Annotated in this window: 57 protein-coding genes and 1 pseudogene (2 of these 58 cut by a window edge); 26 read left to right on the top strand and 32 right to left on the bottom strand. The window is 59.4% G+C overall.

Going from position 1 to position 54839, the window contains the following annotated elements; translation table 11 throughout:
• On the top strand, window positions 1–732 hold the 3' portion of the coding sequence (locus ACJJU9_RS25035; RefSeq protein WP_048373948.1) for a lysophospholipid acyltransferase. Its footprint begins 156 nt before the window's first position; 732 of the gene's 888 nt are visible here — the last part of the coding sequence; its start codon lies beyond the left edge, outside the window; the stop codon is at window positions 730–732.
• A 101-nt stretch (window positions 733–833) separates the two neighbouring features.
• Here the strand turns inward: ACJJU9_RS25035 and ACJJU9_RS25040 are convergent, their stop codons facing one another.
• The 5 genes from ACJJU9_RS25040 to def all read right to left on the bottom strand — a co-directional run bounded on the left by ACJJU9_RS25040 (window position 834) and on the right by def (window position 5459).
• On the bottom strand, window positions 834–1142 hold the full coding sequence (locus ACJJU9_RS25040; RefSeq protein ID WP_048388185.1) for a hypothetical protein: 309 nt from the start codon (window positions 1140–1142) through the stop codon (window positions 834–836).
• A gap of 10 nt (window positions 1143–1152) precedes the next feature.
• The gene (gene trkA, locus ACJJU9_RS25045) at window positions 1153–2529 is read right to left on the bottom strand and encodes a Trk system potassium transporter TrkA (RefSeq protein ID WP_048373936.1); all 1377 of its coding nucleotides are present in this window, start codon (window positions 2527–2529) and stop codon (window positions 1153–1155) included.
• A gap of 23 nt (window positions 2530–2552) precedes the next feature.
• A complete protein-coding gene (gene rsmB, locus ACJJU9_RS25050) occupies window positions 2553–3863 on the bottom strand; it encodes a 16S rRNA (cytosine(967)-C(5))-methyltransferase RsmB (protein ID WP_407729770.1) in 1311 nt (436 codons plus the stop codon).
• Window positions 3860–4810, bottom strand: a complete 951-nt coding sequence (gene fmt, locus ACJJU9_RS25055; protein WP_048373940.1) for a methionyl-tRNA formyltransferase — start codon at window positions 4808–4810, stop codon at window positions 3860–3862. The genes rsmB and fmt overlap by 4 nt, the downstream gene beginning before the upstream one ends.
• 142 nt (window positions 4811–4952) lie before the next feature.
• Entirely contained in the window at window positions 4953–5459 is a 507-nt protein-coding gene (gene def / locus ACJJU9_RS25060; RefSeq protein ID WP_123750622.1) for a peptide deformylase, read from the bottom strand.
• Window positions 5460–5841: 382 nt separating this feature from the next.
• Here def and dprA point away from each other — a divergent pair, with 382 nt between their 5' ends.
• Entirely contained in the window at window positions 5842–6939 is a 1098-nt protein-coding gene (gene dprA / locus ACJJU9_RS25065; protein ID WP_048388247.1) for a DNA-processing protein DprA, read from the top strand.
• A gap of 35 nt (window positions 6940–6974) precedes the next feature.
• A complete protein-coding gene (locus tag ACJJU9_RS25070; protein WP_048373942.1) occupies window positions 6975–7532 on the top strand; it encodes an L-threonylcarbamoyladenylate synthase in 558 nt (185 codons plus the stop codon).
• Between the two features lie 73 nt (window positions 7533–7605).
• On the opposite strand, the gene ACJJU9_RS25075 is transcribed toward ACJJU9_RS25070, so the two are convergent.
• Complete coding sequence (locus ACJJU9_RS25075) at window positions 7606–8583, bottom strand: quinone oxidoreductase family protein (RefSeq protein ID WP_407729771.1); 978 nt, start codon at window positions 8581–8583, stop codon at window positions 7606–7608.
• 148 nt (window positions 8584–8731) lie between these two features.
• Here ACJJU9_RS25075 and hemF point away from each other — a divergent pair, with 148 nt between their 5' ends.
• Together hemF and aroE are read left to right on the top strand one after the other, a co-directional pair.
• A complete protein-coding gene (gene hemF, locus ACJJU9_RS25080) occupies window positions 8732–9646 on the top strand; it encodes an oxygen-dependent coproporphyrinogen oxidase (protein ID WP_407729772.1) in 915 nt (304 codons plus the stop codon).
• A 22-nt stretch (window positions 9647–9668) separates the two neighbouring features.
• Entirely contained in the window at window positions 9669–10490 is an 822-nt protein-coding gene (aroE, locus tag ACJJU9_RS25085) for a shikimate dehydrogenase (protein WP_407729773.1), read from the top strand.
• Between the two features lie 76 nt (window positions 10491–10566).
• Here the strand turns inward: aroE and ACJJU9_RS25090 are convergent, their stop codons facing one another.
• Complete coding sequence (locus tag ACJJU9_RS25090) at window positions 10567–12135, bottom strand: SulP family inorganic anion transporter (protein WP_407729774.1); 1569 nt, start codon at window positions 12133–12135, stop codon at window positions 10567–10569.
• Between the two features lie 171 nt (window positions 12136–12306).
• On the opposite strand from ACJJU9_RS25090, the gene ACJJU9_RS25095 reads away from it, so the two are divergent.
• The gene (locus ACJJU9_RS25095) at window positions 12307–12633 is read left to right on the top strand and encodes a DOPA 4,5-dioxygenase family protein (RefSeq protein WP_123750627.1); all 327 of its coding nucleotides are present in this window, start codon (window positions 12307–12309) and stop codon (window positions 12631–12633) included.
• 361 nt (window positions 12634–12994) lie between these two features.
• Complete coding sequence (betT, locus tag ACJJU9_RS25100) at window positions 12995–14956, top strand: choline transporter BetT (RefSeq protein ID WP_227024803.1); 1962 nt, start codon at window positions 12995–12997, stop codon at window positions 14954–14956.
• Window positions 14957–15048: 92 nt separating this feature from the next.
• Here betT and ACJJU9_RS25105 read toward each other — a convergent pair whose 3' ends face one another.
• Complete coding sequence (locus tag ACJJU9_RS25105; protein ID WP_407729775.1) at window positions 15049–15477, bottom strand: type II toxin-antitoxin system VapC family toxin; 429 nt, start codon at window positions 15475–15477, stop codon at window positions 15049–15051.
• A complete protein-coding gene (locus tag ACJJU9_RS25110; RefSeq protein ID WP_153335036.1) occupies window positions 15474–15719 on the bottom strand; it encodes a FitA-like ribbon-helix-helix domain-containing protein in 246 nt (81 codons plus the stop codon). The genes ACJJU9_RS25105 and ACJJU9_RS25110 overlap by 4 nt, the downstream gene beginning before the upstream one ends.
• Window positions 15720–16151: 432 nt before the next feature.
• Here ACJJU9_RS25110 and ACJJU9_RS25115 point away from each other — a divergent pair, with 432 nt between their 5' ends.
• The 3 genes from ACJJU9_RS25115 (at window position 16152) to ACJJU9_RS25125 (ending at window position 16999) form a co-directional block, all read left to right on the top strand.
• Window positions 16152–16409 (top strand): hypothetical protein, encoded by a 258-nt coding sequence (locus tag ACJJU9_RS25115; RefSeq protein ID WP_123750629.1) that lies wholly within the window; start codon window positions 16152–16154, stop codon window positions 16407–16409.
• A gap of 73 nt (window positions 16410–16482) precedes the next feature.
• Window positions 16483–16728 carry a type II toxin-antitoxin system prevent-host-death family antitoxin gene (locus tag ACJJU9_RS25120; RefSeq protein ID WP_153327926.1) on the top strand — a complete coding sequence of 82 codons (246 nt, stop codon included), beginning with the start codon at window positions 16483–16485 and terminating at the stop codon, window positions 16726–16728.
• On the top strand, window positions 16718–16999 hold the full coding sequence (locus ACJJU9_RS25125) for a type II toxin-antitoxin system RelE/ParE family toxin (RefSeq protein ID WP_048372607.1): 282 nt from the start codon (window positions 16718–16720) through the stop codon (window positions 16997–16999). Before ACJJU9_RS25120 ends, ACJJU9_RS25125 begins: the two co-directional genes overlap by 11 nt.
• Before the next feature lie 354 nt (window positions 17000–17353).
• Here ACJJU9_RS25125 and ACJJU9_RS25130 read toward each other — a convergent pair whose 3' ends face one another.
• Genes ACJJU9_RS25130 through ACJJU9_RS25140 form a run of 3 tightly spaced genes read right to left on the bottom strand, consistent with a single transcriptional unit; the run spans window position 17354 to window position 22571 of the window.
• Entirely contained in the window at window positions 17354–20416 is a 3063-nt protein-coding gene (locus tag ACJJU9_RS25130; protein ID WP_407729776.1) for an efflux RND transporter permease subunit, read from the bottom strand.
• Window positions 20413–21483 carry an efflux RND transporter periplasmic adaptor subunit gene (locus ACJJU9_RS25135; protein WP_407729777.1) on the bottom strand — a complete coding sequence of 357 codons (1071 nt, stop codon included), beginning with the start codon at window positions 21481–21483 and terminating at the stop codon, window positions 20413–20415. The genes ACJJU9_RS25130 and ACJJU9_RS25135 overlap by 4 nt, the downstream gene beginning before the upstream one ends.
• Complete coding sequence (locus ACJJU9_RS25140) at window positions 21480–22571, bottom strand: efflux RND transporter periplasmic adaptor subunit (RefSeq protein ID WP_407729778.1); 1092 nt, start codon at window positions 22569–22571, stop codon at window positions 21480–21482. Before ACJJU9_RS25140 ends, ACJJU9_RS25135 begins: the two co-directional genes overlap by 4 nt.
• Window positions 22572–22686: 115 nt before the next feature.
• Here ACJJU9_RS25140 and ACJJU9_RS25145 point away from each other — a divergent pair, with 115 nt between their 5' ends.
• Window positions 22687–23847: an AAA family ATPase gene (locus tag ACJJU9_RS25145; RefSeq protein ID WP_048387218.1), complete on the top strand. Its 1161-nt coding sequence runs from the start codon at window positions 22687–22689 to the stop codon at window positions 23845–23847.
• Between the two features lie 10 nt (window positions 23848–23857).
• On the opposite strand, the gene ACJJU9_RS25150 is transcribed toward ACJJU9_RS25145, so the two are convergent.
• The 4 genes from ACJJU9_RS25150 to ACJJU9_RS25165 form a co-directional block, all read right to left on the bottom strand.
• Window positions 23858–24907, bottom strand: coding sequence for an RHS repeat-associated core domain-containing protein (locus ACJJU9_RS25150; protein ID WP_407729779.1), 1050 nt, complete (start codon window positions 24905–24907; stop codon window positions 23858–23860).
• Between the two features lie 148 nt (window positions 24908–25055).
• Complete coding sequence (locus ACJJU9_RS25155; protein ID WP_048387216.1) at window positions 25056–25838, bottom strand: MetQ/NlpA family ABC transporter substrate-binding protein; 783 nt, start codon at window positions 25836–25838, stop codon at window positions 25056–25058.
• 190 nt (window positions 25839–26028) lie between these two features.
• On the bottom strand, window positions 26029–26925 hold the full coding sequence (locus ACJJU9_RS25160) for a sigma 54-interacting transcriptional regulator (protein ID WP_407729780.1): 897 nt from the start codon (window positions 26923–26925) through the stop codon (window positions 26029–26031).
• A gap of 50 nt (window positions 26926–26975) precedes the next feature.
• A complete protein-coding gene (locus ACJJU9_RS25165; protein ID WP_048387212.1) occupies window positions 26976–27557 on the bottom strand; it encodes an alpha/beta hydrolase in 582 nt (193 codons plus the stop codon).
• A 165-nt stretch (window positions 27558–27722) separates the two neighbouring features.
• Between ACJJU9_RS25165 and ACJJU9_RS25170 the strand changes: the two genes are divergently transcribed.
• On the top strand, window positions 27723–28202 hold the full coding sequence (locus ACJJU9_RS25170) for an Mpo1-like protein (RefSeq protein WP_314916612.1): 480 nt from the start codon (window positions 27723–27725) through the stop codon (window positions 28200–28202).
• A 65-nt stretch (window positions 28203–28267) separates the two neighbouring features.
• On the opposite strand, the gene ACJJU9_RS25175 is transcribed toward ACJJU9_RS25170, so the two are convergent.
• Window positions 28268–28912, bottom strand: a complete 645-nt coding sequence (locus ACJJU9_RS25175) for an HAD family hydrolase (protein WP_407729781.1) — start codon at window positions 28910–28912, stop codon at window positions 28268–28270.
• Between the two features lie 22 nt (window positions 28913–28934).
• Entirely contained in the window at window positions 28935–29483 is a 549-nt protein-coding gene (locus tag ACJJU9_RS25180) for a gamma carbonic anhydrase family protein (RefSeq protein ID WP_048372587.1), read from the bottom strand.
• Window positions 29484–29654: 171 nt separating this feature from the next.
• Between ACJJU9_RS25180 and prlC the strand changes: the two genes are divergently transcribed.
• Together prlC and ACJJU9_RS25190 are read left to right on the top strand one after the other, a co-directional pair.
• A complete protein-coding gene (gene prlC / locus ACJJU9_RS25185) occupies window positions 29655–31706 on the top strand; it encodes an oligopeptidase A (RefSeq protein ID WP_407729782.1) in 2052 nt (683 codons plus the stop codon).
• A complete protein-coding gene (locus tag ACJJU9_RS25190; protein ID WP_048372583.1) occupies window positions 31703–31981 on the top strand; it encodes a YheV family putative zinc ribbon protein in 279 nt (92 codons plus the stop codon). Before prlC ends, ACJJU9_RS25190 begins: the two co-directional genes overlap by 4 nt.
• Before the next feature lie 54 nt (window positions 31982–32035).
• Here the strand turns inward: ACJJU9_RS25190 and ACJJU9_RS25195 are convergent, their stop codons facing one another.
• The 8 genes from ACJJU9_RS25195 to oscA all read right to left on the bottom strand — a co-directional run bounded on the left by ACJJU9_RS25195 (window position 32036) and on the right by oscA (window position 38548).
• A complete protein-coding gene (locus tag ACJJU9_RS25195; RefSeq protein WP_331367867.1) occupies window positions 32036–32980 on the bottom strand; it encodes a phosphatidate cytidylyltransferase in 945 nt (314 codons plus the stop codon).
• A complete protein-coding gene (locus ACJJU9_RS25200) occupies window positions 32977–33576 on the bottom strand; it encodes a lysophospholipid acyltransferase family protein (RefSeq protein WP_123750647.1) in 600 nt (199 codons plus the stop codon). Before ACJJU9_RS25200 ends, ACJJU9_RS25195 begins: the two co-directional genes overlap by 4 nt.
• On the bottom strand, window positions 33563–34195 hold the full coding sequence (locus ACJJU9_RS25205) for a CDP-alcohol phosphatidyltransferase family protein (RefSeq protein WP_407729783.1): 633 nt from the start codon (window positions 34193–34195) through the stop codon (window positions 33563–33565). The genes ACJJU9_RS25200 and ACJJU9_RS25205 overlap by 14 nt, the downstream gene beginning before the upstream one ends.
• Before the next feature lie 315 nt (window positions 34196–34510).
• Complete coding sequence (locus ACJJU9_RS25210; protein ID WP_048372581.1) at window positions 34511–35491, bottom strand: sulfate/molybdate ABC transporter ATP-binding protein; 981 nt, start codon at window positions 35489–35491, stop codon at window positions 34511–34513.
• Window positions 35492–35494: 3 nt separating this feature from the next.
• On the bottom strand, window positions 35495–36367 hold the full coding sequence (gene cysW, locus ACJJU9_RS25215) for a sulfate ABC transporter permease subunit CysW (RefSeq protein WP_048372579.1): 873 nt from the start codon (window positions 36365–36367) through the stop codon (window positions 35495–35497).
• 13 nt (window positions 36368–36380) lie between these two features.
• Complete coding sequence (gene cysT / locus ACJJU9_RS25220) at window positions 36381–37202, bottom strand: sulfate ABC transporter permease subunit CysT (protein WP_048372576.1); 822 nt, start codon at window positions 37200–37202, stop codon at window positions 36381–36383.
• 90 nt (window positions 37203–37292) lie between these two features.
• Window positions 37293–38306: a sulfate ABC transporter substrate-binding protein gene (locus ACJJU9_RS25225; protein ID WP_048387195.1), complete on the bottom strand. Its 1014-nt coding sequence runs from the start codon at window positions 38304–38306 to the stop codon at window positions 37293–37295.
• Window positions 38307–38365: 59 nt separating this feature from the next.
• The gene (oscA, locus tag ACJJU9_RS25230; RefSeq protein ID WP_048372573.1) at window positions 38366–38548 is read right to left on the bottom strand and encodes a sulfur starvation response protein OscA; all 183 of its coding nucleotides are present in this window, start codon (window positions 38546–38548) and stop codon (window positions 38366–38368) included.
• Window positions 38549–38858: 310 nt separating this feature from the next.
• Between oscA and ACJJU9_RS25235 the strand changes: the two genes are divergently transcribed.
• Window positions 38859–39128 carry a TIGR02647 family protein gene (locus ACJJU9_RS25235; RefSeq protein WP_048372571.1) on the top strand — a complete coding sequence of 90 codons (270 nt, stop codon included), beginning with the start codon at window positions 38859–38861 and terminating at the stop codon, window positions 39126–39128.
• Between the two features lie 188 nt (window positions 39129–39316).
• A pseudogene (locus ACJJU9_RS25240) lies at window positions 39317–40591 on the top strand (class I adenylate cyclase); the annotation flags it as partial.
• A 77-nt stretch (window positions 40592–40668) separates the two neighbouring features.
• Here the strand turns inward: ACJJU9_RS25240 and rnk are convergent.
• From rnk to cyaY, 3 genes are all read right to left on the bottom strand, one after another.
• A complete protein-coding gene (rnk, locus tag ACJJU9_RS25245; protein ID WP_048372567.1) occupies window positions 40669–41082 on the bottom strand; it encodes a nucleoside diphosphate kinase regulator in 414 nt (137 codons plus the stop codon).
• A 192-nt stretch (window positions 41083–41274) separates the two neighbouring features.
• Window positions 41275–41481 (bottom strand): DUF1289 domain-containing protein, encoded by a 207-nt coding sequence (locus ACJJU9_RS25250; protein ID WP_082148782.1) that lies wholly within the window; start codon window positions 41479–41481, stop codon window positions 41275–41277.
• 2 nt (window positions 41482–41483) lie between these two features.
• Window positions 41484–41816: an iron donor protein CyaY gene (gene cyaY / locus ACJJU9_RS25255; RefSeq protein ID WP_273217930.1), complete on the bottom strand. Its 333-nt coding sequence runs from the start codon at window positions 41814–41816 to the stop codon at window positions 41484–41486.
• A 205-nt stretch (window positions 41817–42021) separates the two neighbouring features.
• Here cyaY and lptM point away from each other — a divergent pair, with 205 nt between their 5' ends.
• From lptM to ACJJU9_RS25285, 6 genes are read left to right on the top strand one after another with little or no spacing between them, the layout of a single operon-like run.
• Window positions 42022–42177 (top strand): LPS translocon maturation chaperone LptM, encoded by a 156-nt coding sequence (lptM, locus tag ACJJU9_RS25260; protein ID WP_048372563.1) that lies wholly within the window; start codon window positions 42022–42024, stop codon window positions 42175–42177.
• A 9-nt stretch (window positions 42178–42186) separates the two neighbouring features.
• Complete coding sequence (lysA, locus tag ACJJU9_RS25265) at window positions 42187–43434, top strand: diaminopimelate decarboxylase (RefSeq protein WP_048372561.1); 1248 nt, start codon at window positions 42187–42189, stop codon at window positions 43432–43434.
• Window positions 43435–43438: 4 nt separating this feature from the next.
• Complete coding sequence (gene dapF / locus ACJJU9_RS25270; RefSeq protein WP_048372559.1) at window positions 43439–44269, top strand: diaminopimelate epimerase; 831 nt, start codon at window positions 43439–43441, stop codon at window positions 44267–44269.
• 13 nt (window positions 44270–44282) lie between these two features.
• On the top strand, window positions 44283–44999 hold the full coding sequence (locus tag ACJJU9_RS25275) for a DUF484 family protein (protein WP_153333503.1): 717 nt from the start codon (window positions 44283–44285) through the stop codon (window positions 44997–44999).
• A 2-nt stretch (window positions 45000–45001) separates the two neighbouring features.
• Window positions 45002–45898, top strand: coding sequence for a tyrosine recombinase XerC (gene xerC / locus ACJJU9_RS25280; protein WP_048387184.1), 897 nt, complete (start codon window positions 45002–45004; stop codon window positions 45896–45898).
• Window positions 45895–46599, top strand: coding sequence for an HAD family hydrolase (locus tag ACJJU9_RS25285; RefSeq protein WP_407729784.1), 705 nt, complete (start codon window positions 45895–45897; stop codon window positions 46597–46599). Before xerC ends, ACJJU9_RS25285 begins: the two co-directional genes overlap by 4 nt.
• A 304-nt stretch (window positions 46600–46903) precedes the next feature.
• On the opposite strand, the gene sutA is transcribed toward ACJJU9_RS25285, so the two are convergent.
• From sutA to glnK, 3 genes are all read right to left on the bottom strand, one after another.
• A complete protein-coding gene (sutA, locus tag ACJJU9_RS25290; protein ID WP_048387180.1) occupies window positions 46904–47230 on the bottom strand; it encodes a transcriptional regulator SutA in 327 nt (108 codons plus the stop codon).
• 457 nt (window positions 47231–47687) lie between these two features.
• Window positions 47688–49025 (bottom strand): ammonium transporter, encoded by a 1338-nt coding sequence (locus ACJJU9_RS25295; protein WP_048387178.1) that lies wholly within the window; start codon window positions 49023–49025, stop codon window positions 47688–47690.
• A gap of 34 nt (window positions 49026–49059) precedes the next feature.
• Window positions 49060–49398: a P-II family nitrogen regulator gene (gene glnK, locus ACJJU9_RS25300; RefSeq protein ID WP_002555808.1), complete on the bottom strand. Its 339-nt coding sequence runs from the start codon at window positions 49396–49398 to the stop codon at window positions 49060–49062.
• 417 nt (window positions 49399–49815) lie between these two features.
• Between glnK and ACJJU9_RS25305 the strand changes: the two genes are divergently transcribed.
• The 4 genes from ACJJU9_RS25305 to ACJJU9_RS25320 all read left to right on the top strand — a co-directional run.
• Window positions 49816–50076 (top strand): accessory factor UbiK family protein, encoded by a 261-nt coding sequence (locus tag ACJJU9_RS25305; RefSeq protein ID WP_048387176.1) that lies wholly within the window; start codon window positions 49816–49818, stop codon window positions 50074–50076.
• A 261-nt stretch (window positions 50077–50337) separates the two neighbouring features.
• A complete protein-coding gene (locus tag ACJJU9_RS25310) occupies window positions 50338–51720 on the top strand; it encodes an SrfA family protein (protein ID WP_407729785.1) in 1383 nt (460 codons plus the stop codon).
• Window positions 51721–51738: 18 nt separating this feature from the next.
• On the top strand, window positions 51739–54786 hold the full coding sequence (locus ACJJU9_RS25315; protein WP_153327526.1) for a virulence factor SrfB: 3048 nt from the start codon (window positions 51739–51741) through the stop codon (window positions 54784–54786).
• Window positions 54783–54839: the 5' portion of a virulence factor SrfC family protein gene (locus ACJJU9_RS25320; protein ID WP_407729786.1), read on the top strand. Its footprint extends 2694 nt past the window's final position; the window shows 57 of its 2751 coding nt (coding positions 1–57); its start codon is at window positions 54783–54785; its stop codon lies off the right edge, out of view. Before ACJJU9_RS25315 ends, ACJJU9_RS25320 begins: the two co-directional genes overlap by 4 nt.

Raw genomic sequence — 54839 nt, forward strand, 5'->3', positions numbered from 1 at the left:
TGCTTCCCCCAAATGGACCCGGTTGCCCGTGAACAATTGGTCGGCCAAAGCCTCAAAGACATCGGCAAAAGCCTGACCGAGAGCGCCTGCGCGTGGATCTGGCCCGCCCAGCGCTCCATTGACCTGGTGCGCGAAGTCGAAGGCCTGGACGTGCTCAAAGACGCCCTCGCTTCCGGCAAAGGCGTGGTCGGCATCACCAGCCACCTGGGTAACTGGGAAGTGCTTAACCACTTCTATTGCAGCCAGTGCAAACCGATCATTTTTTATCGCCCGCCCAAGCTCAAGGCCGTTGACGAACTGCTGCGCAAACAGCGCGTACAGCTGGGCAACCGCGTGGCCGCGTCGACCAAAGAAGGCATCTTGAGTGTCATCAAAGAGGTGCGCAAAGGCGGCCAGGTCGGCATCCCGGCAGACCCGGAGCCGGCAGAATCAGCGGGTATTTTTGTGCCGTTCCTGGGCACCACGGCCCTGACCAGCAAGTTTGTGCCCAACATGCTGGCGGGTGGCAAAGCGGTGGGTGTATTCCTGCACGCGGTGCGTTTGCCGGACGGTTCGGGATTCAAAGTGATATTGGAAGCGGCGCCCGAAGCCATGTACAGCACCGATACCGAAACCGCCTGCGCGGCCATGAGCCAAGTGGTGGAGAAGTACGTGCGGGCTTACCCGAGCCAATACATGTGGAGCATGAAACGCTTCAAAAAACGCCCGCCGGGCGAAGCGCGCTGGTACTGAGGCACAACATAACCCTTGTAGGAGCGAGCTTGCCTCGCGATCTTTTGATCTTTTAAAAGATCGCGAGGCAAGCTCGCTCCTACAGGGGATTTTCAGCGTTGTCAGGGTTTATCCAGCTTCTTCAAAAACACGGTCATTTCTTTCTCGGCCTGTTTGTCGCCATGGCCTTGTGCCGCGATGATCCCCTGCTCCCACGCTTCACGCGCCGCTGCACGGTCGCCTGCCGCCAATCGGGCCTTGCCCAGCAGCTTCCAGGCCGCTGAGTACTTGGGGTCAAATTCAACACAGCGCTGCAAATGTTCCGCCGCCTTGAGGTTATCCCCAAGGTCGAGATAACCCTTGCCCAGCCCGAAGCGCAGCAGCGAGTTATCCACACCCTTGGCCAACATCTTTTCCAATGACTCCAGCATCCCTGACTCCTTAGAAAAAACTCAAACCCACGTGGAACAGCTTCTCTACGTCGCGAATATGCTTTTTATCCACAAGGAACAAAATCACGTGGTCGCCAGCATTGATTACCGTGGCGTCGTGGGCAATCAGCACTTCGTCGTCGCGAATGATCGCGCCAATGGTGGTGCCCGGCGGCAGGTTGATTTCACCAATGCGCTTGCCAATCACCTTGCTCGACTTCGAATCACCGTGGGCAATCGCTTCGATGGCCTCCGCCGCACCCCGGCGCAGCGAGTGCACACTGACAATGTCGCCCCGGCGCACGTGGGCCAGCAAGGTGCCAATAGTGGCCAACTGCGGGCTGATGGCGATGTCGATTTCGCCACCCTGGATCAAGTCCACATAGGCCGGGTTGTTGATGATGCTCATGACCTTTTTCGCGCCCAGGCGTTTAGCCAGCAACGAGGACATAATGTTGGCCTCATCGTCGTTGGTCAGGGCCAGAAACAGGTCGGCATCGGCGATGTTCTCTTCGAGCATCAGGTCGCGGTCTGACGCGCTGCCTTGCAACACCACGGTGCTGTCCAGGGTGTCAGACAAATAGCGACAGCGGGCCGGGCTCATCTCAATGATCTTGACCTGATAACGGCTTTCGATGGCCTCGGCCAGGCGCTCGCCAATCTGCCCGCCCCCGGCGATCACAATGCGTTTATAGCTTTCGTCGAGGCGACGCATTTCGCTCATTACGGCGCGAATGTTGGCCTTGGCGGCGATGAAAAACACCTCATCGTCGGCCTCAATCACCGTGTCGCCACGGGGCGTAATCGGCCGGTCACGTCGGAAAATCGCCGCAACCCGGGTGTCCACATTCGGCATGTGCTCACGCAACTGGCGCAATTGCTGGCCAATCAACGGGCCGCCGTAGTACGCCTTGACCGCCACCAACTGCGCCTTGCCGCCGGCAAAGTCGATCACCTGCAAGGCGCCGGGGTGTTCAACCAGGCGCTTGATGTAGTTGGTCACGACCTGCTCGGGGCTGATCAGAACGTCGACCGGAATCGCGTCGTTATCAAACAGTTCTTCGCCGCGGGTCAGGTAGGCCGATTCGCGCACTCGGGCGATTTTGGTCGGGGTGTGAAACAGCGTGTAGGCCACCTGGCATGCGACCATGTTGGTCTCGTCGCTGTTGGTCACCGCCACCAGCATGTCGGCATCGTCAGCGCCCGCCTGGCGCAGTACATTGGGCAGCGAAGCACGGCCCTGCACGGTACGAATATCCAGACGATCACCCAAATCGCGGAGGCGATCGCCATCGGTGTCGACCACGGTGATGTCATTGGCTTCACTGGCCAAATGCTCAGCCAGCGTACCGCCGACCTGCCCTGCGCCGAGGATGATGATTTTCATGCCGTGATTTCCTGTTCCCGTCGTTAGCCGCGTGCGGCAGCGATCTTGATCAGTTTGGCGTAATAGAAACCGTCATGCCCACCCTCTTGCGCCAGCAATTGGCGCCCGTGAGGTTGCTTGATGCCGAACTGCCCGGCGATGTCCAGCTCGCGCGCACCGGGCGTGCGGGCCAAAAAGGCTTCAATCACTTCGGTGTTTTCGGTCGGTAAGGTCGAACAGGTGGCGTACAGCAGGATGCCGCCGACTTCCAGGGTCTGCCACATGGCGTCCAGCAACTCGCCTTGCAGGCTGGCGAGGGCGGCGATGTCGTCCGGCTGGCGGGTCAGCTTGATGTCCGGATGGCGGCGGATCACGCCCGTCGCAGAACATGGGGCATCGAGCAGGATGCGCTGGAACGGCTTGCCGTCCCACCAGGTCGCGGTGTCGCGGCCATCGGCGGCTATCAGCTCGGCGCTCAGGCCCAGACGTTCTAGGTTTTCACGCACGCGCACCAGGCGCTTGGCTTCCAGGTCGACCGCCACCACGCCCGCAAGCTGGGGCTCGGCTTCCAAAATGTGGCACGTCTTGCCGCCAGGAGCGCAGCAGGCGTCGAGCACGCGCTGGCCGGGGGCCAGGTCGAGCAGGTCGGCGGCCAACTGCGCGGCTTCGTCCTGCACGCTGATCCAACCTTCGGCAAAGCCCGGCAGATTGCGCACATCGCAAGCTTCGCCCAGCACAATGCCGTCGCGGCTGTACACACACGGTTGGGCCTGCACGTCGCTTTCAGCCAGCAATTGCAGGTACTGATCACGGGTTTTATGGCGGCGATTGACCCGCAGAATCATCGGCGGATGCGCGTTATTGGCAGCGCAGATGGCTTCCCACTGCTCAGGCCAGAACGCTTTCAGCGATTTTTGCAGCCAGCGCGGGTGGGCGGTACGCACCACCGGGTCGTGTTCCAGCTCGGCCAGCAAGGCTTCGCTATCGCGCTGGGCATTGCGCAACACGGCGTTGAGCAGGCCTTTGGCCCACGGCTTTTTCAGTTTGTCGGCGCAGCCCACGGTTTCGCCAATGGCCGCGTGGGCAGGGACCCGCGTGTACAGCAGTTGGTACAAGCCCACCAGCAACAGCGCTTCAACGTCGGCATCGGCGGCTTTGAAGGGTTTTTGCAGCAGCTTGTTGGCCAATGCCGACAAGCGCGGATACCAGCGTGCGGTGCCGAACGCGAGGTCCTGGGTCAGGCCGCGGTCGCGGGCTTCAACCTTGTCCAGTTGCAACGGCAACGAACTGTTGAGCGATGCCTTGCCGTTGAGTACAGCGGTCAATGCCTTGGCGGCGGCCAGACGCGGGTTCATTGGGCGGCGCCCAGAACAGTGCCCACAGCAAACTTCTCACGGCGGCTGTTGAATAAATCGCTGAAGTTCAGCGCTTTACCGCCGGGCAATTGCAGACGGGTCAGGCACAGCGCGCCTTCACCGCAGCCCACGATCAGGCCGTCTTTGCTGGCCGCGAGGATCTGCCCCGGTTCGCCCTTGGCGTCTGCCAAGGTGGCGGCCAGCACTTTCAGGGCTTCGCCGTTGAGCGTGCTGTGGCAAATCGGCCACGGGTTGAAGGCACGAATCAGCCGTTCCAGCTCCACAGCCGGGCGGTTCCAGTCGATGCGCGCTTCGTCTTTATTGAGCTTGTGGGCGTAAGTCGCCAGGCTGTCGTCCTGCACTTCGCCTTGCAAGGTGCCGTCAGCCAGGCCGGCAATGGCTTCGATCACGGCCGGAGGGCCCAGCTCGGCCAAACGGTCGTGCAGGGTGCCGCCGGTGTCTTCGCTGCTGATGGGAGTGATGGATTTGAGCAGCATCGGGCCGGTATCCAGACCCGCCTCCATGCGCATCACCGTCACACCGCTTTGTGCATCGCCAGCCTCGACCGCGCGCTGAATCGGCGCGGCGCCGCGCCAGCGTGGCAGCAACGAAGCGTGGCTGTTAATGCAGCCCAAACGCGGAATATCCAGCACCACTTGCGGCAGGATCAGGCCGTACGCCACCACCACCATCAAGTCGGGCTTGAGCGCGGCGAGTTCGGCTTGAGCCTCGGGTGCACGCAAGGTCGGCGGCTGCATGACCGCAATGTTGTGTTCCAGCGCCAGTTGCTTGACCGGGCTTGGCATCAGCTTTTGCCCGCGCCCGGCCGGACGATCCGGTTGGGTGTACACCGCAACGATCTCGTACGGGCTGTCGAGCAGCGCCTTGAGGTGTTCAGCGGCAAATTCGGGGGTGCCAGCAAAGACGATGCGCAATGGCTCAGTCATGGAGTACTCACTTGGAATGGGGGAAGGCGGGAATAACCCTGTAGGAGCGAGCTTGCCTCGCGATCTTTTGATCGTTGAAAAGATCGCGAGGCAAGCTCGCTCCTACAGTGAGTCCGAGACAAGCGTAGGGTTATACCGAGGATCAAGCGTTCTGGCGGTGCAGTTTTTCCAGCTTTTTCTTGATCCGGTCACGCTTGAGCGTAGACAAGTAATCCACGAACAGCTTGCCGTTCAGGTGGTCGCATTCGTGCTGGATGCACACGGCCAGCAGGCCTTCGGCGGTCATTTCAAAAGGCTTGCCGTCACGGTCCAGCGCTTTGATTTTGACCAACTGCGGGCGGTCTACGTTTTCGTAGTAACCCGGCACCGACAGGCAGCCTTCCTGGTACTGGCCCATCTCGTCGGTCAGGGTTTCGAACTCAGGGTTGATAAACACCATCGGCGCGCTGCGGTCTTCGCTCAGGTCCATGACCACGATGCGCTTGTGCACGTTGACCTGCGTGGCCGCCAGACCAATGCCAGGCGCTTCGTACATGGTTTCAAACATGTCATCGATCAACTGACGGACTTCGTCGTCCACAACCGTCACCGGTTTGGCGATGGTACGCAGACGCGAGTCTGGGAATTCGAGGATGTTTAAAATAGCCATAAGTTTGATTGGGGCACTGTGTGAAAGATTCAAAAACGGTTGTCAGGGGGTCTTGAAGACTCGGCAACCTGTGCAAAACGTCTCCTTCAGAGAGAGCCCGCTCGGGCTCTGGCGTTTCACGCGAGCGCACATAATAAAGGGATTCAACCCCGGATGAAACGACTAGCTGCCCGGCTGCAGGTGGCGCGCGCGTCGCAGTTTGAAACCAATGGGCGCGGTCTGTGCGCAGCGTTCTACTAAGGTTGGGTTTGCCGGCGTTTTTTCAAGGCCGTACTGAGCGTTTACGCCGGCGCTTACTGACACGTGCCCAACAACTTGTTAACAGAGTTATCCACAGGTTGTGCCTGGCGTAACGCTGATGAAACAGATCAAGGATGATCCCATGTCGCAGTCTGATATTTCCCCAGCAGAGCTGGAAGCCCGTTTGCGTTTGCACCGCTTGCCCGAGATCGGCCCACAGCGCTACCACGCCTTGTTTCGGGCCTTTGGCTCGGCCAGTTCGGCGCTCAGCGCCCCGGCCAGTGCCTGGCGGGCCTTGGGCTTGCCACCCGCCAGTAGCGAGGCCCGGCGCAACCCCGAAGTACGTGACGGTGCCAGCGCTGCAATGCGCTGGCTTGAGGGCTGCAAGCAGCATGTGTTGCTCCACGATCAGCCCGATTACCCGGCCTTGTTGGCTGAAATCAAAGACCCGCCGCCCGTGTTATTTGTGGCGGGCGACCCCGGCATCCTGGAAAAACCGCAACTGGCGATGGTCGGCAGTCGGCGTGCCTCACGGCCGGGACTGGACACCGCCGCGGCGTTTTCGAAGTGTCTGGCGGGCGCCGGTTTTGTCATTACCAGCGGGCTGGCGCTGGGCATCGACGGGGCCGCGCACCAGGGCGCACTGGACATTGGCGGGCAGACGATCGGGGTGCTCGGCACCGGCCTGCAAAAACTTTATCCACAGCGCCATCGCGCACTGGCAGACGCGATGATTGCCAACGGCAGCGCCGTGGTGTCGGAGTTCCCGCTGGACGCCGGGCCGCTCTCGGGCAACTTCCCACGGCGCAACCGAATCATCAGCGGTTTATCGTTGGGCGTGCTGGTGGTCGAAGCCAGCGTGGCCAGCGGTTCGTTGATCACCGCCCGTCTGGCGGCGGAACAAGGCCGTGAGGTCTACGCCCTGCCGGGGTCTATCCACCACCCCGGCGCGCGCGGTTGCCATCAGTTGATTCGTGATGGCGCCACCCTGGTGGAAACCGTCGAGCACATTCTCGAAGGCCTGCGCGGCTGGCGCTCGATGCCGTTATCCACAGCAGACCTGTTCACACACAGCTGTCATCCATTAGTGCAATTGTTGCAGGCAGCGCCCCACACCAGCGAAGCCCTGGCCTGCGCCAGCGGTTGGGACCTGCCCCGGTTGCTGGCGGCGTTGACCGAACTTGAACTCGACGGGCATGTGGTGCTTGAGGGCGGGCGTTGGTTTGCTCGCGCCAGCTAAGTACACTGCGCCCAGTACCTATTTGGAGACACTCAATGATCAGCACCTGGCGCGTCCAACAAGCCGCACGCGCGATTCATGCGGGCGCCGTGATCGCCTATCCCACCGAAGCCGTCTGGGGCCTGGGTTGCGACCCGTGGGATGAAGAAGCGGTCGAGCGTTTGCTGGCGATCAAATCGCGACCTGTGGATAAAGGCCTGATTCTGGTTGCCGACAACATTCACCAGTTCGACTTCCTGTTCGAAGACTTCCCCCAAGAGTGGATCGACCGCATGGCCAGCACCTGGCCTGGGCCGAACACCTGGCTGGTGCCGCATCAAGGCCTGCTGCCCGAGTGGATCACCGGCCAGCACGACACTGTGGCGTTGCGCGTGAGTGATCACCCGCTGGTGCGTGAGTTGTGTGCGTTGGTGGGGCCTATCGTTTCCACGTCTGCCAACCCGGCGGGCTTGCCGGCGGCGCGTACGCGGTTAAAAGTTGAGCAGTACTTTCGTGGCCAGATCGATCACGTCTTGGGCGGCAATTTGGGCGGGCGTAAAAACCCCAGTCTGATCCGCGACTTGGCGACCGGCAAGGTCGTGCGCCCCGCCTAACCCCACAAAATTTGTAGGAGCGAGCTTGCCTCGCGATCTTTTGAGCGTTTAAAAGATCGCGAGGCAAGGTGTGTTACGGCAACAAAATCGTCGAGCCAGTGGTGCGGCGCGAGGCCAGCTCGATGTGGGCCTTGGCCGTGTCTTTCAAGGCATAGCGCTGGCTGATCTCAACTTTGATCTTGCCGGTGCGGATCATCTCAAACAGCTCGTCGGCCATTTTTTGCAGGTTCTCGGGCGTGTTGGCGTAGCCCGCCAAGGTTGGCCGGGTGACGTACAGCGAACCCTTCTGCGACAAAATCCCCAGGTTCACGCCAGTTACCGCCCCAGACGCGTTACCGAAGCTGACCATCAGCCCGCGCAGCGCCAGACTGTCCAGCGAGGTGAGCCAGGTGTCTTTGCCGACGCCGTCGTACACCACCGGGACTTTCTTGCCGTCGGTCAGTTCCAGCACGCGCTGGGCCACGTCTTCATGGCTGTAGTCGATGGTTTCCCAGGCACCCAGTGCTTTGGCGTGCGCCGCCTTTTCAGCCGAACTGGCGGTACCGATCAACTTCGCGCCCAGCGCCTTGGCCCATTGGCACGCAATCGAGCCAACGCCACCGGCAGCGGCGTGGAACAAAATGGTATCGCCTGCTTTAACCTCGTAGGTCTGACGCAGCAAATACTGCACGGTCAGGCCCTTGAGCATCACGGCGGCGGCTTGCTCAAAGCTGATGTCGTCTGGCAGTTTCACCACATTCGCCGCCGGCAACACGTGGTACTCGCTGTTTGCGCCCAGCGGGCCAGTGCCGTAAGCCACGCGGTCGCCTACTTTGACGGTGTGCACGTCACTGCCCACGGCATCCACGATGCCCGCGCCTTCATTGCCCAGGCCCGATGGCAGCTCGGGCAGCGGGTACAGGCCGCTGCGGAAATAGGTGTCGATGAAATTCAGGCCGATGGCCTGGTTACGCACGCGAACCTGTTGCGGGCCCGGCTCGGCAGGTTGGTAGTCGACATACTCAAGCACTTCGGGCCCGCCGAGGGTCCGAAACTGGATACGTTTAGCCATTTGCACTGTCCTTGCTGAATTGACGAGGCCCCTATCCAACGCTTTAGCGTGATCTTCGTCAACTGCGACGAAGCCGGGCGCGGTGTTATGCTAGCCGCCCTTCGCTGGCGGCCCTGCTCTGTCGCTTTGCCCGATTTAAGGTGATGTCATGACTACTCGCACCGAGGCCGTTAAAGCCTACTTGCTCGACCTGCAAGACCGTATCTGCGCTGCGCTGGAAACCGAAGATGGCGGCGCACGCTTCATTGAAGACGCCTGGGAGCGCCCGGCAGGTGGTGGCGGGCGTACCCGCGTGATCGAAAATGGCCAGGTCATCGAAAAAGGCGGTGTGAACTTTTCCCACGTGTTTGGCAGCGGCTTGCCGCCGTCCGCCAGCGCCCATCGCCCTGAACTGGCGGGCCGTGGCTTTGAAGCCCTGGGCGTGTCGCTGGTAATCCACCCGCACAACCCGCATGTGCCGACGTCCCACGCCAACGTGCGGTTTTTCATTGCCGAAAAAGAAGGCGAAGAGGCGGTCTGGTGGTTTGGTGGCGGCTTCGACCTCACGCCCTACTACGGCGTTGAAGAAGACTGCGTGCACTGGCACCGCGTGGCCGAGCAAGCCTGCGCACCGTTCGGCGCCGACGTTTACCCGCGCTACAAAGCCTGGTGCGACCGCTACTTCCACATCAAGCACCGCAACGAACCGCGTGGTATTGGCGGCCTGTTTTTCGATGACCTGAACGAATGGGATTTCGACACCAGCTTTGCCTTCGTTCGCGCCATCGGCGATGCCTTTATCGACGCCTACCTGCCAATTGTGCAGCGCCGCAAGGCGCACGCCTACACGGCCCAGCAGCGTGAGTTCCAGGAATATCGCCGGGGCCGCTACGTTGAATTCAACCTGGTGCACGACCGTGGCACCCTGTTCGGCCTGCAATCGGGCGGGCGCACCGAGTCGATCCTGATGTCGCTGCCGCCCCACGTACGCTGGGGTTATGACTGGAAAGTGGCGCCCGGTACCGAAGAGGCGCGGCTAACTGAGTACTTTCTGCAAGACCGCGACTGGTTAGCCAACGCCTGACATTGCCCGAGGAACTTGCCTGATGGACCGTTACGTCGTTTTTGGTAATCCGATCGCCCACAGCAAATCGCCGGTGCTGCACCGCCTGTTTGCCGAGCAAACCGGGCAATCGATGCAGTACGACACGTTGCTCGCGCCGCTGGATGACTTTGGCGGCAGCGCGTTGGCGTTTTTCCAGCAAGGTCGCGGGGCCAACGTGACCGTGCCGTTCAAGGAAGACGCCTATCGCCTGGCCAACAGCCTGACCGCCCGTGCGCAACGGGCGCGCGCGGTGAACACCCTGAGCAAACTGGCTGACGGCACGCTGCTGGGTGACAACACCGATGGCGCGGGGCTGGTGCGCGACCTGACGGTTAACGCGGGCTTCAGCCTCAAGGGCAAACGCATCCTTATTCTTGGTGCGGGCGGCGCGGTACGTGGCGCGCTGGAACCGATTCTGGCCGAAGGCCCTGCCTCGGTGACCATCGCCAATCGCACGGTCGAAAAGGCCGAAGTGCTGGTGGAGCTGTTCAGCGACCTGGGGCCGGTGGCGGCCAGTGGTTTTGACTGGTTAAAAGAGCCGGTCGACCTGATCATCAACGCGACGTCGGCCAGCCTGGCCGGTGACGTGCCGCCGATTGCCTGCAGCCTGATCGAGCCGGGCCAAACCCTGTGCTACGACATGATGTACGGCAAAGCGCCGACGCCGTTTTGCCTCTGGGCCAGCGAGCATGGCGCGGGCCACGTCATGGACGGCCTGGGCATGCTGGCCGAACAGGCCGCAGAAGCTTTCTACCTGTGGCGCGGTGTACGCCCGGACACCGCCCCGGCGTTGGCCGAACTGCGCCGCCTGCTGGCGCAATAAACCTCTTGTAGGAGCGAGCTTGCCTCGCGATCTTTTGATCTTCAAAAAGATCGCGATGCAAGCTCGCTCCTACACGTCAGTCCTCAAACAAAATCGGGCACTTGTCCGCGCCTTCCAGTTTCTTCAATTCTTCCACCACCGGCGCCCGTGCCCGGCGCAAGGTCAGGCTGCGGCCTAGCCCCAGCAAGCGGCGGGCTTCCTGGTGCAGCATCTCAACCCCCGAATAGTCGATAAAGTTGATGTGCTGCGCCTCGATCACCACCCGCTGCCCTTGGGTGCGTTGTAAACGCACTTGCAGGTAATGGCTGGCGCCGAAAAAAATCGACCCGCCGACCCGCAGTACTTCTTCATCGCCCTCTGTCCATTGCTGAATACGCGGGCGCGAAGTGCGCTTGAGGTAAAAAAACAGCGACGCCAGCACCCCGGCATAAATCGCTGTTTGCAGCTCCAGCAGCAAGGTCGCGACGCAGGTCAGTGCCATCACCGCGAACTCGGCCCGGCTCACGCGCCACAGCGCCCGAATGCCGCGGGTGTCCACCAACCCCCAACTGATCAGCAAAATGCTGCCTGCCATGGCCGGGATCGGAATGTGTGCAATCAGCGCGGAACCGGTGATCGCAAACAGCGCCACCCACAACGCGGAAAACACCCCGGCCAATGGCGAGCGGGCACCCGCTTCGTAGTTGAGCCCCGACCGGGTGAATGAGCCCGAGGACAAATACCCCGAGAACAAGGCGCCGAACACGTTGGACAACCCTTGTGCGCGGATTTCCTGATTGGCGTCGAGCATCTGCTGCGAACGTGCTGCTATCGAGCGGGCAATCGACAAACTGGTCACCAGCCCCAGCATGCCCACCGCAACGGCACTGGGCAGCAGGCGCAACAGCGTTTCGATATCCAGCGGCAGCGGGCTAAACGGCGGCAAACGTCCCACAAATGCCTGCACCAACTGCACATGGCCAAACACCGACGGCAGCAGCCACACGGCCAGGCTGGCGAGCACCAGGGTCAGCAACAGCGTCGGCCAGCGTGGTAGCCAGAGCTTAAGTGCGGCGCCCACCAGCACCGTCCCTACCCCGAGCCCCAACGACGCGGGGTCGAAGTCGCGCACATGGCGCAACAGCGTCAGCAGGCTGTCCAGCGCCGTGGCTTTGCCCGGCACATCAACGCCCAGCACATTGGGCAACTGGCCCAAGGCAATCACCACCGCCGCGCCAAGGGTGAACCCCACCACCACCGAATGAGAGACAAAATTGGCCAGTGCGCCGAACTTCAGCATCCCCAGCAGCCACTGGAAAATCCCCGCCAAAAACGTCAGCAGAAGGATCAGGCCGATGTAATCCTGCGTGCCGGGCACCGCCAGCGGGCTGACACTGGCAAACAGCACAATCGAGATGGCAGCCGTCGGACCGCAGATCAAATGCCACGACGAGCCCCACAAGCACGCAATAATTACTGGCACAATGGCAGCATATAGCCCGTATTCAGGCGGTAAACCTGCAATCAAGGCGTAGGCGATGGACTGCGGCAGTGCCAGAATTGCACCACTCAAGCCCACCAGCGCATCTCGGCCTACGCTTGCGCGGGTTTGTTTGGGCAGCCAATTCAGAAACGGCAGGATGGCAGTGCGGTTGAGCCGGGGCATAACGCTCTCGCTGAGTGTGGGTTTAGAGTGCGCGTGCAAGGTTACCTCTGTGGGAGCGGGCTTGCTCGCGATGGCCTCGCCGCGGATGTTCGCATACACCGCACCGTCTGCATCGCGAGCAAGCCCGCTCCCACATTAATAATGCGTGCAGCACACAATCAAGAGGCGCTTATGCAACGAATCAAGGGCTATCACGCCCACGTCTATTACGACGCCAGCACCATCGACCAGGCGCGCGCCCTCTGCGAAGAAGCGGCGCACCGATTTGGCATCAGCATGGGCCGCGTCCACGAACGCCCGGTCGGCCCGCACCCCGACTGGAGCTGCCAACTGGCCTTTGGCCCCGAACTGCTCGGCATTGTATTGCCCTGGCTGGCCATCAGCCGACACGGGCTGGTGATCTTTCTGCACCCCGACACGGGCAATGACCTGCTGGATCACACCGATCATGCGATCTGGATGGGTGAAATCAGACCGTTGAATTTGTCTATTTTTTGACCAGCAAGCCAAGTGCTGCGTTTTTTCAAAATTTTTTTTCACCCCCTAAAATTCCGTCCGAGACCTACCGTCGGCAAATCCCGGATAGCCCCGTGCCATAACGGCTGAACGTTCGTGCGCGGGCATGTGTCATACCTTGCCATGAGCTAACGTAAGACACGTGTAGCCAAGGGTAGCGATTAGTCCTCACGCGCCATCCATGTTTAACTTGAATGCTCGTTCAAGTTAAACCGGTGGTCCGCTGCCCGCTCACAACAGGAGGCTAACCTTTGCCGAACTCGCTCTTTTTACGCCTGTATCACTGCTGCGAGGTGTATTTGCCATGAGTGCACCTTCGACGTCGCAGACGTCTCTCATCCGTATGAATCCGCCGGTTTTCTACTTTGCCGCCGGGTTTATTTTGATCTTCGGGCTGGTGGTGATTTCATTGCCCGAAGCCGCCGGAGAATGGCTACTGGCAGCACAAAACTGGGCGGCCAATACGGTCGGCTGGTACTACATGCTAGCGATGACCCTGTATCTGATCTTCGTGGTCGTCACCGCCTTGTCCGGCTACGGCAAGATCAAGCTCGGTGCCGACCACGACGAACCTGAGTTCAGTTACCTGTCCTGGGCGGGCATGCTCTTCGCCGCCGGGATCAGCATCACGCTATTTTTCTTTTGTGTGTCAGAACCCCTCACCCACATGCTCAACCCGCCACAAGGCCCGGCCGGTAACGCCGAGGCGGCGCGCCAAGGCATGCAGTTGCTGTTTTTGCACTGGGGTTTGCACGGTTGGGGCGTGTTCGCCTTTGTCGGCATGGCGCTGGCGTACTTTGCCTACCGGCATAACCTGCCGCTGGCGCTGCGTTCGGCGCTGTACCCGCTGATCGGCAAACGCATCAATGGCCCCATCGGCTACGCAGTGGACGGCTTTGGCATCATCGCCACGGTGTTTGGTCTGGGCGCCGACATGGGTTTTGGGGTGTTGCACCTCAACTCCGGGCTCGACTACCTGTTCGGCGTGCCGCACACCCAATGGATTCAGGTGGGGTTGATCACCCTGATGATGGGCGCGGCCATTTTGGTGGCCATCGCGGGCGTCGACAAAGGCGTGCGCGTGATGTCCGACATCAACATGCTGCTGGCCTGTGCCCTGCTGCTGTTCGTGCTGTTCGCAGGGCCGACGCAGCACCTGCTCAACACCTTGATCCAGAACATCGGTGACTATTTGGGCGCGCTGCCGACCAAGAGTTTTGATGTGTACGCCTACAACAAGCCGAGCGACTGGCTGGGCGGTTGGACCGTGTTTTATTGGGCCTGGTGGATCGCATGGTCGCCGTTTGTAGGCCTGTTTATTGCGCGTATCTCCCGTGGCCGGACCATTCGCGAATTCGTGTTTGGCGTGCTGCTGATTCCGCTGGGTTTCACCCTGGCCTGGATGTCGATTTTCGGCAACAGCGCTATCGACCAAGTGCTCAACCACGGCCTGACGGCGTTAGGCCAAGCCGCCATCGACGACCCGTCGCGCGCCTTGTACCTGCTGCTGGAAACCTACCCGTGGAGCAAAACCGTGATCGCCGTGACGGTGTTCATCAGTTTTGTGTTCTTCGTGACCTCGGCCGACTCCGGCACCGTGGTGCTGTCGACCCTCTCGGCGCGTGGCAATAGCGCTGACGAAGACGGCCCCAAATGGCTGCGGGTGTTCTGGGGCGGGATGACCGCGCTGGTGACCAGTGCGCTGTTGTTCTCGGGCAGCATTGACGCGCTCAAGTCGGCGGTGGTCCTGACCTCGCTGCCGTTCTCGCTGATCCTGTTGCTGATGATGTGGGGGCTGCACAAGGCGTTCTACCTGGAGTCGCAGAAGAAGATCGCGCAGATGCATTCGCTGGCCCCGGTGGCCGTGTCGCGCCGTGGCCGTGGTGGCTGGCGTCAACGCTTGAGCCAGGCCGTGCACTTCCCGTCGCGGGACGAGGTGTACCGCTTCATGGACACCACGGTGCGCCCGGCAATTGAAGAAGTCAGCGCGGTGTTCCTTGAAAAAGGCCTCAACGTTGTCACCCAGCCCGACCCGGCCAATGACAACGTCAGCCTTGAGATTGGCCATGGTGACCAACATCCGTTCGTCTACCAGGTGCAAATGCGCGGCTACTTCACGCCGTCGTTTGCCCGTGGTGGCATGGGCCCCAAAGAACTGCGTAACCGCCGTTACTACCGGGCTGAAGTGCACCTGAGCGAAGGCAGCCAGGACTACGACCTGATGGGCTACACCAAAGACCAGATCATCAACGACATCCTCGACCAGTACGAACGCCACATGCAGTTCCTGCATTTGGTGCGTTGAACCTGGGCTGCGATCTTTTGGTGTTCAAGATCAAGAGATCGCGAGGCAAGCTCGCTCCTACAGGGCCTGTGCAACACCTGTGGGAGTGGGCATCATGATTCGCCAAATAGCCATGGGTTGATCAGATTCAAAGTGCCTTGCGAGAAGTCTTTAACGTTGCGTGTCGCGAGACTTGCCTGATGTGCAATGCAGGTAGCGGCTATTTGCGCATCTGCCAAGCTGACGGACTTGCCTGAGGCCTGACTGGTTGCGACCCACACTGCGTAACGGGGTGCCGTATGTGCATCGAAAGGTAAGACTCTGTCAGCAAAGTCTTCATCGAACAAAGCCTGTGCAATGACGTGCAACTGATCTTTACGTTTGCCAGCGGGAAGCCGTTCGATGCCGTGAAGTATTTCGGCCATGGTGATGGCGCTGATAAACAAATCATCAGATGGCTGAGCGTCTACCCACGCAACCACGGCTTGGCTGGGTTGGGGGCGCATAAGTTCAGAGAGTACGTTGGTATCGAGAATGATCATTCATCGAAGCCCACGGTGCGCACACGCTCTTCTCTAGTGGGTAACTCTAATTCAATGCCGCCTGTCTCAGCGAAGCGAGCGCGGATACGGCTGGCTAAACCTTGGTTTTGGGCGGGTTTTCTTAATGCTCTGCGCAAGATAAGCCGAGCCTCTTCTTCCATGGAATGGCCATTAAGGGCTGCTTCTATACGCAGGCGTTCCTTGATTTGATCATCCAGGTTTCTAATGGTGATGCTGGCCATAAATAACCTCGTGCAATCAATGAAATCGTTGCAATCATAGGGCGATGAAATTGACACCTCCAGAGCGTACAGACCAACGGTCCTTAACTAAAGCGCGCTTGGCGTAGATGATTTACAGACCTTTCCCTGACTTGTGTGGGATGAGGCTTGCTCGTGCTTTGGCCCATTGTGGTGCTCGTTGCGGGCTGCCTATAGTTCGCCCTGTCGCTGAATCATCAGCGTTCGGGCGTGCAAGCCTGATTATTGGATTTCAACTTTTCATATCGCTTTGGTAGGCTCCGCGCCTGCAATCGTCGTTATGGCGGTTGTGCGTGGGAGATCTTCGGGTCTGCCGGGTCCCAATAACCGGTCTTGCATACCTGCGCACAGCTGCCACCCTCTTTCTGCGTGCAAGCTGATTGAAGTGGCTCCACACCTTATTGGAGTTCCACCATGTCTGATTTCCTCCCGCAAACCGACAATCCTGTTGATTCCAACGTTCTCTTGATTGATACCCAGGCGTCTGTGTCTGCCTTGCTCACCTGTGCTGAGCAGCGCTTTCAGGCGGCCAAGAATTTGTTGCGCAGTTTGTCCCACATGAACGCCTACAGCAGCGATCCGCATGATTTGAGTGCGGTGTGTGAGGCGACGTCGTTGTTGTTGCAAGAAGGCTGCGATGTGCTGGGGGTGTTGGTGTTGCGCGAGGTGTAGCAACTCACTGAATCTTAGGTTGATGCGCCCCTCTAAATAGACCAATATAACGACCTATTTAGAGGGCTAAATTATGCAAAGCGTCTTGGCAGATCGAGCGGTGAGTGTGTCTGAACTCAAGAAAAATCCCTCCGCAGTCATGAATGCTGCCCACGGTGCTCCGGTTGCGGTGCTCAACCACAACCGTGTCATGGGCTACATGGTGCCTGCTGAAGTGTTTGAAGCCATCATGGAGCGTCTGGATGACATGGACCTTGCTGAACTGGTGAAGGCTCGCAGCCAAGAGACGCCTGTCCCGGTAAATCTGGATGACTTATAAGCTGGAGTTCCTGCCCACAGCTTTGAAAGAGTGGGAAAAATTGGGCTATACGCTTCAGCAGCAATTTAAAAAGAAGTTGGTCGAACGATTGGTAAGCCCACGTATAGGGGCTGACGCCCTTCACGGGATGCCCGACTGTTACAAGATCAAGCTTAAATCGGCAGGCTACCGGTTGGTGTACAAAGTCATTGATGAGCGCGTCGTAGTGGCGGTGATTGCTGTCGGGAAACGCGAACGCAGCGCTGTATACGACCGCGCCAAGCAGCGCTAAATAGCGTGTTTGATCGCAATTTATTCACGTTGAAGATCAAAAGATCGCAGGCAAGCCAGCTCCTACAACATTTAGGGTGTTCACCCTTTTGAGGGCTGCCTATAGTTCGCTCCGTCGCTGAATCATCAGCGTTCGGGCATGCAAGCCTGAATAGTGGATTTCAACTTTTCAAAACGCTTGGTAGGCTCCGCGCCTGCGCACAGCTGCCAACCTCTTTTGAACGTGTAGTCGCTGACGAGGCACGAAGGCTGCGATGCGGGCCGCAGGACCGCCGTCTGGGTCGCTGCGCAACCCATCGCAGCCTTCGTGCCTCGTCAGCGGCTACAGAGCCAGTGCGAGTTCGCTCCTGCCTGGTCAGTGAATGGCCGGGGGCGGGTTTTTGTTTTCTTTGATGCGGTACCAGGCCACGTACAGGGCCGGCAAGAACAGCAAGGTCAACAAGGTGGCCGAGAAGATGCCGCCGATCATGGCGTAGGCCATCGGGCCCCAGAACACGTCCCGTGCAATGGGGATCATGCCCAGGCTGGCCGCCGCGGCGGTCAGCAGGATGGGCCGACGTCGGTGATGCGTGGCCTGGACCACCGCATGCCACGGGTCGAAGCCATCACGTTCGAACTGGTCGATCTGGGTCACCAGAATCACCGTGTTACGAATGATGATGCCGATCAGCGCCAGGATCCCCAGAATCGCGATAAAGCCCATCGGCGTGCCGGTGGGCACCAGCGCCAACACCACGCCAATCAGGCCCAGCGGCGCGACGCTGACCACGATGAACATTTTCTGCACGCTTTGCAGCTGGATCATCAAAAAGGTCGCCATCAAAAACAGCATCAACGGGATGACTTTGGCGATCGGGCCTTGGGCCTTGGCGCTTTGCTCCACGGTGCCGCCGGTTTCGACTTTGTAGCCTTGCGGCAGTTTGGCGATGAACTCATCGATGGTCGGTTTGAGGTCGTCCACCAGGTCAACCGCCTGAATGTCGCCGCGCACCGCAGCCTTGAGGGTCAAGGTCGGTATGCGGTCACGGCTCCAGACCAGCGGCTGCTCCAGCTCGTAGCGCACCGAGGCAAACGCCAGCAACGGGATCGAGGTGCCGCTCGGTGTGGTGATTTGCAGGTTGAGCAGGGTTTCTGGCGTGTTGCGCTCGCTGCCATTGGCCCGGCCGACGATGTCGATCAGGTAGATGCTGTCTTTGACCTGGCTGACAGTGGCGCCGGTGACGATGCTGTTCATCACTTGCGCGACGTCTTCGGACGACAAACCAAACTGGCGGGCCTTGTCTTGCGCGATGTCGACCCGCAGCACTTTGCCCGGCTCGTTCCAGTTGAACAGGGTTTCGCCCACGTTGGGGTTGGCGTCGAGTACGGTGGCCAGGTCAATGGCGTGTTTGCGCACCAGGTCGATGTTCGGGCCGCTCACCCGGTATTGCAGCGGCTGGCCCACGGGCGGGCCCAGTTCCAGGGTGTGCACATAACTGCCAACGCCGACAAACTCTTCACGCAGGCGTTTGTTGAGGCGCTCCATCAACGCATCGCGGCTCTCAAGCCCGGTGCTGACGATCACCAACTGGGCGAAGAACGGGTTTTGCAGTTGCTGGTCCAGAGGCAGATAGAAACGGATCGCGCCCTCGCCCACGTAGGTACTCCAGCGCACGATGTCCGGGTCGTCCTTGAGCGAGGCTTCAAAGCGTTGGGTGACTTTGAGGGTTTCCTGGATCGAGGCGTTTTGCGGCAGGTTCAAATCCACCAGAATTTCAGGGCGTTCGGAGGCCGGGAAGAACTGGTTTTGCACAAAGGTCATGCCCACCACCGAGGCCAGGAACATCGCCGCCGTGCCGCCGATGGTCCACCAGCGATGGGTCATGCACCACAGCAGGCCGGTGTTGAACGCTTGGGCCAGCCGCCCCGGTTTTTCGGACTTGGGTTTAACCTTGGCCGGCAGCACGTGCACGCCCAGCACCGGGGCAAACAGCACCGCCACCATCCACGACACAATGAGGGCCACGCCGATCACCGCGAACAGGGTGAAGGTGTACTCGCCCGCCGCGCTGTTGTTGAGGCCGATCGGGACAAAACCCGCCACCGTGACCAAGGTCCCGGTAAGCATCGGGAAGGCCGTGGAGTGGTAGGCAAACGTCGCGGCCTGCTGTTTGGTTTCGCCCAGTTCCAGCCGCGAGATCATCATCTCTACCGTGATCATCGCGTCGTCCACCAGCAGGCCCAGGGCGATGATCAACGCGCCCAGCGACACACGTTGCATGGCGATGCCGGTGAACTCCATAAACACGAAGACCAGCGCCAGCACCAGCGGGATCGAGATCGCCACCACCATGCCTGCGCGCAGGCCCAGGCTGATAAAGCTCACTGCCAGAACGATGATCACCGCCTCAAACAGCGCGCTGGTGAAGCCGTGTACGGCCACCTGCACCACTTCGGCCTGGTCAGAGACCATGTGCACGCCCACGCCCACCGGCAGTTGCGCGGTCAGTTCGTTGATGCGCTGCTGCAGTTGCTCGCCGAACTCCTGAATGTTGCCGCCCGTGTTCATGGCCACGGCCAGGCCAATGGCCGGCTGGCCGTTGTAATGGAACATCGGCGCGGCCGGGTCGACATAGCCGCGGGTGATGTCGGCCACGTCAGCGAGCCGGTAGAAACGGTTGTTGACCCGCAGGTTGACCGCCTCAAGGTCGGCCACGCTGTGGAATTGGCCAGAGGCGCGCACCGACATGCGCTCTGGCCCGGCTTCAATGACGCCCGCCGGGGTCACGGCGTTTTGCTCTTGCAGGCTTTGCAGAATGTGCTGTTGATCAAGGCCCAGCGCGGCCAGTTTGCGGGTCGAGAAGTCGAGGTAGAAGGTTTCGGCCTGCTCGCCGATGGTCATCATCTTGCCGCGATTGGGGATGTCGCGGATCCCCAGGCGCACTTCTTCGACGTAGTCGCGCAGCTGGCGCATGCTGATGCCGTCGCCGGTAAAGGCGTAAATCGTGCCGTACACATCACCGAACTCATCGTCGAACCCCGGGCCTTGAATGCCTTGGGGGAAGTCGCCGCGAATGTCGCCGATTTTTTTGCGCACCTCGTACCAGATATGCGGGATGAGCTCGGCCTTGGTGGTGTCTTTCAAGAACACAAACACCGTGGACTCGCCCGGCCGGGTGTAGCTCTGGACGTAATCGAGGGTGTCCAGCTCTTCGAGCTTTTTCTCGATACGGTCGGTGATTTGCAGCATGGTGTCGTCCACCGTGGCGCCGGGCCACTTGGTCTGGATCACCATGGTTTTGATGGTAAAGCTGGGGTCTTCGGCGCGGCCCAGGTTGAAGTACGAAAAGAACCCGGCAAGCACCGCGACGAACATCAGGTACCACACGAATGACTGATGCTCGAGGGCCCACTCGGACAGGTTGAATTTCCCATTCATTGCGAGCTTTCCTTGTCGAGTCTGACTTTTTGTCCGGGTTTAAGGCTGTAGGCGCCCGCACTGACCACGGTGTCACCGCTGCTAATACCGCCCGAGAGCAACACGGTATTGGCGTCGCGGCGCCACACGGTCACCTCCCGCGTGTTGGCGGTGAGTGTGTGCGGGTCGACGACCCACACACGGGTTTTGCCGTCGGTTTCTTGCAGGGCGGTCTGCGGCACCTGGAAGTGCTGGGTGATCGGGCTGCTGACCGTCACGCTGATGGAACTGCCGAGGCGGAAGGCCGGCGGGGTCTGGTCGAGGGTCAAGCGCACACGACGGGTGCGCGTGGCGCTGTCGGCCTGTGGCGCGATTTCTCGAACATGGGCCTTGGTGTTGACGTTCGGGTCGAGCTGGCCAGCAACAAAGAACACCACGTCTTTGGGCAGGGCTTCGGCCAGCGGCGCCGGGAGGTCGATCACCGCTTCTTTGATCTCAGGTCGCGCCAGGGTGGCCACGGCTTCACCGACACTCACCACCTGGCCAGCTTCGACCGCCCAATCGGTGATCACCGCGTCATGGTCTGCGCGCAGGTTGCAGTAGCTGAGCTGGTCTTTGGCCTGATTGAGCGCCGCTGACGCTTGTTGCACGGCGGCCTGCGTGGTTTTGAGGTCGGCTTGTGCCGTGTCCAGCTGGGCTTGCGCGCCCACGCCCTGATTGAACAGCTCTTGCTGGCGCCGGGCATTGGCCTGGGCGTTGATCAACTGCGCGCGGGACTTGTCCAGATCGCCTTGCGCGGCGCGCACGTTGTTTTGCTGATCGGTCGGGTCGAGGCTGGCCAAAATATCGCCTTCTTTAACCAACGCGCCAACGTCGTAATAGCGCCGCACGATGCGGCCCGGCACTCGAAAGCCCAAGGTGCTTTCATAGCGGGCTTCGATGTTGCCGGCAAAGCGCCCCAGGTGTTGGGTCAGGTCGGGCTTGGCCACCACGTAGAGCACGGGCCTGACGGGTGGCTCAGGCGGCTTTTTTTCAGAGCAGCCCAGCAACAACAGGGCCGCGAAAGGCGCTATCCATAGACGGTTCATAGCGCCATCCCCCCTTCTGGCGTGGGTGCTATCTCGACCTTCATGCCGGGGTGTAACAATTGTCCGCCTGCGACCACGACCTTTTCTCCGTCCTTGAGGCCATCACTGATGATCACGCTGCCGGTCAGGTAGCGCCCCACGGTGACTTTTTGCAGGCGCGCATTGTTGTCGCCGTCGACCACCCACACCGCCGGGTCGCTGACATCTTTGGTCAGGGCTGACCATGGCATTTCAATGCTGCGCTGCGGCGCCGGGCTCAGGTTGACGCTGACAATCGAGCCCAGGTCCATGCCTTTGGGCAGTGAGTCCAGTTGCACCTTGATTTGCAGCGTGCCGCTTTGCGCCGCCACGGCGGGGGTGATCTCGCGGATAAAACCGTTGGCCTTGACCGTCGGGTCCTGCAACAGCGTGACTTGCACGGTAGGGTCTTTGGGCGGCTCGATGAACAGCGATTCGTACACGTTGAACACGGCATCGCGGGCGCCATCACGGGCCAGCGAGAACATCGGCATGGTGGCTTGCACCACTTGCCCGACTTCGGCCTGGCGTGCGGTGATAACGCCAGGCGCTTGCGCCACCAAGTTGCTGTAGCTGAGTTGTTCGCGGGCGTTGGCCAGTTGCGCTTGCGCCGCCGCCAAGGCGCTTTGTGCGCTCTGCTGGGCCGCATAGGCCGCATCGTATTCGCTTTGGCTGGTGTAGCCCTTTGGCAGCAGCTTTTGCTGACGCACATAGGCGGCGCGGGTTTGTACCACTTGCGCTTGTTGCGCATACACGCTGGCCTGGGCGGTCTCGACCTGGATTTTCAAATCTTTGGGATCTAGGCGCGCCAACACCTGATTGGCCTGAATGTGATCACCGACATCGACCTTGCGCTCGATGATCTTGCCGCCGACCCGAAAGGACAGCTGGGTTTCGACCCGGGCCTGAATGTCGCCACTGAGCGCAATGGGAGGTGCATAGTCGCGGCTGGTAACTTCTTGTATATAAACTCTTGGTGATAAAGGCTCTTTGGGGCCTTCTTTACCGCAAGCCGTTAGCAGCGCCAAAAGGCTCAAGCCCCAAGCACACTTGATTCGTGGACCAGCCATGCAGACTCCTTTGCTTGGTGCTGAGTGATCGAGACAATACGACACATAGCGTAGAACAGGGTTCAGACTTTGTGGGACTCTGTGCACGCCTTGCTCACACTTTTGAGGTCACCCTATGCTCACCACTTTGGCGGTGGCCAACTATCGCTCCATCAACCAGTTGATCGTCCCGCTGGCGCGGCTCAATTTGATCACCGGCCCCAATGGCAGCGGTAAATCCAATCTGTACCGTGCGCTGCGTTTGCTGGCCGAGACGGCTCAGGGCGGGGTGGTCAATGCATTGGCCCGTGAAGGCGGGCTGGAGTCGACGTTCTGGGCGGGGCCCGAGGTGGTATCGCGGCGCATGAAGTCTGGCGAGGTGGCCATCGAGGGCGGCCCGCGCAACAAGGTCAAGCGCTTGCGCATGGGCTTTGCGGCCGACGATTTCAGCTACGCCATCGCCTTGGGGGTGTCGCCGCCTGAGCTGTCAGCGTTTACCCTCGACCCGCAAATCAAACACGAAAGCATTTGGGTGGGGCCCAGCTACCGCCCGGCCAGTGAGCTGGTGGAGCGCAATGGTCCGATGATCCGTGCCCGTACTGAGCGCAGTTGGCAGGTGCTGGCGCAGCACACGCCGATGTTCGACAGCTTGTTCGATCAAGTCGGCAGCCTGCAGGCCTCGCCCGAAGTGCTGCGGCTGCGGGAGTCGATTCGCGGTTGGCGCTTTTATGATCACTTTCGCACCGACCCTGATGCGCCGGTGCGTCAGCCGCAGTTGGGCACGCGCACACCGGTGTTGCACCACGATGGCCGCGACCTGGCTGCGGCCCTGCAAACCATCCTCGAAATGGGCGACCCGCAAGTCCTGCACAGCGCCATCAGTGACGCCTTCCCCGGCGCGCGGCTAGAGATCAATGCGATGCCCGGTGGGCGTTTTGCTGTCGAGTTCTATCAAGAAGGGTTGTTGCGGCCATTGTCGGCGGCGGAGTTGTCGGACGGCACCTTGCGTTACCTGCTGCTGGTGGCTGCCCTGCTCACGCCGCGCCCGCCGACTCTGATGGTACTCAACGAGCCCGAAACCAGCCTGCACCCCGACCTGCTGCCCGCGCTGGCGCGGTTGATCATTCGCACCTCGCACCATTCCCAGGTGTGGGTGGTGTCCCACGCCCGGCGGCTGATTGCCGCCTTGCAGCAAGACCCGGAGTGCAACTGCATCGTGTTGGAAAAAAACCTCGGCCAGACCGAGGTCGTGGGGCAGCGAATGCTGGATCAACCGGCTTGGCATTGGGCGGATTGATAGAGGGAAATCAAAGCAATCGCAGCCGTTGCCCCCAAGTTTCAACTCCATGCAGGGGGATATTGGGGTTGTGCCCCCAAACCGTGGGCATTGGCGGTACGGAGGTGGCCACTTCGGTGATTTGTTCAGCAATGTGTGGCGAGGTTGGGCTCGACGTTGAGGAAATAGAGTTTTGTCGGGAAGTTGTGGGAGTCGTATTTTTAGACAAACCGGGGAATGTTTTATCAAATTTGCTTTTTTTGGCCGCCGCTCTAATGCCTCTCCAGCCCAGCTTAGTGGCCATGACGGTGCTGCCTAAACCAAAAAGGGCCAAGGTGAGGCCTGCGGCTGTCATTCCAGTGCCACCGGAGTTATCACCGCCCACTGCCATGCTCAATCGGGTGGCGCCTATCACACCACCGGCCGCTGTTAGCACCACCCCTGCGACCTTCATTTTATGCACCGTTTTGGAAGTGCCCGCCTTTACAGCTTTGAAAGATGCGTAAAAGCTTACGGAGGGTATTGCTCCGTTTATTGTCCCGGCGAGACCACTGATGGCCAGGATGGCTGGGGCTATCAAGGCAAAGGAAAACTGCCCATTGGGGTCTACCCGGTTAACCGGATCACCCAGGCAATAGCAGTAGGGGTTCAACCCGCCAGCACCAAACGGGCTTAACGTATCGGGGCTGTTAAAGCGCATCAATACGGGGTTGTACGCGCGGTGACCGTTACCCAACAGATAGTGGCCGGTCATCGGGTCGGGCGCTTCCCCGTTAAACCCTAACAGCCCCTGTTGCCCACGATGATAACCATACGGGGTGTAAGCCTGCGGGTGTTGGTGTGCGCCACTGAGTGAGCGCAACACGCTGCGTTGCAGGTCGGTGCCCAGCAACAGCGTTGCGGTTGTGTGTTTTTCAGCCAGCAACTGGTCGTGGTGCTGAAAGACTGTTTGGCTGTGTTCACCCTGGCGTACAGTGCTCAAGCGCTCACGCTGATAAAAACGCTGCGTCGAGGGCTGCGCGCCCATTGTCGTTGTTGTTAAGCGATCCAGAGGGTCGTAGGCATAGCGTTTAAGAGGCATGTGGGTTGGCTCTTTGCTGAATGTCCCCCCAGCTTTGCTCCAATGCCAGACCTTGCCTACCTGTTAACTCTGCTAGGTACTTTTGCCAAATACTAAAAAACGCCGACGCTGTAGGAGCCGTCGGCGTTTTGTGTGAGCGGGTGTTGAATTAGAACGCAGGCACTACCGCACCTTTGTATTTCTGTTCAATAAACGCTTTGACTTCAGGGCTGGTCAGGGCTTTGGACAGCTTTTGGATTGCGTCGCTGTCTTTGTTGTCCGGGCGAGCCACCAGGAAGTTCACGTAAGGCGAATCAGAGCCTTCAATGATCAGCGCGTCGGTGGCCGGGTTCAGGCCCGCTTCCAGCGCGTAGTTGGTGTTGATCATGTCCAGATCAACCTGGTCCAGCACGCGGGGCAGCAGTGCCGACTCAAGCTCTTTGAACTTGAAGTTGTGCGGGTTTTTAGCGATGTCTTTAGGGGTGGCCACCGCGTTGGTCGGGTCTTTCAGTTCGATTAGACCGGCCTTTTGCAGCAGGATCAATGCACGGCCGCTGTTGCTGCCTTCGTTAGGGATCGCGATGGTTGCGCCGTCTTTCAGGTCTTTGATGTCTTTAACTTTTTTGGAGTAACCACCAAAAGGTTCAACGTGTACGCCGACCACGGTCACCAGGTTGGTGCCTTTGCCTTTGTTAAAGCTTTCGAGGTACGGCAGGGTCTGGAAGTAGTTGGCGTCCAGACGCTTCTCTGCGACTTGTACGTTCGGCTGCACGTAGTCGGTGAAGACTTTAATGTCCAGATCCACGCCTTCTTTGGCGAGGGTCGGTTTGATCAACTCAAGGATTTCAGCGTGAGGAATCGGGGTCGCAGCGACCACCAATTTTTCGTTGGCCTGTGCCAGGCCTGCCGTCAAAGCAGCCGCCAATGCGGTAAACAACAGAACCTTTTTCATGCAATATCCTTAAGAGTGACCGTTCTGGTAACGGTTTTATTGGAGTCGGAGCGAAAGATACCGACTTTCTTTATTCCAGAACAATAATATTTGTTCATTCACTTAGATCGTTTGGTTCTTTAAATCTCTCCCTGTAGGAGCGAGCTTGCCTCGCGATCTTTTGATCGTCTAAAAGATCGCGAGATGGGGGTTATGCCAGCAGCTGTTTCAGCGCCGCCAGCTCCTGCGCCGTTGCGCCTTTAATAAAGTGCTCAATCTGCCCCAGGCTGTCAGGCAGGTTTAAATGCTCGGGGCGGATCTCTTCGCCGGTGCTCACCAGCAGCGCAAAGTGGATGACGTTCTCCAGCTCACGGGTATTGCCGGGCCATGTGTGGCGCTCCAGTACCCGTTGCGCGTTGTCACTGATAAATGGCACCGCCAGGTTGAGGCGCTGGCTGTAGATGCCTAAAAAGTATTCGGCCAACGACAAAATATCCCCCGGCCGCTCGCGCAAAGCGGGCAACGGCAACTGCCCCTCGCTGAGGTAGTGATACAGCCGCTCGTGAAATTTGCCAGCCTGTACCGCCTGAGCCAGGTCGATGCTGGTGGCCGCCACCAGGCGCACATCCACCGGGCTGGGCTGATGGGCGCCGACCCGCGTGACTTCGTGGGTTTCCAGCGCGGCCAGCAATTTGACCTGAATGCCCAGCGGCAAATCACCGATTTCATCCAGGTACAGCGTGCCGCCATTGGCGGAGCCGAACCAGCCGGCGCGGCTGCTGGCCGAACTGCTGTGGCTGCCGGGAGCGTAACCGAACAACTCGGCATCGGCGTAGGTCGGGCTGATCGCGCCGCAATTAACAGACACAAACAAACCGGTACGGTCGCTGGCGCGGTGGATGTGCCGGGCCAACAGCTCTTTACCCGTTCCGGTTTCGCCGCGAATCAAGACCGGTAGCGCGCGCGGCGCCAGCAGTTCCAGGTCATCACGCAATTGGCGCGAACGCGGGTCGACAAACACCAGCGCTTTGGCGCGAATGCTCAGCGGGCTTTTTTCGGCATCGGGGAAGGTCAGCAGGGGCTGACCAAAGGTTTCATGCAGACTCATGGCGGGCTCCCGCCCGCCGCCGATGGGTGGGCGCGGGCGTTACAAAAAATTCAGGCGCGGCGCAGGGCGCCGTGCTCAATACGGGTTTGCAGGCGATACAAAAAGGCGAAGCCTTGCTCCCAGCGTTGGTGGCCAGACTTGACGTTGATATGTCCGGCGCCGCTGAGAATGCCGACCTCGGCGCCCCATTGGCGGGCAAACTCCATGGCGCGAGGTGCGCTGGCCGCAGCATCGTTATCAGAGCCGACGACTTGGCTCGGGAACGGCAGGGTTTGCGTCGGGATCGGGGCAAAGTTACGCAACGCAGGGGCGCAGGTGGGGCGTTCGACATCTGCCGGGGCGACCAGCAAGGCACCGCGCACCTGGCTCAGCAAGCTGGCGGGCGCACGTTCGGCCCAATGCGCAACGGTGATGCAACCCAGGCTGTGGGCAATCAGAATGACCGGCGTGCTGTCGGCGGCAATCGCCTCGGCCAGCGCGGCAATCCAGTCTTCGCGGCGTGGCGTCAACCAGTCGGCCTGTTCCACCCGGGCACTGTTCGGCAAGCTGTTTTGCCAGTGGGTTTGCCAATGATCGTCAGACGAACCTTGCCAACCCGGCACTATCAAATAGCGAATCGATTCATTGCCCATGGCTGTGCGCCTCCAGCGGTATGTGTGTTACCGAGTCAGTATAGGGACGGTTTTTAGATTCGCTAAGGAATAAGAAGCTATTTGTTAATAACCAAAAAACCATCGCCGTTCAGAACGCGCAGGCGTATTACACTCAATGCGTTGCCCACCCCGCGAGCTACCGCCATGAAAAGCCTGGTTGATCATCTGAGCCAATACGCCGCTTATCACCGTGACAAACGCAATATCGTTAGCCACTTTGTGGGCATCCCGTTGATTGTGATTGCCGTGGCGGTGCTGTTGTCGCGACCGCAATGGGCGGGCATTTCACCTGCGGTGTTGGTGATGATCGCCAGTGCGGTGTTTTACCTGCGCCTTGAACTGCGCTTGGGGTTATTGATGACCGTGTTGCTGGGGCTGGCGGTCTGGCTCGGGCACACCTTGGCGGCGCTGAGCACGGGCGCGTGGCTGAGCTGGGGGGTTGGGCTGTTTGTGGTCGGCTGGGTGATCCAGTTTGTGGGGCATTACTACGAAGGGCGCAAACCTGCGTTTATCGATGACGTAACCGGGCTGATAGTCGGGCCGTTGTTTGTGGTGGTGGAGTTGGGTTTTCTGCTGGGCTGGCGCCAGGATTTGCAGCGCGAAATCGACGCACGAATCGTGTAGGAGCGAGCTTGCCTCGCGATCTTTTGATCGTTTAGAAGATCGCGATCAAGCCCGCTCCAACCGGTTTATCTAAACGCCTGGTGCAGCTGTGCCAGCGTCTCAAAGTGGTAGGTGGGCGCGTGTGCGCTCAGCTCTTCGAAGCTGCCAAAGCCGTAGCCCACAGCCGCCGCGTGCAGGCCGTTGTGGCTGGCGCCGATGAGGTCGTGCTTGCGGTCGCCGATCATCAGGGTCTGCGCCGGGTCCAGCTTTTCTTCGGCCATCAGGTGAGCAATCAGCTCGACCTTGTTGGTGCGCGTGCCGTCCAGCTCGCTGCCGTAAATCACGTTAAAGTGCTTGGCGAAGTCAAAGTGCCGGGCGATTTCGCGGGCGTAAATCTGCGGCTTCGAGGTGGCGATGAACAGCTGGCGGCCTTGGTTCACCAGTTCTTCCAGCAGCGGCGTAATGCCTTCAAACACCTGATTTTCGTACAGGCCTTTGACCGAGAAACGCTCACGGTAAAAGCCTACGGCTTTCCATGCCTCGGTTTCGCTGAAGCCGTAAAACTCGATAAAGGCTTGCAGCAACGGCGGGCCGATAAAGTGTTCGAGTTTGCGCAGGTCTGGCTCCTCAATGCCCATTTTGCTCAATCCATACTGGATCGAACGGGTGATGCCTTCGCGTGGGTCGGTCAGGGTGCCGTCGAGGTCGAACAATACGTTTTGATACTGCATGCAGGGCTCCAAAATAGGCGGCTTAAACGGGCTGGTCGTAGCCTTCGGCCAAGTGCTGGTCTTTGAGTTTTACGTAGTTGCCAGCGCTGTAGGTAAAAAAGGCTTTCTCTTTTTCAGTCAGTTCACGCACTTGTTTGACCGGGCTGCCCACATACAAAAAGCCGCTTTGCAGGCGCTTGCCCGGAGGCACCAGACTACCCGCGCCCACGATCACGTCGTCTTCAATCACCGCCCCGTCCATCACGATGCTGCTCATGCCGATCAAAATCCGGCTGCCCACGGTGCAGCCATGCAGCATGACCTTGTGCGCGATGGTCACGTCATCGCCGATCAGCAGCGGGAAACCTTCAGGGTTGAACGGCCCGGCGTGGGTGATGTGCAGCACGCAGCCGTCTTGCACGCTGGTGCGCGCACCGATGCGGATGCGGTGCATATCGCCGCGAATCACGGTCAATGGCCAGATCGAACTGTCGGCGCCGATCTCGACGTCGCCAATCACCACGGCCGAACGGTCGACAAAGGCGCGCTCGCCCACGGTAGGTGTGTGCTGCTGGAACGGACGGATGGACACAAATAGCTTCCTTCTTTAGCAGTAATAGGGCGTTACAGGGCTGCGGTAACGGTCGATTGTAATTAAGATGGCCCAAGGTCTGCTGACGTTTCATTACAACGAGGTGAGTGGTTCAGTTTTTGCAATGAAACCTCAACAGATCTTCAATTTCTTCTAGCCAAGGTGCCAAACGTGAGCGAGAAAAACCCTCTATTGCAGCCCTACGACCTGCCGCCGTTTTCGGCGATCCGTCCTGAGCACGTCCAGCCGGCCATCGAGCAGATCCTCGCGGACAACCGTGCTGGCATTCAAAAGATCCTCGCCGATCAGGGCGAGAACCCGACGTGGGCCGGTCTGGTGCTGGCGATGGATGAGTTGAACGACCGTCTGGGCGCCGCCTGGAGCCCGGTCAGCCACTTGAACGCGGTGTGCAACAGCACTGAACTGCGTGAAGCTTACGAGGCGTGCTTGCCTGCATTGAGCGCCTACTCCACCGAGATGGGCCAGAACCGTGAGCTGTTCCAGGCCTTCGAAGCCTTGGCCCACAGCCCGTATGTATCCGGCTTTGATCAGGCACAAAAGACCATTCTTGAACACTCGCTGCGCGATTTCCGCCTGTCGGGTATTGATCTGCCAGAAGCCGAGCAGAAGCGCTACGCCGAAGTGCAGAGCAAGCTATCCGAGCTGGGCAGCAAGTTCTCGAACCAACTGCTGGACGCGACCCAGGCCTGGACCAAGCACATCACCGACGAAGCTGCGCTGGCAGGCCTGACCGAATCGGCCAAGGCGCAAATGGCCGCGGCTGCACAGGCTAAAGGTCTGGATGGCTGGTTGATCTCGCTGGAATTCCCAAGCTACTACCCGATCATGACCTACGCCGAAGACCGCGCCCTGCGCGAAGAAGTCTACGCCGCCTACTGCACCCGTGCGTCGGACCAAGGCCCGAATGCCGGTCAGTTTGATAACGGCCCGGTGATGGAACAGATCCTCGACCTGCGTCAGGAATTGGCCAAGTTGCTGGGTTTTGGCAGCTTTGCCGACCTGAGCCTGGCCACCAAAATGGCTGAAACGCCGGATCAGGTACTGACCTTCCTGCGTGACCTGGCCAAGCGCACCAAGCCGTTTGCGGCGCGTGACCTTGAGCAACTGCAAGCCTATGCCAGCGAGCAAGGCTGCAGCGAGCTGAAAAGCTGGGACACCGGTTTCTTCGGCGAAAAACTGCGCGAGCAGCGGTACAGCGTGTCGCAAGAAGCCTTACGCGCCTACTTCCCGATCGACAAAGTGCTGGATGGCTTGTTCGCCATCGTACATCGCCTGTACGGCATCGACATTGCTGAAATCAAAGGCTTCGACACCTGGCATCCCGATGTGCGCCTGTTCGAAATCAAAGAAGACGGCCAGCACATCGGGCGTTTCTTCTTTGACCTGTACGCCCGCGCCAACAAGCGCGGTGGTGCCTGGATGGACGGCGCCCGTGACCGTCGCCGCACCGCAGCCGGCGAGCTGCAAAGCCCGGTGGCTAACCTTGTGTGCAACTTCACCCCGGCCGTTGCGGGCAAGCCTGCACTGCTGACCCACGACGAAGTGACCACCCTGTTCCACGAGTTCGGTCATGGCCTGCACCACATGCTGACCGAGATCGAACACGCAGGCGTGTCCGGTATCAACGGCGTGGCGTGGGATGCGGTCGAGCTGCCAAGCCAGTTCATGGAAAACTGGTGCTGGGAACCGGAAGGCCTGGCGCTGATCTCCGGCCACTATGAAACCGGCGAAGCGCTGCCAAAAGACCTGCTGGATAAAATGCTCGCGGCCAAGAACTTCCAGTCCGGCCTGATGATGGTCCGTCAGCTGGAGTTCTCGCTGTTTGACTTCGAACTGCACGCCACCCACGGCGATGGCCGCAGCGTTGCCCAAGTGCTGGACGGCATCCGTGATGAGGTCTCGGTCATGCGCCCACCAGCGTATAACCGCTTCCCGAACAGCTTCGCGCACATCTTTGCAGGCGGTTACGCGGCGGGTTACTACAGCTACAAATGGGCTGAAGTGCTGTCGGCAGATGCGTTCTCGCGCTTTGAAGAAGAAGGCGTGTTCAACCCGCACACCGGCAAAGCATTCCGTCAGGCCATTCTGGCGCGCGGTGGCTCGCTGGCCCCAATGGAACTGTTCAAGGACTTCCGTGGCCGTGAGCCGTCGATTGACGCCTTGTTGCGCCACAGCGGCCTGACCGAGGACAAGGCAGCATGAGTGATGCACCGGTAAACGTGACAAAAAAACGCTTTATCGCCGGGGCTGTCTGCCCGGCGTGCAGCGAGCCTGACAAGCTGATGATGTGGAACGAAAACGACGTGCCGCACCGCGAATGCGTGGCCTGCGGCTACTCCGACACGCTGAATGAACAAGGTCTGTCGGTGCCCAAGGAATTGGGCACGCGGGTCAACACCTCGGCACTGAAAAAACCACCGACCCCGAACGTTCAGGCGGTGCAGTTCTTTCCCAATCCGAAGCTGAAAAAGCCTTAGTAGCAAGAAGCCTGTGGCGGCTGGCAGCGTATGCCTGCCGCCACAGGGCTGGCGTTATACCGAGAAAAAGTAGCGTGTCAGGTGAAAGAAGATCGGTGCTGCGAAGCAGACTGAATCCATCCTGTCGAGCATGCCGCCGTGCCCTTTGATCATGGTGCCCCAGTCCTTGGCACTTAAGCTTCGCTTGATGGCTGACATCACCAGCCCGCCCACGAAACCCATCACTACGATCACAAAAGCCATCATCAGTGATTGCCAGAAACTGAAGGGTGTCATCCAAAACATGCATCCGCCAATCAGCGTCGCCGCCAAACCTCCGCCCACGAGACCTTCCACGGTTTTTGAGGGACTTATCAGCGGTGCTACTTTGTGCTTGCCGAAGAGTTTGCCAAACACGTATTGCAGGACATCACTTAACTGCACCACGAACATCAGATAGAACAGCAGCAGCGCGTTCTGGCCTTTAAATCCTTCCAGATCCAGCATTAACAGAGCGGGGGCGTGGCTGATGCAGAAAATACAAATCATCACGCCCCACTGAATCTTTGCCGTGCGCTCCAAAAAGCACTCAGTGTCCTGGCTCAACACGGCAATGGCTGGCAACAGCAGAAACGCATAGACCGGAACCAACAGCGTGAACATCGAGTACCACTGGCAAGCGATCAGTGCATATTGCAGTGGGATAAGGATAAAAAAAGCGATAAACAGTGCGTTATGGTCCCCCCGTTTTGTGGGCGCCAAGGTAATGAACTCACGCAGAGCAAACAGTGAAATGAAACCGAAGAGAATGACCGTCGCATTACCGCCCAGCAGGTAAGACATAAAGAAGACGATCACCATGCCCCACCAGGCATTGACGCGCTGATTGAGGTTTTCAATCGTTGCCATGGCATTGTCAGTTTTGGTTCTGCTGGCCAATACATGACCGATTAACGAGGCGCTGGCCAATAGACCGACCAGCCCGGCAAAGAACCACAAAAACTTCGTTTCAAGCATCATTGCGACAACCTCACAATGGCGTCACGCGCCCGCTCCAGGAAGAGCTGTTTTTCTTCGCCAATCATTTTTTGCAGCGGATTGCCGATCCGGATTGTGCAGATAATGGGCAGCGGGAAATGCTTGCCTTTGGGCATGGAGCGATGAAAATTTTCCAAATAGACAGGTACCAGATCGACATCAGGAAAGGTTTCGCTCAACCGGAACAGGCCCGATTTGAACTCGCCAGGCAGCGCCTGACAGGAGCGAGTCCCTTCCGGGAAAAAAATGATGGAGTGCCCCGCTTTCAACACGTCAAAGATGGGTTCAAGAAGGTTTTTATCCGCGCCGGATGTTCGATCAATCAGAACTGCATTCAGCCCTTTTTGTGAGATGTACGAGAGAAACGCATTTTTGCCCCAGTAGTCGGCGGCGGCCACCGGCCTTACGTTTACACGAGCATCGGCGGGTAAAGCGGCAATGATGGCCAGCGTGTCCATATGGCTGGTGTGATTGGCAAAGTAGATGCGCTGGCGAGTGAGGTCTGGAGGGCTCTCCCAGCGGGCGGTGACACCAATCAGGACACGTAGAACAGACGTCAGTGCGTTACTGATCCACATGGTCGTTTTCCTTTAGCTGTCTGGCGATTGCGAGGGTTCGCGTCCCGCAGGTGATCAGCGAGCCGATAACAATGACGACCAGAGCGATCAATAGCGCCTTGTGTGTGCCGAAAGCGGCTGTTTCCGCGGCATTGATCAGGAGGGCTACGGTCATCAGGGCCATGCGGTGTTGTTTGGCCATTGGCCCGGCAAAACACTGCTTGAGGCCAATCGACCCGCCAAAAACCCGGACATACGCGGTGAGCGCAGCAGCCAATGCACCACACCAGCCAAGGTCCGAATAGCCGATGGCATAGCCAACACCGACGATGAGCACGCTATCGGCAATCCGGTCCGGAAATTCGTTGTAGAGACTTCCGAGGCGCGATTGTTTCCCACCCTCGATTGCCACCATCCCGTCCAAAAGATTGCACAGCAGACGCAATTGAATAGAGAGGGCACATATGATCGATCCAACGACGCCGCTGTCCAGTATCAGCGCAGCGACACCTGACAGTGCAAAGACCACACTGGCCATGGAGATCTGATTGGGGGAAATATCTTTTTTAAGCAGGGCATCAGTGATGCCTGTTGCCCAGCCCGCAGAGCGGGCCTTGATGGGCCTTCGGTTTTCAGTCATGCGAGTCCTTGCAACTTGTCGTGGGAGATAAGTCGGACTCTAGGTGCGTAAAAACGATATTTATGTCGGAGCAGATGGGTAGCTTGCGAAGGATGAAGCCGAGAGTTTTGTAGGTCTTAACGCGATGACTGCTAAGTCGGGGTGCCGCAGGTGCGGTTTTTTGTGTGCACCTAATATTTGTAGGAGCGAGCTTGCCTCGCGATCTTTTGATCTTTAACAGCAAAAGATCGCGAGACAAGCTCGCTCCTACCTATAGGGTTTTGTCAGCCATCAAAAGATGTGCTGATACCCATCCCTCTGCGGGTGAGGGTGTTTTTAAGCCTTCTGCCATACCTTCGGCTTAAAGAACAATGTCTCGCCGCGGGCCAGTTCGGTCAGGCTGTCATGGTCTTTGACCACTTCCACTTCGATCAGCTCGCTTTGCCCCTCAACCTTCAACGTCACCCGGGTGGTCGCACCCAGCGGGCGGATGTCGCGTACCTGGGCGGCGTGGTGGTCTTCGAGTTCGTGGCGCGACAACGACACTTCGTGCGGACGGAACAGGACGTGGTTGTCCTCGCCCAAATGCAGGCGGTTGGAATCGCCCAGGAAGTGATAAACAAAGTCGCTGGCCGGGTTTTCGTAGACGTCACCCGGTGAGCCGATTTGCTCGATCACGCCTTTGTTCATGACCACGATGCGGTCCGCGACTTCCATCGCTTCTTCCTGGTCGTGGGTCACGAACACCGAGGTCAGGTTGATGTCTTCGTGCAGGCGCGCAAGCCAGCGGCGCAGTTCTTTACGAACCTTGGCGTCGAGGGCGCCGAACGGTTCGTCGAGCAGCAGCACTTTAGGTTCGACCGCCAGGGCGCGGGCCAAGGCGATACGCTGGCGCTGACCACCCGACAGTTGCTCCGGGTAGCGGTCAGAGAGCCAGTCCAGCTGCACCATGTTCAGCAGCTCGTGGACTTTTTCGGCGATGCGGGTTTCGTTCGGGCGCTCGCCTTTGGGCTTCATGCGCAGGCCGAAGGCCACGTTGTCGAATACCGTCATGTGGCGGAACAGCGCGTAATGCTGGAACACGAAACCGACGTTGCGATCACGCACGTCATGGCCCGAGACGTCTTCGCCGTGGAAGACGATGCTGCCCTGGTCCGGGGTTTCAAGCCCCGCGATGATGCGCAACAGGGTGGTTTTGCCGCAGCCCGACGGGCCGAGCAATGCCACCAGCTCGCCGCTGTGGATGTCCAGATTGATGCTGTCCAGCGCTTTGAAAGCGTTGAAGTTCTTGCTGACGTTACGGACTTCGATCGACATGGTTTATTCCTCCGCGGCGCTGGCGCGCAGGCGGTTAATACGGGATTCGCTCCACTGCTTGAGCAGCAGGATGAAGAGCGCCAGGATCAGCAACAGGGTGGCCACAGCGAAGGCGGCGACGTGGTTGTATTCGTTGTAGAGGATCTCGACGTGCAGCGGCAGGGTGTTGGTCACCCCGCGAATGTGCCCGGAAACCACCGACACCGCGCCAAATTCGCCCATCGCCCGCGCCGTACACAGTACAACGCCGTAGATCAGGCCCCATTTGATGTTGGGCACGGTGACGTGCCAGAACATCTGCCAGCCATTGGCGCCCAGCAAGCGTGCGGCTTCTTCTTCCTGAGTGCCCTGCTCTTGCATCAGCGGGATCAGCTCACGGGCCACGAAGGGCACCGTCACAAAGATGGTTGCCAGCACGATGCCCGGTAACGCAAAGATGATCTGAATGTCGTGGTCTTGCAGCCACTCGCCGAAGAAACCCTGCGCGCCGAACATCAGCACGTAGACCAGACCGGCGATCACCGGTGATACCGAAAACGGCAGGTCGATCAGGGTGACCAGGATACTTTTGCCGCGAAAGCTGTATTTGCTCACGCACCAGGCCGCACTCACGCCAAACACCACGTTGAGCGGCACCGAAATGACGACGGCGATGATGGTCAGCTTGAGGGCCGACAAGGCGTCGGGCTCAAGGATCGCATCGAAGAACGCACCGAAGCCCAACTTCAGGCCCTGGGACACTACGATCAGCAGTGGCAACAGCAAGAAGCCGATAAAGAACAACCAGCCAAGTGCGATCAGCAGCCGGCGTGAAAGCGCGCTGCCACGGCGTGCAGCGTTGGCGGCGGAGGCCGCGTTTATAGACGAACTGGACATACGCTGGCCTCCTTCAGGATGGGGTTTCGATGCGGCGCTGGATCAAGTTGATCAGCAGCAGCAACACGAAGGAAACCACCAGCATCATCACGCCGATGGCGGTGGCGCCGGTGTAGTCGTACTGGTCGAGCTTGACCATGATCAGCAGCGGCAGGATCTCGGTTTTCATCGGCATGTTACCGGCGATGAAAATGACCGAGCCGTACTCACCGATGCCACGGGCAAAGGCCAGCGCAAAACCGGTCAACCAAGCGGGCAACAGGGCCGGCATGAGGATGTAGCGGAACACTTGCAGGGGCTTGGCGCCCAGGCAGGCGGCGGCTTCTTCGATTTCACGCGGGATGTCTGCCAGAACCGGCTGCACGGTGCGCACCACAAACGGCAGGGTCACAAAGGTCAGGGCCAGGGTAATACCCAGCGGGGTGTAGGCGATTTTAAAGCCCAGGTCCGAGGCGAACTGACCAATCCAGCCGTGGGGCGCGTACAACGTGGTCAGTGCAATACCGGCCACCGCCGTTGGCAGGGCAAAGGGCAGGTCGATCATGGCATCGATGATCTTGCGCCCGGGGAAGGTGTAACGCACCAGCACCCAGGCCAGAACGGTGCCGATGACGCCGTTGATCAAGGCGGCAAAAAAAGCGGTGCCAAAACTGAGCTTGAGCGCTGCCAACACCCGCGGCGCGGTGATGATGGCCCAAAACTGCTCCCAGGTGAGTTGCGCGGCATGCACAAACATGGCAGCCAACGGTATAAGCACGATGAGGCTGAGGTACACCAAGGTGTAGCCCAGCGTCAGCCCGAAGCCGGGTATGACGGGGGAAATACGACGAGACATAAGAGTCCTTGGTTAACGCACGAAGCCCGCAACAGGGTCGCGGGCTCTATGTTCTAGCTTTCAGCGTGGCTTAATGCCCCGCCCCACAGGTTATTGCGCCTGGTAGATCTGGTCGAACACGCCACCGTCATTAAAAAATTTCGGCTGCGCAGTTTTCCAGCCGCCGAAGTCTTTGTCGATAGTGACAAGCTCCAGTTTCGGAAATTGCTCGGCGTATTTGGCCGCTACTTTTTCGTCACGCGGACGGTAGAAGTTCTTGGCTGCGATCTCTTGGCCAGCCGGGCTGTACAGGTGTTTGAGGTATGCGTTGGCGATCTCCAGATTGCCTTTTTTCTCGGCGTTTTTGTCGACCACAGCCACCGGTGGCTCGGCCAGAATTGACAGCGAGGGTACGACGATATCGAACTTGTCTGTACCGCCGTCTTCTTTCAGTGCCAGGAACGCTTCGTTTTCCCAGGCCAGCAACACGTCACCCTGACCGTTGTTGACGAAGGTAATGGTCGAGCCGCGTGCGCCGGTATCCAGTACCGGAACGTGCTTGAACAACTCTTGTACGTAAGCTTTGGCTTTGGCTTCGTCGCCGCCGTTGGCTTTCAGGCCGTAGGCGTAGGCCGCGAGGAAGTTCCAGCGCGCGCCGCCGCTGGTTTTAGGGTTCGGGGTAATCACCGAGACGTCTTTCTTGACCAGGTCGCCCCAGTCTTTGATGCCTTTAGGATTGCCCTTGCGTACCAGGAACACGATGGTAGAGGTGTACGGGGTGCTGGCGTCCGGCAGGCGGGTTTGCCAGTCGGCTGGCAGCGAGCCTTTGTTGAGTTTAGAGATTTCATCGATGTCGCCGGCCAATGCCAGGGTCACGACGTCGGCGCGCAAGCCATCAACCACGGCACGGCCCTGTTTGCCCGAACCACCGTGAGACTGCTGGATTTTGACGTTGTCGCCCGGGTGGCTGGCTTTCCAGAAATTAACAAACTCAGCGTTGTAATCCTGGTACAGCTCACGGGTTGGATCGTAAGAAACGTTAAGCAATTCGTAGTCTTTGGCTACAGCGGAGCCAGCAAAAATGGCACTGGCCAGCGCGGCCAGAGCGTAACGGCGTAGGGACATAGGTGAGGCTCCAAAGCGTTTCTAGTTGTTATGAACGCACTCCAATGAGTGCGTTTGGCTCAATTACTTTTCTGGCTCGGGTTCTGTAGCCGGAATTTTTCTTTGCGTTCGATCTGAACCACTTGTGCGTTGTGCACGGTGATTTCGACGGCACCAAAGCGCAGGTCCCGTAGCGCGCTCTGGATTTCCCGCAGAATGGTGGCTTCGTCCTGACCGTCAACGCTACGCAGAGATGCGCTCATGGTGTGCTCCTGGAAATATGGGTTGCCGACTGAGGTGCTGGCGTGGATGTCATAGTAGTGAGGCGCGATTATTCTTAAAAATACTATTTAAGAATGTTTATATAACTGAAAGCGTGGTAGTCGGAGGGCAAGCTTTATTCGCGCGCGTAATCGGGGGCAGGGTCTACACTCCAATTGCCTCGTAAGCGCATCAATGCGGGGCCGGCACGACACGCTGCTTATATAAGGTCGGAACTGTCACTGGACAGTTGGTGATAGTGGGATCACCTTAGAGCCGTTGTCGCCTTTTCCTGCATAGTCTGGAGTTTTTATGTCGTTTACCCCTGAGTTGGTTGCCGAACTGGAAGTCCTTGCACTGTTTGACCTGGAAAGTACGCTTGAGGGCCTGAAGATCCATCAGACCGCCGATCCACAACGGATCGCGGCAGCACAACGTTTGTATGACAAAGACCTGATCAATCAACCCGATGGTGGTTACCTGACCAGCCTGGGCCGTGATGCTGCCGAGCATGTCCAAGGGCTACTGCTGATCCTTACCTCAGAGTCGAAGCTGGGCGAAAAACTGGCAGAAATTGCCTGACATCCCCCATTGCCCACGGAATCTACCCCTTTGTTGATTCCGCGGGCGCATTCCCTGTTTCCCGTCTAATGTTCAGATATGTAAAAAATCTGACGTCAAAAACACAATCGCCCTAAGTCTTTTGTGCTGCTGGCTGTAAACTCAACACCCCTCCTCTTTCTCGTTTGGCGAGCCGGTCTGAGTGTGCAATGACGCGCCCCCTGGAAGTAAGACCCGCTCTGAGTGAGGGAATCGATCGACAGGTTCTCCATCAGGTGCGTGAGCGGTTTCTGGCGGTCAACAACGGACGTCTGCAGCGCGCAATGGAAGGCCTGTTGCCCGCTCAGCAAACGATCCTGAATCTGTTGGCCCTGTTGTTTCATGTGAACGACCCGTTGCTGCCCGGCTATGTCTCGGACTGCACGCCGGCCGGTGTCTCGGGTTATGCCCCGGATGCGCCAACCCTGGCGGCGGCGCAGGCGTTAGCCGCTGACTTTATCTATCGCCCACAGCCCGGCCAGCCCCAGGCCATTCACGGCCTGTATCTAATGGGCAGCCTGGGCACGTTGGCGCAGACCGATCAGAGCGATATGGACGTGTGGCTCTGTCACGCGCCGGGTCTGGACGACCAGGCGTTGGCCAATTTGCGCAAAAAATGCCGCCGCCTGGAGACATGGGCTGCGGGCCAGGGCAGTGAGGCGCACTTTTTTCTGATCGATGCCCAGCGTTTCGCCCAGGGCGAGCGTGCTCTGCATTGCGACGTGGATGACTTTGTGAACGCGCAACATTCGTTGTTGCTCGACGAGTTTTATCGCACGGCGATCTGGCTCGGCGGGCGCACGCCGTTGTGGTGGTGGGTGCCCGCGTATGAAGAAGCCCGTTATGGCGAATTCATTCAGGCGCTTGAGGCCCAGCGCCTGATCCCGGCGGATGAGGTGATCGACCTCGGGCATTTGGCGCACATCCCGGCGGCCGAGTTTTTAGGGGCCGGGTTGAAGCAGTTGTTCAAGGGCATCGAGTCGCCCTACAAATCGGTGCTCAAACTGCTGTTGATTGAGGTGTATGCCAGCGAGCACCCGCGGGTAAGTTGCCTGAGCCTGGGCTACAAGCGCGCCGTGTACGCCCATCAACTGGACCTCGATGAGCTGGATCCGTACGTGATGGTGTACCGGCGCATTGAGGGCTACTTGCAGGCCCGTGGCGATGTTCAGCGCCTGGAACTGGTGCGCCGCAGTCTGTACCTCAAGGTCAATCACAAGCTCTCCGGCCATGCCCCGGCGCAGGGTGCCCCCTGGCAGCGTGCTCTGCTTGAGCGCTTGACCCATGAATGGGGCTGGGATGAGCAGCAGTTAGCGCAGTTGGACAACCGTTCGAAATGGAAGACCGGGCCGGACAGTCGTGAGCGCCTGGCGCTGTCGCGTGAGTTGAATGACAGCTACCGTTTTTTGAGCCAGATGGCTTGGCATGAACACCCGATCAGGTTGCCCGTTATAACGGTCTAGGGCGTTTGGGCAGCGCTGCAAAACCGAGCGCTACCGCGGATCTGGTGTATCGGGGCAGTTTAAAGCTCGAAATCGCCTGCGGCTTCTGGCTGGTATTTAACTTCAAGCAATTCAAGTTTGAGAGTCTTGCCGCCGGGTGCCGGCCAGTTGATGTGCTGGCCCGTCTGCAAGCCCAGCAACGCGCTGCCGACCGGCGCCAGAATCGAAATTTTGCCTTCGTCTGCGTTGGCATCTTTTGGGTAGACCAGCGTCAGGTGGTAATCCTTGCCGCTGCTTTCTTCACGGCAATGCACGCGTGAGTTCATGGTCACGACGTTGGCCGGCACTTCTTCGTGGCCGACGACATTTTCGGCACGATCCAGCTCGGCCTGCAACGCAACAACACCGGGTAACGTGTCATCCAGACTGTCGATCAGCTTCTCCAGACGTTGTACGTCCAGGCGTGTGAGGGTGATGGCGGGTGAAGTACTCATGACCTGGCAGACTCCTTTTTTCTGCACGGAAAAGCAAAACCCCGCCAGGACATGGCGGGGTTTTGACCAGCCTCGTGTCGACGAGGCGAACTTGGACACTACCACAGCAAAATAAATACACAAGGTTGCCTGTAGGAGCGAGATTTGATCTTTTAAAAGATCGCGAGGCAAGCTCGTTGCTGCAACAGTCGATCAGCCCCTGCGCTCGCGGGCCTGCTCGCAAATGACCCGGCGGCGTGCATCACTTGCCGAGCGCCATTCGCGAATGTCTTCGACGTGGCGAAAACACCCCAGGCAAACCTTGTGTTCATCCAGCCGGCACGTGCTGATGCATGGGGACGGCACGGCCGGGCTGACGTTACTGTAGAGCGGTTTTGCGGGTTTAGCAGGCGCAGTCACAATCAGATCTCTTCAAATTCCAGCTCGGCGCCCGCTTGTTCCAGTGTCAGGCGAGCCACCATTTCACTCAGTAGCTCATCGGTACTGTCGTGTACCCAGCGCGAGTTATCTTCGTCGTATTCGAAATGGAAACCACCGCTGCGTGCGGCGAGCCAGAGCTGGCGAAGCGGCTCTTGTCGGCTGAAAATCAGTTGGGTGCCATTATCAAACTTGACCGTTAAAACGCCGGCCGAGTTCTCAATATCAACATCCAGATCACTGTCGTCGAAAACGTCTTCCAGGTTTTCCTGGGTTGCATCGACCAGATCGTGAAAACGGGCTTCAGTCAAACTCATGGTGGAACCTCGTAGTGTCTAGTCATGCTCGGAGTTCGCAAGATACGGGCGCTCCAGACCGATTGCAAACCCTAAGACAACCCGCCGCAATAGCACACCTGATTATCCGGACAGGTGCCCCCCGCGCGAGCCGTCTGCTGCATAGGCAAGCTGGTGGGTGGTCGGTATACTCGGTCGCAATTAATGCTTTTCAAAGGATTTCGCCATGAAGCGCCTGATCTCTTCGTTTGCTGCGCTTGTCGCGGTTGCTTGCCTTGTTTCTGCCTGTGGTCAAAAAGGACCGCTGTATCTGCCCGATGACAGCAAAAACCCGGATGACCAAGCCAAATCGTCGCAATCTCAAGCGCACAAGCATCAATAAGGGAACACCATGGACGCTTTTAATTACCGGGACGGCGAGCTGTTCGCCGAAGGTGTTGCGCTGACGGCCATCGCCGAACGCTTCGGCACCCCGACCTACGTCTATTCCCGGGCGCACATCGAGGCGCAATACAACGCGTATGCCCATGCCCTGGAAGGAATGCCGCATCTGGTGTGCTTTGCAGTCAAGGCCAACTCCAACCTGGGTGTACTCAATGTCCTGGCGCGTTTGGGCGCTGGTTTTGACATTGTGTCGCGCGGTGAACTGGAGCGTGTGCTGGCCGCTGGCGGCTCGGCAGACAAAATCGTGTTTTCGGGCGTCGGCAAGACCCGCGACGACATGCGTCGTGCTCTGGAAGTTGGCGTGCACTGCTTTAACGTCGAGTCCACTGACGAGCTGGAGCGCCTGCAAGTGGTGGCTGCCGAGCTGGGCGTTCGTGCGCCGATCTCGCTGCGGGTCAACCCGGACGTAGACGCAGGCACGCACCCGTACATCTCCACCGGCCTCAAAGAAAACAAGTTCGGCATCGCCATCGCCGACGCCGAAGACGTGTACATCCGAGCTGCGCAACTGCCTAACCTCGAAGTGGTGGGCGTCGATTGCCATATCGGCTCGCAACTGACCACCCTCGAACCGTTTATCGATGCGCTTGATCGCCTGCTGGGGCTGATCGACCGTCTGGGCGATTGCGGCATTTACCTGCGCCACATCGACCTCGGTGGTGGCTTGGGCGTGCGTTATCGCGATGAAGAGCCGCCCTTGGCTGCTGACTACATCAAAGCCGTGCGTTCGCGCATTGAAGGCCGTGATCTGGCGCTGGTGTTCGAGCCGGGCCGTTTTATCGTGGCCAATGCGGGCGTGCTGCTGACCCAGGTCGAGTACCTCAAGCACACCGAGCACAAAGACTTCGCCATTGTCGACGCGGCCATGAACGACCTGATTCGTCCGGCGTTGTACCAGGCCTGGATGGACGTGACCGCGGTACGCCCGCGTGACACTGAAGCCCGCCCTTACGACATCGTTGGCCCGATCTGCGAAACCGGTGACTTCCTGGCCAAAGACCGCCAGTTGGCGCTGGCCGAAGGTGATTTGCTGGCCGTGCATTCGGCAGGTGCCTACGGGTTTGTCATGAGCTCGAACTACAACACCCGTGGCCGCGCCGCCGAAATTCTGGTGGATGGCGACCAAGCGTTTGAAGTGCGCCGTCGCGAGACCGTTGCTGAGCTGTATGCCGGCGAAAGCCTTCTGCCGGAGTGAGCCCATGTTGCTGCGTTTTACCAAAATGCACGGCCTGGGCAATGACTTCATGGTTCTTGACCTGGTCAGCCAGCACGCGCACATTCTGCCCAAGCACGCCAAACAATGGGGTGATCGGCACACGGGTGTCGGCTTTGATCAATTATTGATCGTTGAGGCACCGAGCAACCCGGAGGTGGATTTCCGTTACCGGATCTTCAACTCCGACGGTTCTGAAGTTGAACAGTGCGGCAACGGTGCCCGTTGTTTCGCCCGTTTTGTGCTCGACAAGCGTTTGACCACCAAGCGTCAGATCAAGGTCGAAACCAAAAGCGGCATCATCGAACTGAACGTGCGCAGCGATGGGCAGATCAGCGTCGACATGGGCCCGCCGCGCCTGGTTCCGCACGAGATCCCGTTTGTGGCCGACGCCCAGGCGTTGAGCTATGAAGTGGATGTCGACGGGCAGCCGGTGCAGTTGGCCGCCGTGTCGATGGGCAACCCCCATGCGGTGTTGCGCGTTGACGACATCAACGCCGCGCCGGTGCATGAGCTGGGGCCAAAAATTGAACACCATCCGCGCTTTCCGGCGCGGGTTAACGTGGGCTTTTTGCACGTGATTGATCGTCAACGCGGGCAACTGCGGGTGTGGGAGCGTGGTGCCGGGGAAACCCAGGCCTGCGGTACCGGCGCCTGTGCGGCTGCGGTGGCGGCAATCAGCCAGGGCTGGATGGATTCACCGGTGACCCTCGATTTGCCCGGAGGTCGCTTGTCCATTGAATGGGGTGGCCCAGGCCAGTCCGTGATCATGACCGGCCCGGCGATGCGTGTGTACGAAGGACAAGTCCGTTTATGAGCGAGCGCATCTGATGACCGACCAGCCACAGCCTTCCGACCTTGAACTGCCTGCTGACGCTCTGGAGGCTGCGACGGTTGCGGCCTACCTGGAGGCTCATCCGGACTTCTTCAATCAGCGCGACGAGTTGCTGCTGGCGTTGCGGATCCCGCACCAGCGCGGCGACACCATTTCGCTGGTTGAGCGCCAGTTGGAACTGTTGCGCGGTCGCAACATCGAGATGCGCCATCGTTTATCGCAACTGATGGACGTGGCCCGCGACAACGATCGTTTGTTCGAAAAAACCCGTCGCCTCAACCTCGCCCTGATGGACGCCACCAGCCTTGAAGAACTGGTGATGGCCGTCGAAGACAGCCTGCGCCAGGATTTCCAGGTGCCGTTTGTCAGCCTCGTGCTGTTTGGCGACAACCCGATGCCGGTCGGTCGCTGGGTCAACAGCGCCGATGCACAGCGCGCCCTGGGCGGTTTGCTGGCCGAGGGTAAAGCGGTCAGCGGTAGCCTGCGTGAGCACGAGCTGGACTTCTTGTTCGGCGAAGAACAGCGCAAGCAAATCGGTTCGACGGCGGTGGTTGCGCTCAATCATCTGGGCTTACATGGCGTATTGGCCGTGGGCAGCCGCGACCCGCAGCACTATAAAAGCTCGGTGGGCATGCTGTTTCTGGGGCATATCGCCGAAGTGCTGGGGCGAGTTTTGCCGCGCTTCACCAGCGCCCTGCGCTCGGTCCGCTAGCGGTGGAACACCAACTGGACGCTTACTGCACGCACCTGCGCAGTGAGCGCCAAGTGTCTCCCCACACGCTGGAAGCCTATCGCCGCGACCTGAACAAGGTGCTGGCCTTTTGCGTTAAAGAATCCATCCCTGACTGGCCTGCCCTGGATATCCAGCGCTTGCGCCAGCTGGTGGCGCGTCTGCATCAGCAGGGCCAGTCTTCGCGCAGCATCTCGCGGCTGCTGTCGGCGGTGCGCGGGCTGTATCACTACCTCAACCGCGAAGGGCTGTGTGATCACGACCCGGCGAACGGCCTGTCGCCGCCCAAGGGCGAGCGCCGCCTGCCGAAAACCCTCGACACTGACCGGGCCCTGCAACTGCTCGAAGGCGCTGTCGAGGATGATTTTTTGGCGTTGCGTGACCAAGCCATTCTTGAGCTGTTTTATTCCTCAGGGCTGCGCTTGTCGGAGCTGACCGGGCTTAACCTGGACCAGCTCGACCTGGCGGACGGCCTGGTGGAAGTGCTCGGTAAGGGCAGCAAGACGCGCGTGCTGCCTGTGGGCAAAAAGGCCCGGGAAGCGTTGCAGGCGTGGCTGCCTTTGCGCGGCCTGGCCAACCCGCAAGACGATGCGGTGTTCGTCAGCCAGCGCGGCACCCGGCTTGGCCCGCGGGCCATCCAGCTGCGGGTTAAAGCCGCTGGCGAGCGCGAGCTGGGGCAGAACCTGCACCCGCACATGCTGCGCCATTCATTTGCCAGCCATTTGCTGGAATCGTCTCAGGATTTACGTGCGGTGCAGGAATTGCTCGGGCATGCGGACATTAAAACCACGCAGATCTATACCCATCTGGATTTCCAGCACCTGGCATCGGTTTACGACAGCGCCCACCCACGGGCCAAACGCAGTAAGGGCAGTGAATGACCATTGAGCTGATTACCTTCGACCTCGACGACACCCTGTGGGACACCGCGCCGGTGATTGCCAGTGCCGAAACTGTGCTGCAAACCTGGCTGGCCGAAAATGCACCAAAATTGGGCGCGCTGGATGTTGCGGGGTATCAGGCGTTGCGCCAGCGAGTTTTGGTCGACGAGCCGCAGCTCAAGCATCGCATCAGCGCGTTGCGTCGGCGGGTGTTGTTCCACGCCTTGGAGGGCGCGGGTTATGCGCAGGCTGCGGCGATGGCAGAGCAAGCGTTTGAGGTGTTCATTGAGGCGCGTCATGCGCTAGAGGTGTTTCCTCAAGCTGAGCCTACGCTGATAGCGCTGGCCTCTGACTACGCCTTGGGCGTCGTGACCAATGGCAATGCTGATGTGCGCCGCATCGGGCTGGGGCATCACTTCAAGTTTGTGTTGTGCGCCGAAGACATTGGCATTGCCAAGCCGGACGCCCGGTTGTTTCACGAGGCATTGCGCCGCGGCGGCCGTATTTCGCCTGCGGCGACCGTGCACGTGGGCGATCACCCCGGTGATGACATTGCCGGCGCCCAGCAGGCGGGCTTGCGCGCCATCTGGTTCAACCCTGGCGGCAAACACTGGGAAGGCGACAAAGCTCCGGATGCCGAAGTGGGCTGTTTGAGCGAACTGCCAGCAGTACTTAAAACGATGCGTATGCAGTCTCTGTAGTCGCTGCCGAGGTACGAGGCTGCGATGGGTGCGCAGCGGCCCCAATCGGCGGTCCTGCGGCCCGCATCGCAGCCTCGTACCTCGTCAGCGACTACAAGAGTCGGTGAACCTGTAGTCGCTGCCCAAGCATGAGGCTGCGATGGGTTGCGCAGCGGCCCTAATCGGCGGTCCTGCGGCCCGCATCGCAGCCTCGTACCTCGTCAGCGACTACGGATCAAACAATCGCAACTTGTGGCGCTCAGCCGTTACCCACAAAAAAACCCGCAGCGACGGCGGGTTTTTTCTTCAAGCAAGGGAGCTAACCTTAGATAGGGCGGCTGCCGTACTTGTTGTCAGGCTTTTTGGGTGGGTCTGCCACCACGTTCGCCTCGACTTCCTGCACTTTGCCACCACGGGAGAGGAACTCCTCCATGGCGCGAGCCAGAGCATCACGCTCTTTGTTTTTGGCTTCAATGCTGGGCAGGTCGTCAACCGACACCGCAGCCTTGGATTTGCCTTTGGCCGCAGGGGCCGGCGCATCATCGCCACCGTCGTCGTCTGCAACGTCTTCGGCTGCCGCTTCCAGACCGTCTTCGGCCTCGTCATCGTCACCTACTTCGAGGTCATCATTTTCCAGATCATCGTCGCTCATGTTCTACCCCATGACTTGCGTAAAGCAGATTAGTTATAGACCAGCTGCACCCAGTGTCGACTGCCGCTGGTGAAAAAGTAGCCTTGGGCAAACCGAGGCTCAAGCCTCTTCATCCTTAAAGGTGACGAGAACTTATCGAGTTTCGCGATCTCGCGCTGCTCGTTCAGGTAAACACGTTGCCCGTAGCCCAAGCTGCGGGCCTTGAAAGCGTCGGGTGCTTATCCTCGCCTTCGTCCTGCCAGGGGCTGTTTTTCGCCCCTTGGCGCGCATTCTAGCGTGCTGAATAAAAAAGCAAAGCGGCTAATAGTCGAGTTGTCACGTAAGCCTTCTTCCTACAAACAAGCGTAGAACTGATCTGAGCCTAAAGTGATCAGAAAAATCATTTCATCGCAGCGAATAGCGCCAGATTTCAGGTAAAAAAATACCCGGCATGCCGGGTATTTTTTTAAAGGGCGGATTACAGGTTGTAACCACGCTCGTTGTGTTGTGCCAGGTCGAGGCCAACAGCCTCTTCTTCTTCGCTCACGCGCAGGCCCATCACGGCATCCAGCACTTTGAGGATGACGTAGGTCACCACCGCGGTGTAGACCACAGTGAAGGCGACACCTTTGAACTGCACCCACACTTGGGTGCCGATGTCTGTCACGGTGCCGAAGCCACCCAGTGCTGGCGCTGCAAACACGCCGGTGAGGATGGCGCCGACGATACCGCCGATACCGTGTACGCCGAATGCGTCCAGCGAGTCGTCATAGCCCAGCTTGCGCTTGAGGCTGGTGGCGCAGAAGAAGCAGATCACGCCTGCCGCCAGACCGATCACGATCGAGCCCATTGGGCCGACGGTGCCTGCAGCCGGGGTGATTGCAACCAGACCGGCCACCACACCCGAGGCGATGCCCAGTGCGCTTGGCTTGCCGTGGGTAATCCACTCGGCGAACATCCAGCCCAGTGCGGCAGTGGCGGTAGCGATTTGCGTGACCAGCATCGCCATACCGGCGGTGCCGTTGGCGGCCGCTGCCGAGCCTGCGTTGAAGCCGAACCAGCCGATCCACAGCATGGCTGCGCCGACCAGGGTGTAACCCAGGTTATGCGGTGCCATTGGCGTGGTTGGGTAGCCTTTACGCTTGCCGAGCACGATGCACGCGACCAAGCCTGCAATACCGGCGTTGATGTGCACCACGGTGCCGCCCGCGAAGTCCAGCACGCCCCAGTCACCCAGCAAGCTGCCCGGGCCGCCCCAGACCATGTGGGCGATTGGCGCATACACCAGGGTGAACCACACGCCCATGAAAATCAGCATGGCCGAGAACTTCATGCGCTCTGCGAACGCACCGACGATCAGGGCCGGGGTGATGATGGCAAAGGTCATTTGGAAGGTGACGAACACTGCTTCCGGGAACAACGCCGCAGGACCTGTGATGCTCTCGGGGGTGATGCCCGCAAGGAACACCTTGCCGAAGCCGCCGATAAACGAGTTGAAGTTAGTGACGCCTGCTTCCATGCCCGTAGCGTCGAACGTGATGCTGTAGCCGTAGATGACCCACAGGATGCTGATCAGACCGGTAATGGCGAAGCACTGCATCAGAACAGAAAGAAGGTTTTTGGAGCGCACCATGCCGCCGTAAAACAGCGCCAGGCCGGGAATGGTCATAAACAGCACCAAAGCGGTTGCAGTCAGCATCCAGGCGGTATCGCCGGAGTTGAGGACTGGAGCAGCCACTTCATCCGCCGCCATGGCCAGGCCAGGCAATACAGCGGACAACAGGGCTCCGAGCCCTGCGATTTTACGCAGAGTCATAGTGTTTTCTCCTGGGGCGTTGGGGTTTGGCGGCTTAGATTGCGTCGGTATCGGTTTCGCCGGTACGGATGCGAATAGCCTGTTCCAGATTGACTACAAAAATCTTGCCATCACCAATCTTGCCGGTGTTGGCAGCCTTGGTTATCGCCTCGATAACCCGGTCAAGATCTTTGTCGTCGATAGCGACATCAATCTTCACCTTTGGCAGAAAGTCGACCACGTACTCCGCACCGCGATACAGCTCGGTGTGGCCTTTCTGCCGGCCGAAGCCTTTGACCTCAGTAACGGTAATGCCCTGCACGCCGATTTCAGACAGCGACTCGCGTACGTCGTCTAATTTGAACGGCTTGATAATGGCGGTGACTAGCTTCATGAAACTTCTCCCGAATTGGTGGACTTGCCCCAGGAAAACAAACCCGGCTCAAGTCTATGCGCAGTGTCTGGCTTTGTAACGCTTCGTTGACCTTCTTCAGGCCACGCAACGTGCATCAGTCGCTGGTGACGCAAGCACTCCCTGAACCACCTGCCGCACTACCATCGTCACAGCAACTGCATCAGTACATGAGTCATGAGCAACTAAGCAGAAACCTTGCCATGTCTGGAAAAGCCAATAATTTCAGGTGCTTATTGTCAGTTAGTGGCGTTGTGCCTGATTTCGCAGAGGTTTTGTGCACGCAAACGGTGCGCAGGTGGGAGGGGGGATGCCCAATAAATGTGCGAGGCCGGGCAAGCAATGCCGCTCTGACACTGCGTGATACACTCACCGCCATCTGTTTTAAGGACCTACCCCATGCTCGCGCCCAAAGATTTTCTCGACGCCCTGAGTGGCCAAGCCTCGCGTTTGTTCAGTGGTGACACCGCGCTGGCGCGCAACGAAATCGAAAGCCAGTTCAAAGCCTTGCTGCAAAGTGGCTTTAGCAAACTGGACCTGGTCAGCCGCGAAGAATTCGACAGCCAGATGGTCGTCCTCGCCCGCACTCGCGCGCGCCTTGAAAGCCTTGAGGCCAAAGTGGCCGAGCTGGAAGCCAGGTTGCTGCCGCCGACCGAGTAATGCCCGGATGCGGTGCGCGCGTGCGGCCCAGGTGGCCTGCCGCGCATTGCTGATGATCTGAAACCTCTGACTTGCCCCGTTTCATAGGCGCTGGCCACTCTCGTATGCGCCCAAAACCTGCCCCACGCCGACAATTTGACGGCTTTCAGCTAATGGCTATTTGACGCCAATATCACTTTAACATTACTGTCCTCACCTTTCAGGGAGGCGGTGCGGGCATTTGTCCGGGTTTTACCGCGCGAATCAATGAGTGGAGCAAGGATGCGCGGCGCACTTTTACGCAGTGGCAAAAGTGGGGCTTTTACGGCCCTGGGTGAAACTGGACAGCCGGTCTATCGGGCTGCACTGCAACTACGCGAAGCGATTCGCCGCAAAAATCCTGCCATGGCCCTGCATTTGGCCGTCCCGCAAAGTGATGAACTGGGCGACAACATTGACTGGTACAGCGATGTCCAGGGCGATGTCGTGCCGTGGGGCAGCGCCACTGAAGCAGAGCGCGCCCCTGCCCGCGCCCAGCTGGAAACCTTCAAAGCCTTTTTGGCCGAACAGAGCACGACGCTGCTGAGCGAAGGCGCCAGTTCGCCCCTCAGTGACAAGGCGGTTTTCGCCAAGCTGCTCACGCGTGTCATTGCCTTCCCAGATGAAAGCTTTGTGTACTTGGTCAACGGTACGCCGGTACTGACCTTTTGGGGGTTCGTGCACCCCAATGCCGATCGCTTTCTAGACCCGTTGTATTGCCTCTACCCGCGCACAGAAGTGCCCGCAGCAGCGCCGTTGGCGCCAGTTGCCGAGCCTGTGGTGACGCCGCCGCGCACTCCAGTGGTGGTCAAACGCTCTTGGTGGCGCTGGTTGTGGTGGCTGCTGCCCTTGCTGTTGCTTCTGCTTTTGCTGTTGTTCGGGCTACGTTTTTGCACGCCGAATGCGTCGTTGCCCGATACGTCGGGCTCCGCGTGGCAATGGCCAAAGGTTGAAGTGCCGCAGGTGCTCAAGCCGATCTTGGGCAAATTCGGCCTGGGCAATGGCCTGTCAGGCCAGGGTACTGGCACGGGCGGCGCATCGCTGCCCAAGACAGGCCCGGGAACGGCTCCAGTACCGGTTCCCAACCCGGACGATGACGCGCCAGCGCCACCTGCACCCAACCCGACGCCCGAGCCACCCGCCCCTGAGCCGCCCGTGCCTGAGCCCGTGCCCGCCCCGGAGCCCGCGCCCGAGCCGACTCCGGCCCCGCCGCCGATCCCAGAAAACGGCTCAGACAAACCCGAGGTGCCCGGCCAGTCGTTGAGCATTCCGCCTGAAGCCGCGGACGGCCAGGCAAACTTCCTCAACGGCCGTTTCCGCGCCGGGGCAGGTATTCAGGACAAAACCACTGGCAAGCCGTTGCGCCTTGAGTACCAGTTTAAAGACGGCCAGGGCCAGGTCGTAGTGCGCAAGCCCGACGGCATCAGTTGCACAGGCCCGGTCACGGCGGCCATGCACGGCGGCAACCTGTCGATCAACAGCCTGGGCCAGGCGGCCTGCGGCGACGGTAGCCGTTACGAAATGCCAAAGGTTGATTGCCGTCAGGGTGCCAAGAGCATTGCTGACTGCAGCGGAATTTATGAAGACAAGCAGTTCCCCATCTCCATGCGGCAGATGGGCGAATAAGCACGGGAAGATTTCGACATGTTGCCAGAAGTTACCCAGTTTGAAGACGTCGTAAAGCTGGTCAGTGATACGGGCATCCAGTTCATGGATTTCGCCTTCCGTCAGGACCAGATAACGTCCCCCAATGGCGCCTTTACGTTGATCGATGGCGACGTGTTGTGCCGTTTGCAGGTGCACACCGACGAGTCGTACTTTTACGACATTGACCACGAGAAACGGCAAAAGGCCGAGCCGGACTTTTGGCTGCCGATCAGCAAGAGCCTCGCTTTGCTGGACGGGCTTTGGTTGCCTTTGCCGTTCTTCCGCTACATGCCGCCCTACACATTTGATCAAGGCCCGAGCAACTGGGCGCGCATGCGCTTCGTCAAGCTGGCGGAGCCGGACATTGATGGCAACACGCACCGCCTCACACTGGCCCTCGACACGCGTGTAATTGGCAAAAAAGACGGTATGGCCTACCTGGCGCCCAATGACGAAGACGTCAGCTCCGGGGTGTCGTTCCGCGTAGCGTCCAAACTGGCGCAAATGCGCTGGTTCCAGGATTTGCCGTGGGTTAAAGAGTGGTTGCTGGAAGCATTCCGTGACGCCAGCGTCCGGGTCGACCGCGACCTGCTGCAAGACCAGGAAGACGAAAAACACCCGCAAGCGCATTACCTTAACCTGCTGAGCCTGCTTGAGCGGGTCGAGCAAATCGGGCCGAACCCGGCGCAGCCGGTGATTGTGATGCCAGAGCTGACGGTGATCGCCAACGGTGCAAAGAGCCAGACCAAACCGATACCGGTGGACCTGATTCTGGACGTCGGCAACTCGCGTACCTGCGGGATCTTGATTGAGAACCAGGGCGTGGACCGCATGGGCCTCAAAAATAACTACGTGTTGGAGTTGCGCGACCTGCTGGCCCCGGAGCATGTCTACAACCAGCCCTTTGAAAGCCGCGTCGAGTTCTCCAAGACTTCGTTTGGCAAAGATCATTTTTCGAGCAAAAGCGGGCGCCACGATGCGTTCCAGTGGCCGACCATTGCCCGAGTCGGCAACGAAGCCGGGCGCCTGGCCAGTCTGCGTCGTGGCACCGAAGGCTCAACCGGCCTGTCCAGCCCCAAGCGCTACCTGTGGGATGAAAACGCCTACGACCATGGCTGGCGCTTCAACAACTCCTACATCAAAAATGACAGCGAGCCACCCGCGACGGCCGCCCCGTTTTCGCACCTGATCAACAACCTAGGTGAGGCGCTGTACAGCCTGCCCGAAGACGACCAGATGCCGGTGTTCAAGGCGCTCTATTCGCGCAGCTCGCTGATGACGTTCATGCTGGCCGAGGTTTTGACCCAGGCGCTGGCACAGATCAACAGCCCGGCCCAGCGTGCGCGCCAGGGCAAAACCGGTATCCCGCGCCAGCTCAACAGCATCACCCTGACCGTGCCGCCCGGCATGCCACAGGCTGAACGCAGCATCCTGGGCAAGCGTATGTCGCAAGCCATTGGCCTGGTCTGGAAAAGCATGGGCTGGCACAACAGTGACGAAGATCCCTACACCGATCAAACGACGCGCCCGACCACCCCGCTGCCGCTCATCAACATTGATTGGGATGAGGCTTCGTGCGGGCAACTGGTGTACCTCTACACCGAAATTGCCGAGAACTTTGCCGGTCACCCGGAAGAGTTTTTTGCCACCCTGGCGCGCCCTGACAAAGCCGACCGCGATCGCATTACCGTGGCCAGCATTGATATTGGTGGCGGTACCACGGACCTGGTGATTACCGAGTACCGAATCGATCCGGGTGCCCGTGCGGTACACGGCATGAACGTACACATCGTGCCCAAGCAACTGTTTCGCGACAGCTTCAAAATCGCGGGCGATGACATCCTCCTGGACATGATTCACCGCGTCGTGCTGCCGAGCCTGGAGCAAGGCTTTCGCGAGGCCAGGGTCGAGTCGCCGGACTCGTTGCTGTCACGCTTGTGCGGCAGCGAAACCATCAGCACGCAAAACGAGGTGCTGCGCCAGCAGCTCAACCTGCAAGTGCTCACCCCCCTGGGGCTGGCGCTGCTCAGGGCCTACGAGCAATTCGACCCGCTGGCACCGGCGGCGCCCGAGACCTACACCTACCGCCAGTTGCTGACAGAAAGCGACATCAACCTCAGCGTGCTGAACTACGTCAGTGGTGCGGTGCGCCGTGACACCGGCGGCGAAGTGTTCGACCTGCTGGACACCAAAATCACCTTCAACCTGCGCGCCATTCACGACATGTTCCTCAATGACGGCGTGAACATTGGCAAGCCGCTTAGCGCGCTGTGTGAGGTGATCGCGCATTACCCGTGCGACGTCTTGCTGCTGACCGGTCGGCCTTCGCGCCTGCCCGGCGTGCAGGCGTTTATCCGGCAAAACCTGCCGTTGGTGCCGGGGCGCATCGTACCGATGCAGAGCTACCGCACGGGCGGCTGGTACCCGTTCCACAAAAACGGCTTGATCGACGACCCGAAAAGTACCGCAGCGGTCGGCGCGATGCTCTGCCTGTTGTGTGCCAACCACAGTGTTCACGGCTTCTACTTCCGTGCTGACAAGCTGGTGCCGTACTCGACCATCAAACACATCGGAGTCATCGACCTGGAGAACAGCATCCGCGACCGCGACGTGCTGTTCCGCGATATCCGCACCGAGCGCGGCTGCATCCAGCTGGCCGGGGACAGCGAAGAAGAACAGGCGGTGACACCGGCCCTGGCCATGCCTTCGGCCATCCGCCTGGGCTTTCGCCAGTTGAGTGTTGAGCGCTGGGCGGCCTCGCCGCTGTACAGCTTGAGCTTCACCGATGAAGGCAAACGCAAAATGGCCACCGGCACCCGGGATGGCAGCGGCGCCGTCGCCAGCGTGCGCTTCAAGGTTGCGAAGAACCCGGAAACGGCCAACGCCGGGCTGGTCAGCGACCAGTTGGAGGTGCGCAGCGTGACCTCCAACACGGCGGAGCGCCTGGACAAAAATGACGTACACCTGCAGCTCAACACCCTGCTGGTGTCGAGTCTGGGGGACAACACCTATTGGCTCGACAGCGGAACAGTGAAGCACTCATGAACGAACTGACCCCGGAACAAAAAGCCCTGTCTGCTCGTTGGGCAGCCGTTCAT

It is taken from the genome of Pseudomonas helleri (assembly GCF_045830615.1).
GTDB classification, from domain to species: Bacteria; Pseudomonadota; Gammaproteobacteria; order Pseudomonadales; family Pseudomonadaceae; genus Aquipseudomonas; species Aquipseudomonas helleri.

What these genes read in the sequence shown, in the direction of transcription:
- ACJJU9_RS25040 (WP_048388185.1), bottom strand. Translation starts at nt 1,142, where the DNA reads ATGCTGGAGTCATTGGAAAAGATGTTGGCCAAGGGTGTGGATAACTCG.
- trkA (WP_048373936.1), bottom strand. Translation starts at nt 2,529, where the DNA reads ATGAAAATCATCATCCTCGGCGCAGGGCAGGTCGGCGGTACGCTGGCT.
- rsmB (WP_407729770.1), bottom strand. Translation starts at nt 3,863, where the DNA reads ATGAACCCGCGTCTGGCCGCCGCCAAGGCATTGACCGCTGTACTCAAC.
- fmt (WP_048373940.1), bottom strand. Translation starts at nt 4,810, where the DNA reads ATGACTGAGCCATTGCGCATCGTCTTTGCTGGCACCCCCGAATTTGCC.
- def (WP_123750622.1), bottom strand. Translation starts at nt 5,459, where the DNA reads ATGGCTATTTTAAACATCCTCGAATTCCCAGACTCGCGTCTGCGTACC.
- dprA (WP_048388247.1), top strand. Translation starts at nt 5,842, where the DNA reads ATGTCGCAGTCTGATATTTCCCCAGCAGAGCTGGAAGCCCGTTTGCGT.
- ACJJU9_RS25070 (WP_048373942.1), top strand. Translation starts at nt 6,975, where the DNA reads ATGATCAGCACCTGGCGCGTCCAACAAGCCGCACGCGCGATTCATGCG.
- ACJJU9_RS25075 (WP_407729771.1), bottom strand. Translation starts at nt 8,583, where the DNA reads ATGGCTAAACGTATCCAGTTTCGGACCCTCGGCGGGCCCGAAGTGCTT.
- hemF (WP_407729772.1), top strand. Translation starts at nt 8,732, where the DNA reads ATGACTACTCGCACCGAGGCCGTTAAAGCCTACTTGCTCGACCTGCAA.
- aroE (WP_407729773.1), top strand. Translation starts at nt 9,669, where the DNA reads ATGGACCGTTACGTCGTTTTTGGTAATCCGATCGCCCACAGCAAATCG.
- ACJJU9_RS25090 (WP_407729774.1), bottom strand. Translation starts at nt 12,135, where the DNA reads ATGCCCCGGCTCAACCGCACTGCCATCCTGCCGTTTCTGAATTGGCTG.
- ACJJU9_RS25095 (WP_123750627.1), top strand. Translation starts at nt 12,307, where the DNA reads ATGCAACGAATCAAGGGCTATCACGCCCACGTCTATTACGACGCCAGC.
- betT (WP_227024803.1), top strand. Translation starts at nt 12,995, where the DNA reads ATGAATCCGCCGGTTTTCTACTTTGCCGCCGGGTTTATTTTGATCTTC.
- ACJJU9_RS25105 (WP_407729775.1), bottom strand. Translation starts at nt 15,477, where the DNA reads ATGATCATTCTCGATACCAACGTACTCTCTGAACTTATGCGCCCCCAA.
- ACJJU9_RS25110 (WP_153335036.1), bottom strand. Translation starts at nt 15,719, where the DNA reads ATGGCCAGCATCACCATTAGAAACCTGGATGATCAAATCAAGGAACGC.
- ACJJU9_RS25115 (WP_123750629.1), top strand. Translation starts at nt 16,152, where the DNA reads ATGTCTGATTTCCTCCCGCAAACCGACAATCCTGTTGATTCCAACGTT.
- ACJJU9_RS25120 (WP_153327926.1), top strand. Translation starts at nt 16,483, where the DNA reads ATGCAAAGCGTCTTGGCAGATCGAGCGGTGAGTGTGTCTGAACTCAAG.
- ACJJU9_RS25125 (WP_048372607.1), top strand. Translation starts at nt 16,718, where the DNA reads ATGACTTATAAGCTGGAGTTCCTGCCCACAGCTTTGAAAGAGTGGGAA.
- ACJJU9_RS25130 (WP_407729776.1), bottom strand. Translation starts at nt 20,416, where the DNA reads ATGAATGGGAAATTCAACCTGTCCGAGTGGGCCCTCGAGCATCAGTCA.
- ACJJU9_RS25135 (WP_407729777.1), bottom strand. Translation starts at nt 21,483, where the DNA reads ATGAACCGTCTATGGATAGCGCCTTTCGCGGCCCTGTTGTTGCTGGGC.
- ACJJU9_RS25140 (WP_407729778.1), bottom strand. Translation starts at nt 22,571, where the DNA reads ATGGCTGGTCCACGAATCAAGTGTGCTTGGGGCTTGAGCCTTTTGGCG.
- ACJJU9_RS25145 (WP_048387218.1), top strand. Translation starts at nt 22,687, where the DNA reads ATGCTCACCACTTTGGCGGTGGCCAACTATCGCTCCATCAACCAGTTG.
- ACJJU9_RS25150 (WP_407729779.1), bottom strand. Translation starts at nt 24,907, where the DNA reads ATGCCTCTTAAACGCTATGCCTACGACCCTCTGGATCGCTTAACAACA.
- ACJJU9_RS25155 (WP_048387216.1), bottom strand. Translation starts at nt 25,838, where the DNA reads ATGAAAAAGGTTCTGTTGTTTACCGCATTGGCGGCTGCTTTGACGGCA.
- ACJJU9_RS25160 (WP_407729780.1), bottom strand. Translation starts at nt 26,925, where the DNA reads ATGAGTCTGCATGAAACCTTTGGTCAGCCCCTGCTGACCTTCCCCGAT.
- ACJJU9_RS25165 (WP_048387212.1), bottom strand. Translation starts at nt 27,557, where the DNA reads ATGGGCAATGAATCGATTCGCTATTTGATAGTGCCGGGTTGGCAAGGT.
- ACJJU9_RS25170 (WP_314916612.1), top strand. Translation starts at nt 27,723, where the DNA reads ATGAAAAGCCTGGTTGATCATCTGAGCCAATACGCCGCTTATCACCGT.
- ACJJU9_RS25175 (WP_407729781.1), bottom strand. Translation starts at nt 28,912, where the DNA reads ATGCAGTATCAAAACGTATTGTTCGACCTCGACGGCACCCTGACCGAC.
- ACJJU9_RS25190 (WP_048372583.1), top strand. Translation starts at nt 31,703, where the DNA reads ATGAGTGATGCACCGGTAAACGTGACAAAAAAACGCTTTATCGCCGGG.
- ACJJU9_RS25195 (WP_331367867.1), bottom strand. Translation starts at nt 32,980, where the DNA reads ATGATGCTTGAAACGAAGTTTTTGTGGTTCTTTGCCGGGCTGGTCGGT.
- ACJJU9_RS25200 (WP_123750647.1), bottom strand. Translation starts at nt 33,576, where the DNA reads ATGTGGATCAGTAACGCACTGACGTCTGTTCTACGTGTCCTGATTGGT.
- ACJJU9_RS25205 (WP_407729783.1), bottom strand. Translation starts at nt 34,195, where the DNA reads ATGACTGAAAACCGAAGGCCCATCAAGGCCCGCTCTGCGGGCTGGGCA.
- ACJJU9_RS25210 (WP_048372581.1), bottom strand. Translation starts at nt 35,491, where the DNA reads ATGTCGATCGAAGTCCGTAACGTCAGCAAGAACTTCAACGCTTTCAAA.
- cysW (WP_048372579.1), bottom strand. Translation starts at nt 36,367, where the DNA reads ATGTCCAGTTCGTCTATAAACGCGGCCTCCGCCGCCAACGCTGCACGC.
- cysT (WP_048372576.1), bottom strand. Translation starts at nt 37,202, where the DNA reads ATGTCTCGTCGTATTTCCCCCGTCATACCCGGCTTCGGGCTGACGCTG.
- ACJJU9_RS25225 (WP_048387195.1), bottom strand. Translation starts at nt 38,306, where the DNA reads ATGTCCCTACGCCGTTACGCTCTGGCCGCGCTGGCCAGTGCCATTTTT.
- oscA (WP_048372573.1), bottom strand. Translation starts at nt 38,548, where the DNA reads ATGAGCGCATCTCTGCGTAGCGTTGACGGTCAGGACGAAGCCACCATT.
- ACJJU9_RS25235 (WP_048372571.1), top strand. Translation starts at nt 38,859, where the DNA reads ATGTCGTTTACCCCTGAGTTGGTTGCCGAACTGGAAGTCCTTGCACTG.
- rnk (WP_048372567.1), bottom strand. Translation starts at nt 41,082, where the DNA reads ATGAGTACTTCACCCGCCATCACCCTCACACGCCTGGACGTACAACGT.
- cyaY (WP_273217930.1), bottom strand. Translation starts at nt 41,816, where the DNA reads ATGAGTTTGACTGAAGCCCGTTTTCACGATCTGGTCGATGCAACCCAG.
- lptM (WP_048372563.1), top strand. Translation starts at nt 42,022, where the DNA reads ATGAAGCGCCTGATCTCTTCGTTTGCTGCGCTTGTCGCGGTTGCTTGC.
- lysA (WP_048372561.1), top strand. Translation starts at nt 42,187, where the DNA reads ATGGACGCTTTTAATTACCGGGACGGCGAGCTGTTCGCCGAAGGTGTT.
- dapF (WP_048372559.1), top strand. Translation starts at nt 43,439, where the DNA reads ATGTTGCTGCGTTTTACCAAAATGCACGGCCTGGGCAATGACTTCATG.
- ACJJU9_RS25275 (WP_153333503.1), top strand. Translation starts at nt 44,283, where the DNA reads ATGACCGACCAGCCACAGCCTTCCGACCTTGAACTGCCTGCTGACGCT.
- ACJJU9_RS25285 (WP_407729784.1), top strand. Translation starts at nt 45,895, where the DNA reads ATGACCATTGAGCTGATTACCTTCGACCTCGACGACACCCTGTGGGAC.
- sutA (WP_048387180.1), bottom strand. Translation starts at nt 47,230, where the DNA reads ATGAGCGACGATGATCTGGAAAATGATGACCTCGAAGTAGGTGACGAT.
- ACJJU9_RS25295 (WP_048387178.1), bottom strand. Translation starts at nt 49,025, where the DNA reads ATGACTCTGCGTAAAATCGCAGGGCTCGGAGCCCTGTTGTCCGCTGTA.
- glnK (WP_002555808.1), bottom strand. Translation starts at nt 49,398, where the DNA reads ATGAAGCTAGTCACCGCCATTATCAAGCCGTTCAAATTAGACGACGTA.
- ACJJU9_RS25305 (WP_048387176.1), top strand. Translation starts at nt 49,816, where the DNA reads ATGCTCGCGCCCAAAGATTTTCTCGACGCCCTGAGTGGCCAAGCCTCG.
- ACJJU9_RS25310 (WP_407729785.1), top strand. Translation starts at nt 50,338, where the DNA reads ATGCGCGGCGCACTTTTACGCAGTGGCAAAAGTGGGGCTTTTACGGCC.
- ACJJU9_RS25315 (WP_153327526.1), top strand. Translation starts at nt 51,739, where the DNA reads ATGTTGCCAGAAGTTACCCAGTTTGAAGACGTCGTAAAGCTGGTCAGT.